General features: G+C 44.2%; 62 protein-coding genes, 1 pseudogene and 1 riboswitch (1 of these 64 only partly in view). Of the genes and pseudogenes, 43 read left to right on the top strand and 20 right to left on the bottom strand.

From position 1 onward, the window contains the following. Positions 1–526: the 3' portion of a Crp/Fnr family transcriptional regulator gene (locus tag P8596_RS20510; RefSeq protein ID WP_034764109.1), read on the top strand. 113 nt of this gene lie to the left of the window's left edge; only the last 526 of its 639 coding nucleotides appear in the window; its start codon lies beyond the left edge, outside the window; its stop codon occupies positions 524–526. A gap of 30 nt (positions 527–556) precedes the next feature. Here the strand turns inward: P8596_RS20510 and P8596_RS20505 are convergent, their stop codons facing one another. Then, positions 557–1,747 (bottom strand): NAD(P)/FAD-dependent oxidoreductase, encoded by a 1,191-nt coding sequence (locus P8596_RS20505; RefSeq protein WP_279724873.1) that lies wholly within the window; start codon positions 1,745–1,747, stop codon positions 557–559. A gap of 110 nt (positions 1,748–1,857) precedes the next feature. Then, positions 1,858–2,280: an organic hydroperoxide resistance protein gene (locus P8596_RS20500; RefSeq protein WP_261749714.1), complete on the bottom strand. Its 423-nt coding sequence runs from the start codon at positions 2,278–2,280 to the stop codon at positions 1,858–1,860. Between the two features lie 170 nt (positions 2,281–2,450). Here P8596_RS20500 and P8596_RS20495 point away from each other — a divergent pair, with 170 nt between their 5' ends. Beyond that, positions 2,451–2,891 carry a MarR family winged helix-turn-helix transcriptional regulator gene (locus tag P8596_RS20495; protein WP_034764107.1) on the top strand — a complete coding sequence of 147 codons (441 nt, stop codon included), beginning with the start codon at positions 2,451–2,453 and terminating at the stop codon, positions 2,889–2,891. A gap of 19 nt (positions 2,892–2,910) precedes the next feature. On the opposite strand, the gene P8596_RS20490 is transcribed toward P8596_RS20495, so the two are convergent. Both P8596_RS20490 and P8596_RS20485 read right to left on the bottom strand, forming a co-directional pair. Continuing rightward, on the bottom strand, positions 2,911–3,204 hold the full coding sequence (locus P8596_RS20490; protein ID WP_034764106.1) for a hypothetical protein: 294 nt from the start codon (positions 3,202–3,204) through the stop codon (positions 2,911–2,913). Positions 3,205–3,277: 73 nt separating this feature from the next. Then, positions 3,278–3,829 (bottom strand): flavodoxin family protein, encoded by a 552-nt coding sequence (locus P8596_RS20485; RefSeq protein WP_279724872.1) that lies wholly within the window; start codon positions 3,827–3,829, stop codon positions 3,278–3,280. A gap of 149 nt (positions 3,830–3,978) precedes the next feature. On the opposite strand from P8596_RS20485, the gene P8596_RS20480 reads away from it, so the two are divergent. Both P8596_RS20480 and P8596_RS20475 read left to right on the top strand, forming a co-directional pair. Further along, positions 3,979–4,854, top strand: coding sequence for a LysR family transcriptional regulator (locus tag P8596_RS20480; RefSeq protein ID WP_279724870.1), 876 nt, complete (start codon positions 3,979–3,981; stop codon positions 4,852–4,854). A gap of 101 nt (positions 4,855–4,955) precedes the next feature. Continuing rightward, positions 4,956–6,119, top strand: a complete 1,164-nt coding sequence (locus P8596_RS20475) for an iron-containing alcohol dehydrogenase (protein WP_279724867.1) — start codon at positions 4,956–4,958, stop codon at positions 6,117–6,119. A 95-nt stretch (positions 6,120–6,214) separates the two neighbouring features. On the opposite strand, the gene P8596_RS20470 is transcribed toward P8596_RS20475, so the two are convergent. Further along, on the bottom strand, positions 6,215–6,670 hold the full coding sequence (locus P8596_RS20470) for a hypothetical protein (protein ID WP_224521994.1): 456 nt from the start codon (positions 6,668–6,670) through the stop codon (positions 6,215–6,217). A 76-nt stretch (positions 6,671–6,746) separates the two neighbouring features. On the opposite strand from P8596_RS20470, the gene P8596_RS20465 reads away from it, so the two are divergent. The 4 genes from P8596_RS20465 (at position 6,747) to P8596_RS20450 (ending at position 12,475) form a co-directional block, all read left to right on the top strand. Beyond that, positions 6,747–8,201: a DEAD/DEAH box helicase gene (locus P8596_RS20465; RefSeq protein WP_481900306.1), complete on the top strand. Its 1,455-nt coding sequence runs from the start codon at positions 6,747–6,749 to the stop codon at positions 8,199–8,201. 133 nt (positions 8,202–8,334) lie between these two features. Beyond that, positions 8,335–9,915 (top strand): long-chain-fatty-acid--CoA ligase, encoded by a 1,581-nt coding sequence (locus tag P8596_RS20460; RefSeq protein ID WP_279724865.1) that lies wholly within the window; start codon positions 8,335–8,337, stop codon positions 9,913–9,915. A 183-nt stretch (positions 9,916–10,098) separates the two neighbouring features. Further along, a complete protein-coding gene (locus P8596_RS20455; protein WP_279724864.1) occupies positions 10,099–10,956 on the top strand; it encodes a dimethylarginine dimethylaminohydrolase family protein in 858 nt (285 codons plus the stop codon). A 139-nt stretch (positions 10,957–11,095) separates the two neighbouring features. Further along, on the top strand, positions 11,096–12,475 hold the full coding sequence (locus P8596_RS20450; protein ID WP_279724863.1) for an alkaline phosphatase: 1,380 nt from the start codon (positions 11,096–11,098) through the stop codon (positions 12,473–12,475). 49 nt (positions 12,476–12,524) lie between these two features. Here the strand turns inward: P8596_RS20450 and P8596_RS20445 are convergent, their stop codons facing one another. Further along, positions 12,525–12,704, bottom strand: coding sequence for an H-type small acid-soluble spore protein (locus P8596_RS20445; RefSeq protein WP_061809731.1), 180 nt, complete (start codon positions 12,702–12,704; stop codon positions 12,525–12,527). A gap of 110 nt (positions 12,705–12,814) precedes the next feature. On the opposite strand from P8596_RS20445, the gene P8596_RS20440 reads away from it, so the two are divergent. Next, on the top strand, positions 12,815–12,967 hold the full coding sequence (locus P8596_RS20440; RefSeq protein WP_156030171.1) for a hypothetical protein: 153 nt from the start codon (positions 12,815–12,817) through the stop codon (positions 12,965–12,967). Positions 12,968–13,022: 55 nt separating this feature from the next. On the opposite strand, the gene P8596_RS20435 is transcribed toward P8596_RS20440, so the two are convergent. Then, positions 13,023–13,163, bottom strand: coding sequence for a hypothetical protein (locus P8596_RS20435; RefSeq protein ID WP_179126082.1), 141 nt, complete (start codon positions 13,161–13,163; stop codon positions 13,023–13,025). A gap of 173 nt (positions 13,164–13,336) precedes the next feature. On the opposite strand from P8596_RS20435, the gene P8596_RS20430 reads away from it, so the two are divergent. After that, the gene (locus P8596_RS20430) at positions 13,337–14,713 is read left to right on the top strand and encodes a PGAP1-like alpha/beta domain-containing protein (protein WP_279724861.1); all 1,377 of its coding nucleotides are present in this window, start codon (positions 13,337–13,339) and stop codon (positions 14,711–14,713) included. 50 nt (positions 14,714–14,763) lie between these two features. Here the strand turns inward: P8596_RS20430 and P8596_RS20425 are convergent, their stop codons facing one another. After that, the gene (locus P8596_RS20425; protein ID WP_034764088.1) at positions 14,764–15,078 is read right to left on the bottom strand and encodes a thioredoxin family protein; all 315 of its coding nucleotides are present in this window, start codon (positions 15,076–15,078) and stop codon (positions 14,764–14,766) included. A 103-nt stretch (positions 15,079–15,181) separates the two neighbouring features. Here P8596_RS20425 and P8596_RS20420 point away from each other — a divergent pair, with 103 nt between their 5' ends. Beyond that, complete coding sequence (locus P8596_RS20420) at positions 15,182–16,243, top strand: oxidoreductase (RefSeq protein ID WP_279724859.1); 1,062 nt, start codon at positions 15,182–15,184, stop codon at positions 16,241–16,243. 44 nt (positions 16,244–16,287) lie between these two features. Here the strand turns inward: P8596_RS20420 and P8596_RS20415 are convergent, their stop codons facing one another. The 4 genes from P8596_RS20415 to P8596_RS20400 all read right to left on the bottom strand — a co-directional run bounded on the left by P8596_RS20415 (position 16,288) and on the right by P8596_RS20400 (position 21,118). Continuing rightward, positions 16,288–17,394 (bottom strand): Ger(x)C family spore germination protein, encoded by a 1,107-nt coding sequence (locus tag P8596_RS20415; RefSeq protein ID WP_279724857.1) that lies wholly within the window; start codon positions 17,392–17,394, stop codon positions 16,288–16,290. After that, on the bottom strand, positions 17,391–18,479 hold the full coding sequence (locus tag P8596_RS20410; protein ID WP_279724856.1) for a GerAB/ArcD/ProY family transporter: 1,089 nt from the start codon (positions 18,477–18,479) through the stop codon (positions 17,391–17,393). Before P8596_RS20410 ends, P8596_RS20415 begins: the two co-directional genes overlap by 4 nt. Positions 18,480–18,496: 17 nt before the next feature. Continuing rightward, complete coding sequence (locus P8596_RS20405; protein ID WP_279724855.1) at positions 18,497–20,002, bottom strand: spore germination protein; 1,506 nt, start codon at positions 20,000–20,002, stop codon at positions 18,497–18,499. A 156-nt stretch (positions 20,003–20,158) separates the two neighbouring features. Next, a complete protein-coding gene (locus P8596_RS20400) occupies positions 20,159–21,118 on the bottom strand; it encodes an ABC transporter substrate-binding protein (RefSeq protein ID WP_279724854.1) in 960 nt (319 codons plus the stop codon). 215 nt (positions 21,119–21,333) lie between these two features. Here P8596_RS20400 and P8596_RS20395 point away from each other — a divergent pair, with 215 nt between their 5' ends. Genes P8596_RS20395 through P8596_RS20375 form a run of 5 tightly spaced genes read left to right on the top strand, consistent with a single transcriptional unit; the run spans position 21,334 to position 25,255 of the window. Next, entirely contained in the window at positions 21,334–22,320 is a 987-nt protein-coding gene (locus P8596_RS20395) for a FecCD family ABC transporter permease (protein ID WP_254652269.1), read from the top strand. 3 nt (positions 22,321–22,323) lie between these two features. Continuing rightward, on the top strand, positions 22,324–23,379 hold the full coding sequence (locus tag P8596_RS20390; protein ID WP_279724853.1) for a FecCD family ABC transporter permease: 1,056 nt from the start codon (positions 22,324–22,326) through the stop codon (positions 23,377–23,379). Positions 23,380–23,394: 15 nt separating this feature from the next. Beyond that, on the top strand, positions 23,395–24,213 hold the full coding sequence (locus P8596_RS20385; RefSeq protein WP_159362752.1) for an ABC transporter ATP-binding protein: 819 nt from the start codon (positions 23,395–23,397) through the stop codon (positions 24,211–24,213). After that, complete coding sequence (gene fhuF, locus P8596_RS20380; RefSeq protein ID WP_279724852.1) at positions 24,210–24,965, top strand: siderophore-iron reductase FhuF; 756 nt, start codon at positions 24,210–24,212, stop codon at positions 24,963–24,965. Before P8596_RS20385 ends, fhuF begins: the two co-directional genes overlap by 4 nt. Before the next feature lie 26 nt (positions 24,966–24,991). Then, positions 24,992–25,255 carry a DUF2573 family protein gene (locus P8596_RS20375; protein WP_034764060.1) on the top strand — a complete coding sequence of 88 codons (264 nt, stop codon included), beginning with the start codon at positions 24,992–24,994 and terminating at the stop codon, positions 25,253–25,255. A gap of 99 nt (positions 25,256–25,354) precedes the next feature. Here the strand turns inward: P8596_RS20375 and P8596_RS20370 are convergent, their stop codons facing one another. Next, positions 25,355–25,702 carry a spore coat protein gene (locus P8596_RS20370; protein ID WP_148970081.1) on the bottom strand — a complete coding sequence of 116 codons (348 nt, stop codon included), beginning with the start codon at positions 25,700–25,702 and terminating at the stop codon, positions 25,355–25,357. A gap of 17 nt (positions 25,703–25,719) precedes the next feature. Next, positions 25,720–25,977 (bottom strand): hypothetical protein, encoded by a 258-nt coding sequence (locus P8596_RS20365; RefSeq protein WP_034764614.1) that lies wholly within the window; start codon positions 25,975–25,977, stop codon positions 25,720–25,722. 324 nt (positions 25,978–26,301) lie between these two features. Between P8596_RS20365 and P8596_RS20360 the strand changes: the two genes are divergently transcribed. The 3 genes from P8596_RS20360 (at position 26,302) to P8596_RS20350 (ending at position 29,357) form a co-directional block, all read left to right on the top strand. Next, positions 26,302–27,219 (top strand): proline dehydrogenase family protein, encoded by a 918-nt coding sequence (locus P8596_RS20360; protein WP_034764054.1) that lies wholly within the window; start codon positions 26,302–26,304, stop codon positions 27,217–27,219. Between the two features lie 71 nt (positions 27,220–27,290). Further along, on the top strand, positions 27,291–27,785 hold the full coding sequence (locus tag P8596_RS20355; protein ID WP_224522007.1) for a GNAT family N-acetyltransferase: 495 nt from the start codon (positions 27,291–27,293) through the stop codon (positions 27,783–27,785). A gap of 90 nt (positions 27,786–27,875) precedes the next feature. Next, positions 27,876–29,357 carry a potassium/proton antiporter gene (locus P8596_RS20350; protein WP_224522008.1) on the top strand — a complete coding sequence of 494 codons (1,482 nt, stop codon included), beginning with the start codon at positions 27,876–27,878 and terminating at the stop codon, positions 29,355–29,357. Between the two features lie 52 nt (positions 29,358–29,409). Here P8596_RS20350 and P8596_RS20345 read toward each other — a convergent pair whose 3' ends face one another. Together P8596_RS20345 and P8596_RS20340 are read right to left on the bottom strand one after the other, a co-directional pair. Further along, complete coding sequence (locus P8596_RS20345; protein WP_061809726.1) at positions 29,410–30,036, bottom strand: YczE/YyaS/YitT family protein; 627 nt, start codon at positions 30,034–30,036, stop codon at positions 29,410–29,412. Between the two features lie 233 nt (positions 30,037–30,269). Beyond that, on the bottom strand, positions 30,270–30,407 hold the full coding sequence (locus P8596_RS20340) for a YuzL family protein (RefSeq protein WP_279724851.1): 138 nt from the start codon (positions 30,405–30,407) through the stop codon (positions 30,270–30,272). 432 nt (positions 30,408–30,839) lie between these two features. Here P8596_RS20340 and P8596_RS20335 point away from each other — a divergent pair, with 432 nt between their 5' ends. From P8596_RS20335 to sufB, 21 genes are all read left to right on the top strand, one after another. After that, positions 30,840–33,224: a 3-hydroxyacyl-CoA dehydrogenase/enoyl-CoA hydratase family protein gene (locus tag P8596_RS20335; RefSeq protein WP_279724850.1), complete on the top strand. Its 2,385-nt coding sequence runs from the start codon at positions 30,840–30,842 to the stop codon at positions 33,222–33,224. A gap of 37 nt (positions 33,225–33,261) precedes the next feature. Further along, positions 33,262–34,440: an acetyl-CoA C-acetyltransferase gene (locus tag P8596_RS20330; RefSeq protein WP_279724849.1), complete on the top strand. Its 1,179-nt coding sequence runs from the start codon at positions 33,262–33,264 to the stop codon at positions 34,438–34,440. A 68-nt stretch (positions 34,441–34,508) separates the two neighbouring features. Continuing rightward, positions 34,509–36,293, top strand: a complete 1,785-nt coding sequence (locus tag P8596_RS20325) for an acyl-CoA dehydrogenase FadE (RefSeq protein ID WP_254652262.1) — start codon at positions 34,509–34,511, stop codon at positions 36,291–36,293. A 134-nt stretch (positions 36,294–36,427) separates the two neighbouring features. Next, a complete protein-coding gene (locus P8596_RS20320; RefSeq protein ID WP_279724848.1) occupies positions 36,428–37,207 on the top strand; it encodes an SDR family NAD(P)-dependent oxidoreductase in 780 nt (259 codons plus the stop codon). Between the two features lie 31 nt (positions 37,208–37,238). Then, the gene (locus tag P8596_RS20315; RefSeq protein ID WP_034764033.1) at positions 37,239–37,541 is read left to right on the top strand and encodes an ArsR/SmtB family transcription factor; all 303 of its coding nucleotides are present in this window, start codon (positions 37,239–37,241) and stop codon (positions 37,539–37,541) included. A 113-nt stretch (positions 37,542–37,654) separates the two neighbouring features. Then, the gene (locus P8596_RS20310; RefSeq protein WP_279727039.1) at positions 37,655–38,011 is read left to right on the top strand and encodes an arsenate reductase family protein; all 357 of its coding nucleotides are present in this window, start codon (positions 37,655–37,657) and stop codon (positions 38,009–38,011) included. A gap of 128 nt (positions 38,012–38,139) precedes the next feature. Further along, complete coding sequence (gene gcvH, locus P8596_RS20305) at positions 38,140–38,523, top strand: glycine cleavage system protein GcvH (RefSeq protein WP_034764028.1); 384 nt, start codon at positions 38,140–38,142, stop codon at positions 38,521–38,523. A gap of 93 nt (positions 38,524–38,616) precedes the next feature. Then, a complete protein-coding gene (locus tag P8596_RS20300) occupies positions 38,617–38,853 on the top strand; it encodes a YusG family protein (RefSeq protein ID WP_034764025.1) in 237 nt (78 codons plus the stop codon). Positions 38,854–39,030: 177 nt separating this feature from the next. Beyond that, positions 39,031–39,390, top strand: a complete 360-nt coding sequence (locus tag P8596_RS20295; protein WP_082197523.1) for a toprim domain-containing protein — start codon at positions 39,031–39,033, stop codon at positions 39,388–39,390. A gap of 2 nt (positions 39,391–39,392) precedes the next feature. Beyond that, positions 39,393–39,710 (top strand): thioredoxin family protein, encoded by a 318-nt coding sequence (locus P8596_RS20290; protein ID WP_061809721.1) that lies wholly within the window; start codon positions 39,393–39,395, stop codon positions 39,708–39,710. 515 nt (positions 39,711–40,225) lie between these two features. Then, entirely contained in the window at positions 40,226–40,576 is a 351-nt protein-coding gene (locus P8596_RS20285; RefSeq protein WP_229594697.1) for an SCP2 sterol-binding domain-containing protein, read from the top strand. Between the two features lie 112 nt (positions 40,577–40,688). Next, a riboswitch (SAM riboswitch) is annotated at positions 40,689–40,795 on the top strand. A gap of 151 nt (positions 40,796–40,946) precedes the next feature. Continuing rightward, entirely contained in the window at positions 40,947–41,969 is a 1,023-nt protein-coding gene (locus P8596_RS20280; protein ID WP_279724846.1) for a methionine ABC transporter ATP-binding protein, read from the top strand. After that, complete coding sequence (locus P8596_RS20275) at positions 41,966–42,634, top strand: methionine ABC transporter permease (RefSeq protein WP_279724844.1); 669 nt, start codon at positions 41,966–41,968, stop codon at positions 42,632–42,634. Before P8596_RS20280 ends, P8596_RS20275 begins: the two co-directional genes overlap by 4 nt. A 15-nt stretch (positions 42,635–42,649) precedes the next feature. After that, on the top strand, positions 42,650–43,474 hold the full coding sequence (locus P8596_RS20270) for a MetQ/NlpA family ABC transporter substrate-binding protein (RefSeq protein ID WP_279724843.1): 825 nt from the start codon (positions 42,650–42,652) through the stop codon (positions 43,472–43,474). A gap of 723 nt (positions 43,475–44,197) precedes the next feature. Next, entirely contained in the window at positions 44,198–44,563 is a 366-nt protein-coding gene (locus P8596_RS20265; protein WP_079532028.1) for a carboxymuconolactone decarboxylase family protein, read from the top strand. A gap of 329 nt (positions 44,564–44,892) precedes the next feature. Continuing rightward, entirely contained in the window at positions 44,893–45,039 is a 147-nt protein-coding gene (locus P8596_RS20260) for a YuzK family famiily protein (RefSeq protein WP_167562138.1), read from the top strand. A gap of 533 nt (positions 45,040–45,572) precedes the next feature. Continuing rightward, positions 45,573–46,358, top strand: a complete 786-nt coding sequence (sufC, locus tag P8596_RS20255) for a Fe-S cluster assembly ATPase SufC (RefSeq protein ID WP_279724842.1) — start codon at positions 45,573–45,575, stop codon at positions 46,356–46,358. 17 nt (positions 46,359–46,375) lie between these two features. Further along, a complete protein-coding gene (gene sufD / locus P8596_RS20250) occupies positions 46,376–47,686 on the top strand; it encodes a Fe-S cluster assembly protein SufD (RefSeq protein WP_279724840.1) in 1,311 nt (436 codons plus the stop codon). Then, positions 47,686–48,915, top strand: a complete 1,230-nt coding sequence (locus P8596_RS20245; protein WP_279724839.1) for a cysteine desulfurase — start codon at positions 47,686–47,688, stop codon at positions 48,913–48,915. The genes sufD and P8596_RS20245 overlap by 1 nt, the downstream gene beginning before the upstream one ends. Continuing rightward, positions 48,905–49,345 carry a Fe-S cluster assembly sulfur transfer protein SufU gene (gene sufU / locus P8596_RS20240; protein ID WP_034763670.1) on the top strand — a complete coding sequence of 147 codons (441 nt, stop codon included), beginning with the start codon at positions 48,905–48,907 and terminating at the stop codon, positions 49,343–49,345. Before P8596_RS20245 ends, sufU begins: the two co-directional genes overlap by 11 nt. A gap of 38 nt (positions 49,346–49,383) precedes the next feature. Further along, a complete protein-coding gene (gene sufB / locus P8596_RS20235; protein ID WP_034763673.1) occupies positions 49,384–50,781 on the top strand; it encodes a Fe-S cluster assembly protein SufB in 1,398 nt (465 codons plus the stop codon). Between the two features lie 315 nt (positions 50,782–51,096). Here the strand turns inward: sufB and P8596_RS20230 are convergent, their stop codons facing one another. The 3 genes from P8596_RS20230 to hxlA form a co-directional block, all read right to left on the bottom strand. Further along, positions 51,097–51,816: a 3-ketoacyl-ACP reductase gene (locus P8596_RS20230; RefSeq protein WP_279724838.1), complete on the bottom strand. Its 720-nt coding sequence runs from the start codon at positions 51,814–51,816 to the stop codon at positions 51,097–51,099. 115 nt (positions 51,817–51,931) lie between these two features. Continuing rightward, on the bottom strand, positions 51,932–52,489 hold the full coding sequence (hxlB, locus tag P8596_RS20225; RefSeq protein ID WP_279724837.1) for a 6-phospho-3-hexuloisomerase: 558 nt from the start codon (positions 52,487–52,489) through the stop codon (positions 51,932–51,934). Between the two features lie 8 nt (positions 52,490–52,497). Beyond that, entirely contained in the window at positions 52,498–53,130 is a 633-nt protein-coding gene (gene hxlA, locus P8596_RS20220; RefSeq protein WP_224522020.1) for a 3-hexulose-6-phosphate synthase, read from the bottom strand. A gap of 304 nt (positions 53,131–53,434) precedes the next feature. On the opposite strand from hxlA, the pseudogene P8596_RS20215 reads away from it, so the two are divergent. Together P8596_RS20215 and hxlR are read left to right on the top strand one after the other, a co-directional pair. Beyond that, positions 53,435–53,542, top strand: a pseudogene (locus tag P8596_RS20215) (hypothetical protein); the annotation flags it as partial. A gap of 114 nt (positions 53,543–53,656) precedes the next feature. Continuing rightward, entirely contained in the window at positions 53,657–54,007 is a 351-nt protein-coding gene (gene hxlR, locus P8596_RS20210) for a transcriptional activator HxlR (RefSeq protein WP_224522021.1), read from the top strand. Positions 54,008–54,250: 243 nt separating this feature from the next. Here the strand turns inward: hxlR and P8596_RS20205 are convergent, their stop codons facing one another. After that, complete coding sequence (locus tag P8596_RS20205) at positions 54,251–55,513, bottom strand: benzoate/H(+) symporter BenE family transporter (protein WP_279724835.1); 1,263 nt, start codon at positions 55,511–55,513, stop codon at positions 54,251–54,253. Positions 55,514–55,636: 123 nt separating this feature from the next. Between P8596_RS20205 and P8596_RS20200 the strand changes: the two genes are divergently transcribed. Next, a complete protein-coding gene (locus P8596_RS20200) occupies positions 55,637–56,506 on the top strand; it encodes a LysR family transcriptional regulator (RefSeq protein ID WP_224522023.1) in 870 nt (289 codons plus the stop codon). Positions 56,507–56,567 lie beyond the last annotated feature (61 nt).

Here is a 56,567-nt window from a genome sequence, read left to right as displayed (position 1 = left end):
TCTATATAAGATTCATTCGGGAAAAATCAAGCTCTATAAGAACAGTGAGGATGGACGGAAAACCATCCTTTTCGTTTTAGGAGAAGGCGAGATATTCAGCAATATCCCCAGTTTCAGTTTAGATGAAGAAGGGGTATATGCAGAAACGATTGATCCGACAATTTTACATGTCCTCTCTCACAAACGGGTGGAGAGTATGAAAGGCACACATACATTGACCGTGACGGAATTATATTCAACTCTTAACCAACAAATGAAAATGCGAAATCTATTCATAGAACGTATCATGTATACCCCTGTAAAAGAAAGGATCCTTTTCCTTCTGTCCTTTCTAATGAAGCGATTCGGAGAAAAGCAGGGTAACCTGATTAAAATCAATGTGCACCTCACACACCAGGACATCGCAAGCTTCATTGGTTCGACCAGGGAAACCGTCACCAGCCTCACAAAAGAACTAATCAAAGAAGGCTACATCCAAAAAATCAATAGAAATTATCATATGGTGACAGGGACGGATCTTTCCTGAAGGTCCGTCCCCCTCTTTCATCCTCATCATTTATCTATCCAATTTGACGATTTCTGCATCCGGGTTGGGACGTTCGAGGATAAGGTCCCGCAGGATGTTGGCTCCGAGCATGCTGTAGACAGTGCCGTTTCCGCCATAACCGAGCAGATAATAAACCCTGTCTTTGTCGGGATGTTTGCCGATATAGGGAAGGTTGTCCAGGGACTCCCCGAAGCTTGCCCCCCATGCATAGTCCATCTTGATCTTCAGGTCGGGAAACAGTTTCTGAACCTCTTTTTCGATCCGCTTTCCGCGTTTTTCGATTTTCTTCTCACTTTGTGGCGCCTCTGCAGGGTCTTCGTCTAACCCTCCGGCAATAATCCGGTTATCTACCGTCGTGCGCAAGTATAGATAAGGCCGCTTTGTCTCCCAGATGAGCGCTCTGTCATCCCATTGAGATAAGTCCTCTATCGGTTCTGTCGCAATGGCATAGGACCTGTTGATGTCTGAACCTATTTTCTTATTCAAGGGAGGCGTTTCATAGCCTGTTGCATGGATCAAATGCGTTGCTTCAATGATCCCATCAGGAGTATGGATATTTACACCTGTTGAATGTTCTTCTATATTTGTTGCTTCAAGATTCTCAAAGATCGTTGTTTGCTTTCCTTCTTTTAAATAATCAAATATCCCATTCACGAATTTGTATGGATTCACTTCTGCGTCACCATGTGTGATCAACGCGCCAGCCTTTGAAAAAGGCAAGCGGTCTTTCATCTCTTTACGAGACCAATACTCCACAGGGAAGCCGTGCTCATTCAAAGTTTTATATTCTTTCTTTAACTTTGGAACATGTCGGGACGTGCTTGCATAGTAAATGCTTTTCCTGCGGATGAAATCAGGAGAAACCGGTAGATTCATCGCCACCTTCTCCAGATTCTCCACTGCTTCCATACATAAGGAATAAAAACGGACCGCTTTGTCTTCTCCGATCTGGTCCATTAATTCATGAAGCATGACGTCATTGGAAAACTGAAGCAGACCTGTATTGGCGGATGAACTGCCGGCAGCCAGCGTCCGTTTTTCAATGATGGCAACATTCAAGCCTTCCTGGACGAGTGAATAGGCGCATAATGCCCCTGACATCCCGCCTCCTATAATAACTGCATCATACTTTTTATCAAAATCTTCTTGTCTATTTTTTAATGTGGTCGGCCAATACAATTGACCATTGTGTAATTCCATCCTGGTGCCCCCATTGAGTAATGAATTTATTCCTATTCCATTCCCTTGAGGAGGGGAGATCAAAACATGTGAAATCTAAAACAGGATGGGCATGCGCCCATCCTGTTCCGTTAAAATAATTCAGTATGCAATTCTACATCGATATTTCCGTTTGTTGCTTTGGAATAAGGACATACACCATGTGCTTTTTCCACCAGTTGTTTGGCTTCATCCAGTTCTACACCATTTACGGCCACTGAGAGGACAACGCCTAATTTAAATCCTCCGTCAGTATCTTTACCGATTGACACTTCAGCCGTTACATTGGATTGGATTTTTTTCTTTTCCTGGCGGGCCACTAAATTTAGAGCGCTGTCGAAACAAGCCGAATATCCAGCTGCAAATAGTTGTTCAGGATTTGTTGCCCCGTCTGCCCCGGAACCACCAAGTGATTTTGGCATGCCTAGAGCGACATCCAATACTCCGTCACTGCTTGTTACTTTTCCATCGCGGCCACCTTTTGCCGTTGCTTTTGCTGTGTATAATGCATCCATTTCTTTCACTCCTCTTTATTGGTTGTGTGCAATTAAATATTACAAAACTAAATATAATGGATTTATACTTAGTTGTCAACTATTAAGTTGTGTAAAATTAAATTTGATAAATGATACTTTTTTTTGTATGATAATCTCAATTAGTATGTACAAGAAAGGAATCGACATGTATGAAGGATCCACTTTTATTGGAAAATCAAATTTGTTTTAAAATATATACAGCTGAGAGGGAGATCACGAAGCTTTACCGGAGCCTCCTGGAGGAAATCGGTGTCACGTATCCTCAATACTTGGCTTTGCTCGTGTTATGGGAAGAAAAAACGATATCCGTAAAGGAACTCGGCAGAAAGTTATTCCTGGACTCCGGCACATTGACACCCATGCTGAAAAGGATGGAAGCAAACGGACTGGTGGAGCGGAAGCGTTCGTCAGAGGATGAGAGAAGTGTCATCATCAGTCTTACGGATAAAGGACTGGAAATGAAGGAGAAAGCAGAATGTGTCCCGACCCGTTTATTGGATAGGCTTGAGATGAATGGTGACGAGCTCTCGAAATTGGATCAGACGTTGACGACGATCCTCAATAAACTGCAAAATGAAGTGAAGGGGTGACGTTGGTTGCCCCTTATTTTTATCGAGATCTTTCTTCCTCCTTCTCCCCCCGAAACGCCAACACTGAAGTCTTCAAAGAAGCGTAATTCCCAATCGCCGCATAACCGTAAAAAAAGCCCATGAATATACCCGTGACGGGATGTCCCCTGTGGCTGATGAAAATCGAGATGAAAAGCCCGAGCAAGACGGCAATATTCGGTACCAGAAAAGCCCGTGGTTTAAAGAAGACTTTGATTAGCTGGGTTAACAGGATAATGACGGGAATGGCGATGACGGCATCCCAGAAGTTTGTGTGAATCGTTGGGAAATCCATATAAAGCCTCCAATAAGGGTTTTGTTCATACTATTTCCTTATTGTGTGTGGATTAACAAAAAAAGATGACCCCTTAAGAGGGATCATCCATTTTAAATCGTGCATTCCAGCGTTCTGCCTTCTCCAGGGCGGTAGGATCGTTCACGATCTCACCAGGTTTGACGCCGGCACCGATCAGATAATCTGTGAATTCCATTTGGACAAACTCAAAAATGTAATTGAATTGCTGTACAAGGGGAAGTCCTTTTATGTTGGCCGAGCTTCCGCCGGTAATCACGACGTACGCCTTTTTCTTCGTAAGCTCTTCTTTCAGGTTGAAGCGCTCGTCGCGCAAATACTGACTCCAACGGTCGAAGAAATTCTTCATCGGACCACTCATTCCATACCAATAGAGAGGTGTAGCGAATAATAATACGTCATGCTCTTCCATCATCCGGACCAGCTCTTCGTAATCATCCTCCACAGGGAGAAATCCTCCTTCAGCGTGACGAAGGTCTTCAATCGGTTCAATATGCAGATCGGCAAGGGAAACGATGGTATGGTCGGTACCTTCGACGATTTTCTTCGCAAGATATTCGGAGTTCCCGTTTTTTCGTGTGCTTCCTAAAAGGGCAAGTACTTTCATTGATGAACACTCCTTTATACATTTCATTATATTTAGCTTTAACAGCTAATGGGATTCTTAATGGTTAAGAGTATATCATTGATGGGGAGATTAAAGTTATCTATAATTATCGATACTAATGATTGTAATGGATGATAGGGGGGAGAAAAATGGATCTGAACTATTTTTATACATTTAAAGAAGTGGTTAAATGGGGGAGTTACACGAAGACCGGGGAGGAACTCGGATATGCCCAGTCCAGTGTGACGACCCAGATCAAGAAGCTGGAAGAGTATTATGGGATAAAATTATTTGAACGGGTCGGCGGGAAAATGAGGCTCACACAGTCAGGGGAAGAGCTTTACTACTACGTGGAAAAAGTAGTGTCCCTTCTGGATGAAGCGGAAGAACGGATCTCCCAGGAAAGCAATCTGCGGGGGACCTTGCGGATCGGGACCGTGGAATCCCTCGCAGCTTATTTCATCACGCCTTACATCAAAGAATTAAAAGGGAAGCATCCTGAATTAAAGATCCTCCTTGAATCCGGACTTTGTCCGAACTTAAAGGACGGCATCCTTGAAGGGAAGTACGATATGGCTATCCTTCTTGACCGTTTTTCAGAACATCCCGACTTAACGACGATTCCCATCCGGCAGGAGAAATTGGTCATGATTGCCCCCCCGAGTCACCGCTTGCATTCTCTGAAGAAAATGAACGTAAGGGAGCTTGAATCGGAAACCCTCATTTTAACGGAGAAAGGTTGTTCGTACCGGGTCTTATTGGAGAACCTTTTGAAAGAGAACGATGTGCAGGCAAAATCTGTCATTTCCTTCAGTAGCTTGGAGGCTATCAAACAATGTGTAGCCGACGACCTGGGTCTGGCTATCCTGCCTGAGATAGCCGTGCAAAAGGAGATTGAGAGTGGAAAGGTCGTTCAGATTTCATTTGATCATGAAAAAAGCCCTCTTTATACACAGATTATTTATCTTGAAAAAAAGTGGCTGACGCCTCCACTTACACAATTGATCGGAGCCCTGACTATTTAAAAATCAAAAATATTGATGAGCAAGATGAAAAACTATCAATAACTTTATGGGTCGAAAAGATGGTAAAATGAATGGATAATTCTTACGAAGAGGTGCTGAACATGAACACTTTTTTACAATACAATCCGACAAAGCTTTACTTTGGAAAGGATGAAGTGAAGCAGTTGTCTTCCATTTTGGACAAGGGACTGAAGGTCTTACTGGTCTGTGGCGGAGGCAGCATCAAGAGAAATGGCGTTTACGATGATGTGATGGAAGAGTTGGGGCAAATAGATGCCAACGTATTTGAGTTAAAGGGAGTGGAACCCAATCCACGACTGACCACTGTCCGTAAAGGTGTCGATATCTGCAAAACAGAAGGCATTGACTTCATTCTGGCTGTAGGCGGCGGAAGTGTGATCGACTGCACAAAAGCGATATCGGCAGGAGCAAAGTACGAGGGGGACGTGTGGGAACTGATCACCGCCAAATCTCCGATCGAGGAAGCACTTCCCTTTGGAACGGTGCTGACTTTGGCTGCGACAGGTTCTGAAATGAACTCTGTGTCTGTGATTACGAACTGGGAGACGAATGATAAATTAGGTTGGGGCTCACAGCATGTGTTCCCGAAGTTTTCAATATTGGATCCTTCTTACACATTCTCTGTACCCCGCGATCAGACGATCTATGGGATCGTCGACAGCATGTCCCATGCCCTTGAACATTATTTCCATCGGACGGAAAATACGCCGATGATTGACGGATTCATTGAGTCACTCTTGAGGACGGCAATTGCAACCGGTCCTAAGCTACTGGAGGATCTCGAGTCCTTCGAGCATAGGGAAACAATGATGTATATCAGTACGACGGCTTTCAATGGATCTCTTTCAAACGGGACCGACGGAGGGGATTGGGCCACCCACCGAATCGAGCATGCCATTTCGGCCATATACGATATTCCCCATGGCGGCGGTCTTGCGATTCTTTTCCCGAACTGGCTGGAGCATGTACTGGAAGAGGATCCATCCCGGGTCAAACAGCTTGCGGTAAATGTGTTCGGGGTCTCGCCTGAAGGCAAGGAAGATATCGACGTCGCACGTGAAGGGGCGAAAGCTCTGCGCGACTTCTGGAACTCCCTGGGGGCACCGGGCACACTTGCCGATTATGACATTGATGATAGTCAGTTCGATTCCATTGTGGAGAAGACGTTCATTAAGCCTGGCGTAGGTACGTATAAAGAAATGGACGGGGACAGTGTGAGGGATATATTGACAAGATCTCTTTGACCGAATCCCCCCATCGCACATGCTGCACGAAGACAAAAAAAGGACGAATCGACACACCGATTCGTCCTTTTTCATTCTTCTTGCCACCCCGGATGCTACCGTCTCCGGAATCCTTCTTCACGCAGATACAACGCTGCTTCATCATACCCGCCGAAGCTGTCCTCCAGATTGTCACCGGCATAAATGTTCCAGCGGTCATCTTCTTCAATCAGCATGAGGGAATGCCCTTCTGCATCTTTCCACAACTGCTCCACGGGAGGGGCGACTTCTTCTTCCGTTGCCAGATGATCAATGGAAGCACGGATGATGTCCCGCAGTTCGTCACGATTAAAATCCCGGATATTTACGAGTCCTTTTTGATTGGTTTCATATTCAGGCAGACTGCCTGTGTAAACAAAACCGTTCCCGTTCGGGTGCAGGTGATAGACGACGGTCGTTTTTTCATAGAGGCTGTCTTCAAAGTGGAAGTTCACCCGGTTCAGTGAAACGTCCTTTCGGGTAAGCTCGGGAAATTCTTCTATGAGTGTTAATTTATCTTCAAATGTCAGCAATGTAATTCCTCATTTCATTTTACGATTTTCCCATTATAACATAGTGCCCTATTTTCTATAGAGGATTACGGGTATAATGAGAATCAAAGAGGTGACCCCATTGAATGATTTTACTTCCTTAGGAATTCAACCTAAGTACGTCAATGCATTAAAAGAACAATCCATAACAGAACCGACGCCGATTCAGAGCGAAACCATCCCTGTATTATTAAATGGTGAGGACGTGATCGGACAGGCACAGACCGGTACGGGAAAAACGATGGCGTTTCTCCTGCCCATGCTTGCGAAAATCGATCCGGAAAAAGATGAGATCCAGTCCCTTATCGTGACTCCGACGAGGGAGCTTGCGATTCAGGTAACTGCTGAATTGAATCAAATCCTTTCTTCTGTGGAAGATGATATACATGTATTAGCCGTGTACGGTGGTCAGGATGTTGAGAAACAGATTAAGAGACTGAAGAATAAGGCGATTCATATTGTGATCGGAACACCGGGACGACTGCTTGATCATGTGCGCCGGGAGACGGTCGATTTTTCAAATGTTAGGTTCCTCGTATTGGATGAAGCGGATCAGATGCTTCATATCGGCTTCTTCGATGAAGTGGAGTCGATCATCCGCGAGACGCCGTTCACTCGTCAGACCGCCCTGTTTTCAGCGACGATGTCCAAGGATATCCGTAAGATCGGGAAGCGCTATATGAATAACCCTCATAATGTACAGATCCGGGAGAAAGACAAGATCGTACAGGAAATTCAGCAGGAAATCGTGGAAACGACGGATCGTCAGAAGCTGGATGCCCTCAGTCAAACGATCCACGACGTCCAGCCGTTCCTCGGCATCATTTTCTGCCGGACGAAGAGGAGGGTCAGCAAGCTGCTCGGAGACCTTAAAGCGAGAGGCTTTCTGGTCGATGAGCTCCACGGTGACTTGTCCCAGGCGAAACGGGAAAATGTGATGAAGAAGTTCCGGGACGCGAAGCTTCAGCTTCTTATCGCAACGGACGTGGCGGCCAGGGGTCTTGACGTGGAGGGCGTGACCCATGTGTTCAATTATGATATCCCTCAAGATGTGGAAAGCTACATCCATCGAATCGGGCGTACGGGCCGTGCCGGGAAAGACGGGCTTGCCATCACCTTTGTTGCACTGAAGGATAAGCAGGATCTTGAAATGATCGAGAAAGGCATCGGACGTTCATTGCCCCGCCGAGTGGTGGAGGTCGTTTCTACTAAAGAAACCCCCAATAGCCCTAAAGGATCCAGTGAAAGTGCAAAGGATCGCCGCGAAAAGAATATACAAGCGAGTAAGGAGAGAAAAGCAAGGTCTCCTAGGGGGGGCAGATCCAGGACGGGTGACACGAATGGTCCGTCGCGCAGTCGAAGGTCCAAGAGTGAAGGCAAGAATCCCCGCCGCGGTGGTGGTGAATCATCGGGTGCCTCCCGTGGTAAGCCAAGCAGCTCGTCTGGAAGAAACAACAATGGTAATCAAGGAAATAGTGGTAGCAGATCCTCTTCGAATCGAAGAGGGCGCTGATTTCTAAGGCATGGTGACGATAGGGTCATCATGCTTTTTTAGAAGATATAAATATCTGAATATTCCCATAAATAGTCTGAATCTGTTAATATAGTCCATATAAGATTGATAAATAGAGGGGATGGATGTACATATGCATGTACCATTGGTGTTAACGGATTTTCTGGATCGGGCAGTGGAGTTATACGGGGATAAGGTAGCGATCATCGATGACAAAAAGCGTTTGACGTATAAACAGCTCGGTGACCGTGTGAATCAACTGGCAAGAGGACTGAAGGCGTTCGGGATAGAAAAAGGGGATAAGGTGGCGTATCTTGCTCCCAACACGACAGAGATGCTGGAAGGATTTTATGGCGTTTACTCTGTCGGAGGGGTCATGACGCCTTTGAATACCAGATTAAAGCCAGCCGATTATCAATTTATCCTCGCCCATAGTGAAAGTAAGGCCCTGTTTGTCGATGAGGAGCTCTATCCGTTGGTTCAGCCGATTCTATCGAAGGTTCCTCACTTGAAGCATGTGGTCATTCACGGGAAAACGATGGACGGTCATCCGGGCTATGAAGAGTGGCGTGGCTCGTTCAGTCGCGAGACGTTCTCCCGTGCAGAACTGGAAGAGACGGATATCGCGTCCCTTCTTTATACAAGCGGCACGACGGGGGATCCGAAGGGAGTGCTCCTCACACACAGGTCCAATTATTTGCATGCCCTGTCTTCCATGCATCATTTGCGGGTGACGGATCAGGATACGCTTCTTCACGTCCTGCCCATGTTCCATGTGAACGGTTGGGGATCACCATTTTATTATACGGCCAACGGTGCGACCCAGGTGATGCTGAGAAAAGTGGATCCGGAAGTGATACTGGATAAGGTGGAGAAGCATGATGTTACCGTTATGCATATGGCACCGACCGTTCTCAACATGCTCCTCGAGTCCTATCCGGACAGGGATCGTTCCATCGGGCAAAAAGTAAGGGTTGTCATTGCCGGATCTGCCCCTCCACCGGCATTCGTCCGGAAAGTGGAGGAGAATCTAAAGTGGGAATTCATCCAGGTCTACGGGATGACGGAAATCTCACCCCTTATCACGACTTCTATATTAAGGTCCTCGGAACAGGACCGGCCAAAGGAAGAGACATATCGCCTGAAGGCAAAAGCGGGATACAGCATGATCGGGAGTATGGTGAAGGTGGTCAATGAACTCGGGGAAGCGGTGCCTCATGATGGAAAAGCGATTGGCGAAATCGTGACGAGGACCAATACGGTGATGGAAGGATATTATAAAAACCCGGAAGCCACCAATCAAACGATCAGGGAAGGATGGCTGCATACGGGAGATATGGCGACGGTCGACGAAGACGGATACATCGAAATTGTCGACCGGATGAAAGACGTCATCATAAGCGGCGGGGAAAACATTTCGTCCATCGAGGTGGAGGGAGCCCTTTACGAGCATGATGGCGTCCTTGAAGCAGCGGTCGTGGCCATTCCCCATGAACGATGGGGGGAAGTTCCCCATGCAGTAGTGGTTCTAAGAGAGGGTCACACCTTAACAGAACAGGAACTGATCGATTTTACGAGAGAAAAGCTTGCCCACTTCAAGGCACCAAAGAGCATTACTTTCGCGAAAGAATTACCTAAAACCGCATCAGGAAAGATCCAAAAAGTGGTGATCCGGAAAGAGTTTTGGAAGGATCATGACCGGATGGTTCATTGATGAGAAAAAGGCGTGCACCTGCACGCCTTTTTCATTTTATGTGACAAATGCCCTTATTTCGTCCATCGGGCGGCTCTTTGTCCCTGTTCATCCCCAGACGGCATAAGTTATAAAAAGGACGTTTTATCTTCATAATAACAGGGAAAAGCAGTTTTTAAGAGTAGATAATTGGAGGGCGTAAAGATGAGTTTAAATTCCCCGTTGGTTCCAAAATCAAAAACGCATTGTACCAATGAGTATGGAAAATTAAAGAAAGTGGTCGTGGTTTCACCTGAAAACATGCAAATCAATGAAATCATAAATGAAACGCAAAAGCATTTTTTGAAAGAGAATATTGATATAGATAAAGCTGTTTCCCAACATAAAGCATTTGTTGAAGCATTGGAGAGAAATGGATCTGAGGTGATTCATCTTCAACCTTCGCCTGAATTCAATGAACAAGTCTTCACGAGAGATATCGGTTTTACGATTCATGATCAGTTTTTCGTCGCATCGATGAATACGGATGTCAGGCGGGGAGAAGTGAAAACTCTCAAACACTGGCTGGAAGAAAATGAGGTACCCCATACAGAACTTCTCCATTCCATTGAAGGTGGGGATGTTCTTGTTGATGAGGAAATTATTTGGATCGGCGTGAGCGGTCGAACGAATCAGCTTGCAATACAATCCCTGAGGAATCAGCTCACACCATATACCGTACATGAACTCCCATTAAGGGAAGACATACTCCATTTGGATTGTGTATTCACCATCATTTCCAGTGAATGGGCACTTGTATATCCGCCGGCCTTTTCCGAAGGGGATCTCGAGACCATCAAGAAGCACTACAACATCATCACGGTGACGGATGAAGAACAATTTCAAATGGGACCGAATGTACTGGCCATCGGGAATCATAAGATCATCAGTCTTACCCAGAACCAAGCATTAAATAAGCGAATCAGAGCAGAAGGGTTTGACGTGATCGAACTGGATCTGTCAGAAATCATTAAATCAGGCGGATCATTCCGCTGCTGTACACTTCCCCTTATAAGAGAATGATATCGAAAAAACAGGTGACTTTTTGCCTGTTTTTTTCAATTTACATAAGCTTTACTTTCCTGTATTCGTTTCGTAAATGCTTCTTCATATTTCCCCTTTATGCTTCTACATGTACCATGAATTATAGGAGGTAGGGAAAATGAAGAAATCAATGAAGAAGATTCTTCCGTTAGCGGTCGTATCCTCATTAGCTCTTGGAAGTGTCATAGGATTGAACCAGGACAACACAGAAGCACAAGCCAAGGAATCAAAAAATGGGAAAGCCAAGAACGTCATCTTTATGATCGGTGATGGAATGGGTGTACCGTACACAACCGGCCTTCGTTATATGAACGATAATCCGGATACGATGGAAATGGAGAAGACGGCATTTGATCCTTACCTAGTCGGACTACAAACGACGTACCCGGAAGATGAAAAAGAGAACGTAACAGACTCAGCGGCTGCCGCAACGGCAATGAGCGGCGGAGTGAAAACATATAATAACGCGATTGCAGTAGATAATGATAAATCAGATGTAAAAACGGTTCTGGAACAAGCGAAAGAAAACGGCATGTCTACAGGAATTGTAGCAACGTCAGAAATCACGCATGCTACACCGGCATCTTACGGGGCACACGAAGAGTCACGTAAGAGCGAAGATGCGATTGCCAATGATTATTACGATGAAATGATCAACGGTAAGCATAAGATTGATGTCATGCTTGGTGGAGGAACGGATTTCTTCGAGCGTGATGATCGTAATATTGCAGAACAATTCAAAAAAGACGGATACAGCTATGTGAAATCAGCTGATGAGCTAAAAAAAGATAAGAATGATCAAATTCTTGGTCTGTTCGCTGAATCCGGAATGGACAAGATGATTGACCGTGATGAGAAGCAACCGAGCTTAGCAGATATGACGACGGCTGCCCTTGACCGTTTAAAAGGAGATAAAGATGGTTTCTTCTTAATGGTGGAAGGTAGTCAGATCGACTGGGCCGGTCATGATAATGATGTAGTCGGTGCGATGAGTGAAATGAGAGACTTTGAACAAGCGTTTGAAAAAGTAAGAGATTTTGCAAAAGAAAATGGAGAAACTCTTGTCATCGTAACAGCAGACCATTCAACGGGTGGAATCTCAATTGGCTCTGACGGTGAGTACAACTGGGATCCAGCTCCGATCCAAGCGGCAAAGCATACACCTGACTATATGGCAGAGCAGATTGTTAATGGTGCATCGGTTGAAGAAACATTAGCGAATAATATCGACCTTGAACTGACGCCTGAAGAAATCGCTTCTGTGAAAATTGCTGCTGAAAAAGGTGATCAAACGGAAATCGATAATGCGATCGAGAAGATTTTTGATAAACGTTCGGGAACTGGCTGGACAACAGACGGACACACTGGTGACGACGTTCCTGTTTATGCCTTTGGTCCTCAAAAAGAGAAATTTGCCGGTTTGATCGATAATACTGATCAGGCGAACCAAATATTTGAACTATTGAAGAACAAAGGGAAAATTAAAGACAAGAAATGATCTGAATGAAGACCACGACGGGGAACTTGCCCCGGCGTGGTCTTTTTTCTTATACCTCTTCTAAATCAGATACACTTACTTCTGAACGTTCTTCCAAAGGTCCTCGAAGATGCACAACAGCGGTTTTTCCGTCTTCTGATACAGAGTCGATCCAAACGGATGCATCTTTGTATTTGACTTGGATGTCGGCTGAAGAAGATAAGATCTGTTTTACTCGATTTTGGTCCATTTTTCATACCTCCTAATGTTTTCATTGAATAGTGTGTCCCAATTCGGTAGAACCATGAGCCGCATAATTCCAATGGGGAATTGATACTCTATTAGTGAAAGGGTGATGATATGAAGAAGCAGGAAGAAAATATGTCCGCCACAGAGGCCAACATGGAATTAAACGAACGATTAAATGGTGATGATGAGAGGGAAGCCGACCAGAGTCATATACATGTTGAATCCAACATGATTCCAGTGAATATCTCAGGAGAAGATGAGTGACCCCTTTTCCAAAACAAAATAAAAACCTGCCTGAAACGAATCAGGCAGGTTTTTACTATTTCGTTTTATTTTTTTGATCTTTATTATGCTTATTACCCTTGCTATTATCACCGCTTGTGATTTCATTTGCGAACTCTGTCGTGCCGCGTTTTGGTGAGTTTTGGTTTGCACTGCCTTTGTTGTTTTTCTTTGTCAAAGGAATCCCTCCATATTAGTAAAATCGATATTAGTTTTTGATAAGGACAAGGGGACTATTCAATTCGGGGAGAATATATGTCTTTATTCCTGAATTTAACAATCAGGATGAATTTTAATCAGTACTGAACGATAATGAAGAAAAGAACTCTTTCTATTGGGAGGGCTATGCTGATGCAAGAAAGAATGAAAGAAATGCGGGAAGGAAAACCAGGCAGGTGGTTTAAAGATGAGGAAGCAGCGAATACGGAAGGGTTTCCGGTCTTGTTTGTCCATGGCATCAATACTTCATCAGACACGTGGCTTTCGAATAATGATATGCTCCCCATCATCCGTGGAGCAGGTTATCAATCGGTGTTCATCGATTTGCACCGGGACGAGGACATGTGGACGAATGGCGGGATTTTAGCAGAAAAGATAGGTGAAATGTACGATTCTTTAAAGGAAAAGCTCGTGATTGTCGGTCACAGCAAGGGAGGGATCGATGCCCAAACGGCACTGTTGCATTACGGTGCTTCCCCTTATGTGGAACGGGTCATTACACTATCAACTCCCCATCATGGATCAGAGCTCGCCGATCTTGCTTTTAGTAAATGGGCAGGATGGCTGACCGATGCGTTGAAAAGCAAGACCCCTGCCGTCTTTTCATTGCAAACGGGCTACATGAAAGGTTTCAGGTCGGAAATGGACCGGCATGATCTTGCCAGAAGCATCCCTTTTTATACGTTTGGCGGTACAGGTTGGGGCGGAGCGCAATCTGAACTGTTTTGGGGAGGGCTTTATTTAAGCCGGTTTGGTCAGAGCGATGGTGCTGTCCTGGTGAAGAGCTCCCGGCTCCCTTATGGCAAAGAAGTAGCGGTACGGGACTGGACTCATTCGACCATTAAAGAAGGGAGTACCATTTTTCCCTTTATGAAGGAACTTCTCTCGGATGAGGTGAAAGATGTCGTTCATGCTGAAGCGAACGAACAGGTTAAGGAAGAGGAAACCTCGGTGCTTCACAGAGGAGGGATAGTGAATGGTGTGGCAGTGGAACATTTCTCTGTGGAAGAAAGGGTTGAGAGGCTCACGATCGACTGGGTCAGCGATCAACGGGATACGATGTATGAACTGGTGGGGCCGGACGGTCAAGTATACAGGCAGTGGAGTGTGGCTGAAGATGCTACAGGGTATTTCCCCGGCGCTTTTCATCACAGCATCCAGCTTGCTGCCCCCATTCCCGGAAGGTGGGAAGTAAGGGCTCACGCGTCTCAAGAACATTATATGCTGAGCATTCTCTTTCATAAGAAATCAGCAGTGACTTCCTTGACTGCAAGTGATCAAAAGTTGTCGAAAAAAATGTATACGATCCACCATATCCCAATGAAGAGCGGGAAAAAACCCTCAACACTCATTACTTCTGAAGATCTGTCGTCCCTGCCACTGGCAGACTTTGAGGAAGGAATTCACAACATCACCCTTGACCTTGAAGGGAAAACGGAGCAGGGAAACGAATTTCAACGAACAGTGATTCAAACGGTGTATGTAGATGGAAAGGGAAATATTTATTAAGTGAAGAACAAAGGTCCGTCCCTCTGTATAAATAGGGACGGACCTTTACATTATAGTGTGTTCAGGAATTCTGTCACTTGTTCTGGTGATTTGGCGTTGGCGCTGTGCAGATGGGCTTGTTTTTCGCCGTTTTTGTATACCAGCAGGCTTGGAATACCCATGACGTCATATTTCTCTGCTATTTCCGGGAATTCGTCCTTATTGATGTCATACCATTTATATTGATTGAATTCTTCCATGATTTCATCAATGAACATATCCATTCGACGGCAGTCAGGGCACCAGTCTGCATGGAATTTTACGATGACAGGCTCTGTTGATGTAATAAGATCGTCAAAGGTTTCTTTATTTTTGATTGATTGCATGATGATAACCTCCCTTTCCCACTTATTTTATACAAAACAGAGACTGATTGTAAAACGAATCATTTTTCGTCTCATCTTGTACATGATAATATGAGAATACATTTTGAAAGAAAAAGGTGACAATATGCAGCCCATTAAAGTTGGTTTAGCAGGATACGGTTTTTCAGGACAAAGCTTTCATCGTCCTTTACTCTCTCATTTAGAGGAATTTCATATAGAAGCGGTCATGTCTTCCAATGAAGAAAAAGTAGTAAACGATATGGAGGGGACGACTGTGGTGACCTCCCTTGAAGACCTGCTTCAGGAAGACATCGAATTAGTCGTCATCACAACTCCCAATCACCTTCACTACAGTATGATCAAGCAATCATTGTTAGCCGATAAGCATGTGATCGTAGAGAAGCCATTTGTAACGGATAGCCGGGAAGGGCAGGAGCTATTGGCACTGGCGAAAGAAAGAGGACTTCATCTCTCGGTTTTTCATAACCGTCGCTGGGATGCGGACTTCCTGACGATTCAGCAATTGGTGAAAGAAGGGACGCTTGGACCGATCTATACATACGAAGCGCATTTTGACCGGTACCGCCCGGCCATCAAGGACAGGTGGAAAGAGAATAAGATCGAAGGGGCAGGCGTCCTTTATGACCTAGGATCCCATCTGCTAGATCAGGCCCTCACCCTGTTCGGGAAACCCAATTGGGTGCAGGCGGATGTGTTCCCGCAACGGGATCCGGAAAAGGCAGAGGACTACTTCCTCATCACCCTCGGATATGACGTCATGAGGGTTCAGCTGTATTCACGTTCAATCGTATTGGATCCGGGGCCACGCTATCAGGTTCATGGACTGAAAGGAAGCTTTGTGAAGCATGGAATGGATCGTCAGGAGGATGACCTTAAGGCAGGAAAGAATCCTGTTTCTGAAGAATGGGGAATCGAAGACGAGGAAAATTGGGGTGTCCTTACGACCATCTCAGGTGAAGAGGTCACATCTGAAGTCATTCCATCGGAAAAAGGGGACTACACTCAATTTTACCTTGGGGTATACGGGGCAGTAAGAAAAAATCAGCCTCTCCCTGTCGACCCGGAAGAGGCTTTGAACGTCATCACGATCATCGAAGCATGTAAAGAAAGTGCAGCTTCCGGACGAGTCATCACTTTAAACTAAAAAAAGGGGCTCCCTGAACTTGCAGGGAGTCCCTTTTCCATATCTTATTCCACCGTCCCAGCTTCCAAAATCTGAACATTGGCGTCAATATTGAATTTCACACGAGGATATATGCTGTCTTCCCATTCCTTGAAATCAAATCCCCGTACGCCGTGTTTTTGGATTTGCCCGATGCCGACAGGGTCGATTCCAAGATCCTGAAATTCTTTCAGCATCTTCATTCCATTTTCTTCAATATCTTTTTTCATTTGTTTCTCCACTTCAACCACTTTCTCAGGAGTCAATCTCTTTCCAGTATACTCACGGATGATCCCCCTGATTTTGATGCGGATCGTCACTTCCACAGGATCGGCATGGTGCTTGACGATGATTTTGTTCTTGGAGATGAGACTGGTCACAGAGGCCTCAATGGACTTTTCCACATGGCCGCTGCTCTTTTCTTCTCCCATCTTGATGACGTGACTGCCTTCAGCATACTTATCCACTAGCAATTTGAAATAAAACATATCCTTGGCAGGAATCTTTTTGACCATTTTGTCTTTGTCGAATAAGGCGATGCCCGTGATACCCACGCTTTCATTGGATAATTGTTTCAAGATTGGCAGATAAGGTGTCTGACCTTCCTGGAAATAATCATAGATGAACATATGAAGATTGGTTTCGGGCAGTTCTCTCCGGGTGATATTGTGGTGGATCAGATTGGAGAGGTAGGTCCCGTTCCCCCTTAAGCCGTAATTCCCTTTAATGAGCTCGCCGGCTTCCCCTTCAGTCACAGTCAAATAAAGCCTGGCCCCAACACTCGCATCCCTTTGCAGGGAATCACCGATATCGATGATCCCCTTCTTGGCAAGCTCCTCACCGATCAAAACGACGTCCAAGCTTCCTCGGACCAGGGGCTGCTGTGATCTTCTTTCCAATTTCTCAAGCACTTCCCTTGTAGAGGAGGCTTCTGCTGACAGCGTCCCGTTTTGAATCGATTTATCGGCTAAGTAAATCGGGAAGAGAGCCGTCCCCCTTATTCTATCATCTCCTACATAGTCGTAGGCTTTCCCTGTTTCGATATATAAGTCGTCCAGGATTTCCTTCTCCACACACCCTGTCAGAAACAAGAAACAAATGAGAAAAGCAGTGAGCAAACATGTACGTTTCATTGTTTATTCCTCACTTTCTTCATGATGATCACAAGCAGCAGAAGAGCAGGAATGTAAAAATAATTAATGTAAAATCCAATCTGCCCTGATATCGTATTCAGGAAATTCACTTGTTTCCTGTCAGTGAAAAAGGTGAGGGCGGATAAGCAAAGGAGGCAGATGATCAACAAAGTATGCCTGTGCTTCAGTGGAGTCATCCGTTTTAAGGTTCTGCTTGCACACCAGATCGCAATACATACGTTTGGAAGGATGATCAAACACCAATTGGCAATACCGATATACTCAAACCGTTCCACGAATGGCATTTCGACGATTTTCCACATAGAAAGAGTGGCCCAGACGGTCTTTTCCAGCTGTTTCTGACTGAAAAACGCGAAAGAAACAACGGCTAATATCGTATAAAGGATAGTGGTCGTAAACAATGCCCAGTGGGCATATTTCTGAGATTTCTTAGCATCTTTCACAAAAGGATATAGTAGTAAAATGGCTTCATAACCTAAATACGTCAGGGACATGTTCTTGGTGGAAATCAATAGATCCTTCACCGTATGATCAAAGACAGGCAGGACATTCCGGAAGTCGGCATACTTAAAGGTGAAGGCAAACGTCAATACGAGATAACTCGGAAGGAAGATACCAAAAAAGGCCGTTCCGGTCACCGTCCGTACCCCGCCGTTGACAATATAGTAAACAAGGATGAGAAAGAGCAAGGAAAAGAAGAACGTACTCAATCTTGGATACATCCACACCTGTAATACCTCGATATACGTACGCATAATGGTAATCACCAGTAAACTGAAATAGATGACGAAGAAGAAACTGAATATTTTCCCGATCCACTTTCCGAATGCCACAGTGTGGGCAGATACAAGGTCTCCATCCACTCTATTTAAAATCTGATACATGAGAAACATGATAACGTGAGTGAATACACCTGCAAGAATGACAGAAATCCATCCATCATAGCCTGCATTTTTTGAAATGATACGCTGGAAACCGAGGACCCCTGCCCCGACTTGAATGGAGTGAATGAGAAAAAAGATCATGAACGGCGATATTTTTCTTCTATCCGGAATCGGCTGCATTTGATCACCTCCAACCATTATTCATCGATATCAAGCTTTTTCTTCCCTTCGGACGGACGGAACCTGAACGGTTTCTTTGTTCGAAGGTATTCAGGACGGCCGCCTTGTCTGCTGAAGGGAAGTCGAATGAGTGCATCTTTTAAGTCTTTTACCCGCGGTGGGAAAAGAGGTTCTAAAAACGGTCTGCCAAGGGACGTCAATTGCAGGAGATGACCCATCAGAAGGCAGAAACAGTAGACGATCCCAAGCAGTCCCCAAAGTTGTGCAAACAATAGGAAGGGAAAACGCAGTAGACGGATCGTATTACTCATCCGGTATACGGGAGTGGTAAAAGAAGCAAGGGCAGCAAGTGCCACCAATATGAGCAGTACATTACTCGTGATCCCCGCTTCAACGGATGCCGTCCCGATGACGATACCTCCAACGATACCGATTGTCTGACCAACCTTGGTCGGAAGGCGTGCTCCTGCTTCCCGCAGCAGTTCGATCGTCAACTCAAGAAATAATGCCTCGAGAATAGGGGGCAGAGGGATCTCTTGTCTTGACGTGATGAGTGTAGCCATTAAATCCTTCGGTATGAGCTCATAATGATACGTCAATGCGGCTACATAAATGGGTGTGATCAAAATGGAGAATGCCACGGCGAATACACGGACCAGACGCAGGAAAGAGGAAATGAAGAAATTCAGGAAATAATCCTCATATGCGTTAAAAAATTCTACAAGTGTGGTCGGCCCGATCAAAGCATGCGGCGATCCATCCACCATGATGGCAATTTTACCCTCGGCAAGTACGGACGCGACCCGGTCAGGTCGTTCAGAGTCCAATAGTTGTGGGAAGGGGGACTTACCGTTATCGGCAATCAACTGTTCAACGAATGAGCTGTCCATGATTTGATCAAAGTCGATATCCCTTAATCGCTGCCGGACCGTATTGACATTTGCTTCATCTGCCAGTCCATCAATATAGAGCAGCACGACCCGGGTATGGGTGAGTGTTCCGAGATTGAATTCTTCCACCAGCATTTCCTTGATAGGCAGCCGCTTTCTTATGAGGTTCAGATTATCACTGAGAGACTCTACGAATGCCTCCTTTGGTCCGACGACACTGAATTCCACTTCCGGCTGAGAGACTTTCCGGCCCATTTCGTTCTTGGTCGCGATGAAGGCAAATTTTCGGTTGGAAGCATCCATTGTCAGGAGGGTATATCCGTTATACAGCTTCTGTTCGATTTGGGTTTCATCTGTGGAGATTTGAATATCCAATACAGGGACCAGTGTTTTTAAATCATCGAAAGAGTGAAAATCCTTTGAAAGCAGGGAAGGAAGGACATCCTCCTGCAGGATCTTTCCATCAATCAACGTCGTCACGAAGTGAAGGCTGAACTTCACCCCCGTATGTGGATTCTGGTAAAAGGCCTGTTTATAATCGGCAGATTTCTCCGCTTCCTTTTTCAGACTTTCATATGATTGCTTCTTACTGTTCTTATCGCTGTTTTTCTTGTTCTTAAAGAATGGAAACATACTAATCCCTCATGTCCGATGTATGGTCTATCCTGTAGTGTTACCGAAAAAAGGAGAATTATGAAAAAGGAAGGGGGATAGGGAAAAATACGTAAAGTGCTCATGAAAATCAGCATAGAAAAAGCCGGAAAGGGGGACGCCCTTTCCGGCTAACGTTTATTCCTGTTCCAGGAAATACTTCTCAATATCATCGAGCATCTCATTTGCGGCCAGGACCCCGCCTGCCGTGTTCCAAATCGCATCACTTACTTCATATACTTTGTCTTGTTTTGCTACTTCGAGGTTTTTGAACAACGGATCGTTCAGCCACTCTTCAGCAAGTTTGTTCGCTTCGCCGTCGCCTGTTTCATATGTGAAGTAGAACAGGACATCTCCGTCCATTGCCGGGATGCGTTCTTTCGTTACACCCTTTTCTGCAAAGTCATCTACATCCTGACCTTCAGGACGGGCGAACCCTAGTTGATCCAAGATCACTCCTGAGAATGAATCTTTATGATAAATTCTTACGTCTCCAGCTAAAAAGCGGACCATGGAAACTTTTTGATTCAGTTTATCGCCGAGTTTCCCTTTCAGATCTTCAATTCGCTGATCGTACTCCGCTAATACTTCCTGACCCTTATCTTCTTTATTCACTGCTTTGGCATATAACTCGAAATTTTCTTTCCAGTTACCGCGCAATGTTTCGGCCATGACGGTTGGAGCGATGTCTTTCAACTGATTGTACTGCTCTTCCTGGCGCATTTTGTTCCCGATAATCAGGTCCGGTTGAAGCTTTGCGATCGCTTCCATGTTTAATTCGCTCTCTGTACCCACGACTTCCACGTCTTTCATCTTGTCGGCGATGTGGTCATACCAAGGATCACCTGTCCAAGATTGAACGGCACCAACGGGAGTGACCCCCATGGCAAGGAGGGCCTCGGTTCCTTCATTTGTGAGGATGACAACTTTCTTTGGCGTTCCTTTGATTTCCGTCGTCCCCATTGCGTGTTTCACTGTATACGTTTCTTCATTCGCATCATTTCCTGCAGACTCCTCTTTTTCTTCTTTATTGCCGCAGGCAGCAAGAAAGAGAAGCATAGAGATCAACAGTAAAGATAGTAAGCTTTTTAATTTCATATGTAGATCCTCCTGATATATGTTATCGGTGATAATGATTATCATTTACACTCATAATGGTAGTTGAGAAGGTTTTCATTGTCAAGACCTAAATGATAATGATTTTCAAAGTCATTGACGCTCCTTTTATTCTTCTTTAGAATAGAGAGGGAAGAACAGTACGTGATGGTTTAATTGATTTCCTTTCCTTTAAGGAATAGAAAGGTTAGCACATAATGACTATTCAAAAAAAGCTTCTTTTATTTATAGGAACATTTCTTTTTCTTATCCTGTGCATCGGGATCAGTATTGTATACGGATACACGGATACAAGTTGGCAAACAGCCATCGAGGCTTTTTCCAACCCTACTGGATCGACGGAGCATATCGTGCTTCAGACCATCCGGTTACCAAGGGCGCTCATTGCAGCGGCCGTAGGTGGTTCCCTTGCGATTTCAGGGGTTTTGATGCAAACGTTGACCAATAATCCCCTCGCATCTCCAGGGATTTTCGGAATCAATGCAGGGGGAGCTTTTATGGTGGTCGTAGCGGTAACGCTCTTTGGCGTAACCAACCTGCAATCCTTTACGTGGCTCGCCTTTCTTGGTGCCGCCATTGCAGCGGTCGGCGTATTCGTCATCAGCTCTGCCGGAGATAAAGGCTTGACGCCTATGAAGCTGACGCTTGCAGGGGCGGCAATCACCGCTATGTTTTCTTCCTTTACACAGGGATTACTTGTCTTGAACGAAGCGGCACTTGAGCAGGTGTTATTCTGGCTCGCGGGATCTGTCCAGGGAAGAAGTCTTGATATATTGAGCGGGGTCTTTCCCTATATAGTGGCTGGCTGGATTCTTGCCCTCTTTATTGCCGGCAAGATGAATATCCTCGCCATGGGGGAAGATGTGGCGAAAGGACTCGGCCTGAAAACGAATGTAATCAAGTTTCTTGCTTTATTGGTGGTCGTCCTCTTGGCTGGTGGATCCGTCGCTGTAGCCGGCCCCATCGGTTTCATCGGGATTGTCATTCCCCATTTAGCAAGGAAAATCATCGGTGTGGACCACAGGTGGCTGATTCCTTTCTCGGGACTTCTCGGAGCGATCTTATTACTGGTTGCCGACATTGGAGCACGCTACGTCATCATGCCCCAGGAAGTGCCAGTCGGTGTCATGACCGCCATCATCGGAGCACCATTCTTCGTGTATGTGGCAAGGAAGGGGTTTTAACCGATGAATCGATTTATAGGAAAACGATGGCTACAGGACCGTGTTTCGATGCTCGTTGATCTTTCAGCACTTAAAAAAATAACCATCCTGGGTTTGATTACATTCCTGGTTCTGATCATGAGTACAGGAATAGGGGACTTGAAGATTGCCCCATGGAAGGTGATCAGTGTCTTCTTTGGAGGGGGGACGAGCCTGGAGCAACTCGTGGTGACGTCATTCCGCCTGCCGCGGATCCTCATCGCACTGCTTGCCGGGATGGCGTTAGCCGTTGCCGGGGGAATCCTTCAAGGGATGATACGCAACCCCCTTGCTTCACCGGACATCATCGGTATCACAGGAGCAGCGGGAGCGGCTGTCGTAGCCTTCCTGACCCTTTTCAGCAATGATGATAATACGTTGATGGTCAGCATTAAATGGCTGCCGGTTGCTGCATTCATCGGCGCAACCGTCATTGCCTTTCTGGTTTACTTTTTAGCCTGGCGAAAAGGGGTATCACCTGTCAGACTCGTTCTCATCGGCATTGGTATCTCGGCTTTGACTCAAGCTTTGACCACGTTGCTTATGATACTCGGCCCGATCTACAGGGCCAGTCAGGCAAATATCTGGATCACGGGTACAGTGAACGGTTCTGACTGGCAGGATGTGTGGATCCTGCTTCCTTGGAGCCTGGTCTTTATCCTGTTAAGCTTCTTTATTACCCGTCAGCTGAATATACAGGAACTAGGCGAAGAAATCGCCACTAGTGTTGGAGGGAATGTTCAACGGCAGCGGTTCTTTCTCCTTCTCATGTCAACGGCATTAGTGGGCGGAGCCGTCGCATTTGCCGGTGGAATCGGCTTTGTAGGCTTGATGGCTCCCCACATGGCAAGGAGGATGGTCGGTTCTTCTTTCGGGGCATTACTTCCGACTGCAGCCCTGATCGGCGGGATCCTCGTCATGGTGGCAGACTTGATCGGCAGGACACTCTTCCTGCCACTCGAAGTCCCGGCGGGTGTCTTTACGGCAGCGATCGGCGCACCGTATTTTATCTATCTTTTATTCAAAACAAGAAATTCTTAAAGGAGTTGGCCATAGATGAGTGACGTACTACAAACGAAGGATTTGACTCTATCTTACGGGGAACGGACGATCATCGATGAATTGAATATTGACATTCCACAAGGGGAGATTTCGGTCTTCATCGGCGGGAACGGCTGCGGGAAATCCACGCTTCTTCGTTCCATTGCCCGTCTGCTTAAGCCGAAGCAGGGATCGGTCCTGTTGGATGGGGAGGCGATCTCACGTTTGTCAACGAAGGAAGTCGCTCGTAAAATGGCCATTCTTCCTCAGTCCCCAACGGCTCCAGAAGGGCTGACCGTCCTTCAGCTCGTCAAGCAGGGGCGCTACCCTCATCAAACCTGGCTCAAGCAATGGTCACAGAAAGATGAAGAAATTGTCCAGGATGCATTGAAAGCAACGAAGATGGAGGATCTGCAGCACCGGAAAGTGGATGAACTATCGGGAGGGCAGAGGCAGCGCGCGTGGATTGCCCTGACACTCGCACAGGATACAGACATCATCCTGTTGGATGAGCCAACGACGTATCTTGATATGACCCATCAGATCGAGATACTGGACTTATTATTCGAACTGAATGAGAAAGAGCAGCGCACCATCGTCATGGTCCTTCATGACCTGAACCTTGCCTGCAGATACGCCCATAATATCGTAGCCATCCGGGATAAACAGATCTATGCTCAAGGAAAACCCGAAGAGGTGATCAGCTGTGAACTCGTGAAAAATGTGTTCGATATGGACTGCCAGGTATCCCGGGACCCATTATTCGGCACGCCTTTATGCATCCCGTTCGGTAAAGGACGATGCATCTTGAAAGACGCAGTGGAGACAGGATGAGCACCCTCACCGAACAGCAGTGGGAGATCTTGAGGAAATACCGTTTCCACGCGTCCGCCCCTGCTTTAAAAGGGGAAGAGGCAACCTCATTCCTGGATGGCGGGAAGATGAAATCCTATTTATCCCAGCGTCGCTCCCTGATCGGGACGGACGACCTTAAAGTGGCAGCCTCCTTATTCATGAAGCGCTATGCGTTTGTAGCAGCAATGGGTTTAATGACCATGACATACTGGGATAAGAAATTGAATCTCAAGCCTGAAAACCTGGTCATGGTCGATGGGGGGGAAAATGGATTATGGATGCCTCAATTCCACTTGAAGGATGCGTCGGTGACGGAGTTTACATCCCCTGAAGAAAAGAAGATGTTCATTCAATCCATTTTCCAGGATCATCTCGATCACGTGATTCAGTCGATTAAACATGCCACAAAGCTATCGAACCTGATTCTTTGGGAAAACATTGCCGTATATGTATTCTGGATATTCGAGAGTGATGACTTCCTTCTAAACGAAGGGACGGGGAGCGGCAGTGATGACCAACTGCGGATGCTCCTGTCAGATGAAAACAGCCCCTGGTTCGGAAACTATCACCGAAATCCACTGGCCAGATATTATAGCGGAAAAGTAAATGTAGAGGGGAAAACGGAAAAAATACGTGTCAGAAAAACATGCTGCTTCTCCTACAGATTGGAGAACGGGGAACAATATCGCTGTAAAACTTGTCCGCAGACCTGTCTGGTTAAAAAGACCTAATTCACATTTGCAAGGAGGCTAACGCAATGAAGGAATTCCCTGAACAATTTGATGCGTTACTTGAAAAGTACACGGAACTGTTGGTGGGTGAAACCGACGCAAGTAAGAAAGAAATGGTGACACAATACGCTCTTTACTCATTTATCGCGAAGAACATGCCGGCACTGGTGAAACATTGGAATTCCCTCTACCCGGAGGGGAAAGATGAAATGAAACGGATCGTCGGGGAGATCAAAGAGATGAATGAAGCACATCGGGCGGAAATGAGCAGGAAGAAAAAAGATGAATGACGATACTGATTGAAAAAGTACCCTACTGGTGTGAAGAGGGTGCTTTTTTTTGGATTCTAACCAACAAAAAAAGGCAGACCCGAGTCTGCCTTCCGTTCATTATTGGACCTGACCGCCGTACCCATATGGAAATTGGGAAGAATACTGCTGATGCTGCTGATAGGACTGCTGGATCTTTTGGCTGTCGGCAGCCTCCAGCTTGTACCAGCCTTTGCGGAACATTTCATTGTATAATTCCCGTTGGGCATTTTGCGTTTCGTTGAAAATCGTCAGGAGATCCTGATATAAAGCTTGATGGCTTGCTTCATTCAATGCCGTACAATAGGAAGCCGTCATATATTTTTCATGGGACAGGACATCCGTAATGAAGTCGCGATCATTCATTTGTGGCGTTTCCGGCACTTGCGTTTGAGGATTTTGGATTTTTTGCTGATTCTGTTGATTCATGGTTTAAGGACTCCTTTCTACATCATATTTTGGTTGGTCGTATTTAGATGGGCAAGCAGCTGTTGGTAGTGGCGCTGATGCATCTGGCCACATTTATCGAGCTCCGCTTTAATCTCCGTATCCTGACAGTGAGCAGCGGCAAAATGACATTTCTTCATGGCAGTCAGATTCCAGGCAAGCATGTCATTTAAATAAAGTGAATCCTTCGTAGTGAGCATATGCGGCGGCTGTGTGTACGTTTGCTGCTGGCTCCCTTGTTGAGGTTGTTGTTGCATATTCCATTCCTCCGTTTCCTTTTTTAGTCTTCGATACCCTTTCTCAGGTGCTTTCGGATAGGTAATATTACCCTGTATACGGCACGGTAAGAAAGCGGTATCATCAGAAGGCAAAGGTTAGTTTTCCTACTATCCAACATCCTTATTCACGTATTTACAAATTCCGATAATATTCTACTAAGAAAGTTTTGAAAGTATATTCAAATCGTTTAAAAGGTGATAAAATGTTGGTAAATATACTAATAGTATGAACCTTCTCTTTTTTAGCAATAAAGAAAACGGTTTCATAGTAGGATATATATGTTTTTTCAGGGGGTAAGCAACATGGAGCAAGCAATGCGTAATTTCTTTTTATTCCTTTCAAAAAATAAGCCGATGACGAAACTTGCCAAAAAGTATGGCCTGCGCTTTGGTGCCGGTCGGTTCGTTGCGGGGTCTTCCATCCTGCAGGCAGTTGAGGTTATTCGTGAGCTGAATAGTCAGAATCTTGTTGTAACGATCGACTATTTGGGAGAGTTTGTGGACAATGAGCGTGAAGCAAACGAAATGGCCCTTGAATGTGTAGAGGCGATTCGTGCCATCGGGAGAGAGAAACTCGACTCTCAGCTATCCCTAAAAATGACTTCAATGGGACTGGATATTTCTGAAGAGGTAGTCATGAAGAATATGAGAATGATTCTTGAAGAAGCAACCAAACAGAACGTATTCGTGACCATTGACATGGAAGACTATTCCCGCTGTGGAAAGACCATTGATATTTTCACGAGGCTGAAGTCAGAGTATGATAACATCGGCACGGTCATCCAAGCCTATTTATATAGAACAGAAAAGGATATCGATGATTTGAATGCGTATTCCCCCAATCTGCGTCTTGTAAAAGGGGCTTATAAAGAGTCACCTGAAGTTGCGTTCCCGGAAAAGAAGGACGTGGACGAGAATTTCAAAAAAATCATCAAGACTCATCTATTGAACGGGAATTATACGGCGATTGCCACCCATGATGATGAGATGATCGAATATACGAAGAGACTCGTGGAAGAATACAAGATCCCGCGTGATCAGTTCGAGTTTCAAATGCTTTTCGGCATCCGTGTGGAACGTCAGCATGAACTGGTCAAGGAAGGCTACAAAATGCGCGTCTATGTCCCATACGGCACGGACTGGTACGGATACTTCATGAGAAGACTGGCTGAAAGACCGGCCAACGTCGCCTTTGTTCTAAAAGGGGTCATGAAAAAATAATAGTAAGTAAGATAAAGACTCTATGGAAGCTCATAGGGTCTTATTTATTTAGGAGATGGGAGGAAGGGAGAATGAAGATTGTTCCTTTTCGGGTGGAAGGAAAGTATTTCAAGAAAATGATTTCGTTATATTGCAGGCTATTTCAGGTGGATCCAAGGGGAATGGAAGACCAATTCAAACGGCATTCCACGTATCCCCTTTTTGAGGGGTACCTCGCCATTATCGATGAACAAGTGGCAGGATATATTTATGGTTATTCTTCAAGAAAGGGTCAATACTATCACGAACTGCTGGCACGTCATTTACATTCCGAACCTGAATGGATGAAAGATTGCATGGAGCTGGTGGAACTGGGGGTCGACCCAGCATACAGAGGCAGGGGGATCGGGAAGCTACTGGTTGGGCAATTACTGCAAAATAGAAAAGAGAAACGGGTCCTCCTCACGACCCGCAAAGATAATCACACGGCCATCGCTTTTTATCATGCCGGGGGATTTAAGGTCATCCGGGAAGGGTTTTATCCGAATGTCCCACATGAATATATCATTATGGGCAAGCATTTATAGGGGCTGGTGAGGAAGGCATAATAATTGTTACGGAATTCACAATGTTATATGATAGAAAGGAATAATCTTCATGAAATAAGAGGCGATATTATGGAAATAACCATTGATAATTTGACCCTGCTCCTTGGCCTCTTGCTGTTGGTCGGTGTGATCACCGCTAAATTCTCCACACGATTAGGTGTCCCCTCATTGATTCTGTTCATCATCGTGGGAATGGTCTTAAATACATACTTCTTCTTTGATAATGCCCCTATGACCCAATTCATCGGTACGCTTGCACTCATCATCATTTTGTTCGAGGGCGGACTTCAGACGAAATGGGGGAATGTGCAGAAGGTGTATAAGCCCGCCCTAACACTTGCAACCATCGGGGTGGTCGCAACCACCGTATCCATCGGGGTGGCAGCAAAGTATATACTCGGCGTGAGCTGGCTTGAAGGGATGTTATTTGGGGCTATCGTCGGGTCAACCGACGCTGCAGCAGTGTTTTCCGTACTTGGGAACAAAAACATCAAACCGAAGATATCTGCCACACTTGAAGCGGAGTCCGGCAGTAATGACCCCATGGCCATTTTCTTAACCGTTGCATTTTTACAATTGATTCAATTCCCTGGATTGAATCCCGCTTCCCTGATCCTGAGCTTCTTTTGGCAGATGGGAATGGGCTTGGTACTTGGACTGGTCCTGGGTCTCGCATCCGTGTGGATCATCAATCGAATCAATCTGGATTCATCCGGACTGTATCCGGTCCTGTCCATCTCCCTTGCCATATTCACTTATGCCTTCACAAGCATTCTGGAGGCGAGTGGTCTCTTGGCCGTGTATATCATGGCAATCGTCGTCGGGAATAAGGAACTCACCTACCGCCATTCCATTGTCCGCTTCAATGAAGGATTTGCGTGGATGATGCAGATCGTCATGTTCATCCTCCTGGGATTGCTGGTCTTCCCACAGCACCTTCCGGGGATAGCTTGGCAGGGAATCATACTTGCGATTCTGTTGATTGTAGTAGCGAGACCTCTCGGAGTCTATTTAAGCTTAGCGCTGGCGAAGAACTTCACCACTAAAGAGAAATTCTTCATATCATGGGCAGGCTTAAAGGGCGCGGTCCCGATCGTATTGGCAACGTATCCGATGGTGGCAGGAATTGAAAACAACGAAGTCATCTTCAACGTCGTGTTTTTCGTCGTGCTGCTCTCTGCTCTCATCCAGGGAACGACCATCTCCCCTCTGGCCAACTATCTTAAGCTTGCAGGAGAAGAAAAACCGCCGGTCGCCCACAGCATCGAAATCGTTTCCATCGGGAAAACAAATAATGAAATGCTTGAAGTCCTCATTAATGACGATGCCTCTATTACAAACAGGATGATTAAAGACATCGAACTCCCTGAAAAAACGTTGATCTCTGCGGTCATCCGACACAATGAATTGATCACTCCCACAGGGGATACCATGATTAAAGCAGGCGATACACTTTATGTAATGGCCGATAAAAGTCAGAGAAAGCGTGTCAATAAACTGTTGAATGAAAAAGGGAATGTAAGCCCCTCAACAAAAGTTGATCCAGTATGATAGAAAAAAAGCAATCTTCCATTTTGGAAAGATTGCTTTTTTTAAATGAAGATCAGTCAGCAGAAACAGCTGCTTTTCCCATTGTTTTTTTCTCGAAGAGCTGTTCGAATAACGGGAAGCTGTACTGAACCACGAACCCTAAAGTGAGGGTGACAATGATCGTCCCGATTCCGATATCCCCTTTAAAGAGAAATGCCAGGGAAAGGGCAAACCCTTCACTGATGATCCGGGAGTTACGAAGGTTTAACCCGAAACGTGTATGGATGGCTACCATAAGAGTATCCATCGGACTCGCTGGAAACTTCGCCTGAAGGTAAATCGCAATTCCAAGCCCCATCGTCAAGATCCCGGAAGCCAGGGCAACCAGCTGATTCAAGAGCATCCCGGGTGCATAATTGTTAAAGACAACAAGCAGCCAAAAATCGATTAAAAGGCCAATGACAAGAATTGATCCTGCCGCGAGGACATCAGGTTTCTTTTTCATAATGAGGGCATTGAGACCGATCAACACAATCCCATTGATAAATACGGCCGTCCCAACGGTAAATCCGAACATATTCGACTCCCCGACTGCGAGGGCATCCCAGGCAGAAGCTCCGAGGCCCGACTTAATGATCAGGGCAACCCCCATCGTTAAAATGAAAAGTCCAATCGTAAAAAACAAAAATCTGCGCTTCATTCACATAGTCTCCTTATCTGTAAACGTTATCATTCATATACTTAAAAAAACAGACGTGCTACTTTGACTGTGATGCTGGTGGTAAAGTAGGAGGTCTGACGTCTTTAAATTGATAGTAATAGTTTACTGTAAAATGAACGGGAAGGCAAAGTTAATTTTTGTATGGGAGAGGGGAGGACGCTAAATAAAAAAACAGCACCCGATCATTTTTTATCAGGTGCCATCTCCCATTCCTATGGTTGCTTCTTAGATTGATTGTTTTGACTGTTTCGCTTGCCGCCGCCGTCCATCTCAACCGTCGGACCGGCATCCCCCTTCACACTCGCTGCACTAACCCCAGCCTTAGAAGGATTCTTCTTCTGCTTCGCCATCTTGAACACCTCCACCCCTAACATTCCCGGATCCCCAAAAAAATATGAGGGACGGACCTCCAATTTTCAGTGGAAACGAAGACGCCAGAGCATGAAAACCCTTTGATATCGGGCTTGGCATAAAAAATGGGAGCAGAAATGGTCGTCTACCCAAGGTCCGTCCCTCCAACATTTCATATATATAATAGGAGGGGATAGGTTGGCGCTTGTGTGTAGGCACGTGGACTTGGGTGGGTGAATAGGCTGGTTTAGACGATTGCCCATGTAGGTTCGGAGAGACAATAGTGAATTTTTTGTAAATTTAACTCTTTAAATATTGCGATATTTTAGAATTTCCGATATATTAGATGTAACAGGAACTCATTCGAGTCTTTTTTTTAAGTGAAAAATGAATGAGTATTCATTCAAAGTGTGTATAAGGGGGAAATACCATTGGTTCGTAGAATTCAGAAAGCCGCAGTGTTAGGATCAGGAGTCATGGGTTCAGGAATAGCCGCGCATCTTGCAAATATCGGCATCCCGACAATGTTATTAGATATCGTACCAAGAGAATTGACAGACGAACATAAAGCAAAGGGATTGACAGAAGAGAGCAAGGCGTTTCGCAATCAGTTTAGTGAAAACGCTTTAAAAAAGCTCTTTAAGCAAAAACCGGCACCATTGATGTCCAAACAGAATGCTTCACTTATTACGGCAGGTAACTTTGAGGATGACCTTCAATATATAAGCGATTGTGACTGGGTCATCGAAGTGGTCGTTGAGAATCTGGATATTAAGAAGAAAGTATTCGAACAAGTGGAACGCTACCGCAAGCCGGGGAGCATCATCAGTTCCAATACGTCAGGGATTTCGATCGAAGCGATGTCAGAAGGGCGCACAGAAGATTTTCAAAAGAATTTCTTAGGAACGCATTTCTTCAATCCGCCAAGATACTTGAAACTCCTTGAAGTGATTCCGACGAAGAAGACGGATCCTGAAGTCGTGAGCTTCATGAAGGCATTTGGTGAAGATGTCCTCGGTAAGGGTGTCGTCATGGCGAAGGATACGCCAAACTTCATTGCGAACCGTATCGGAACGTATGGCTTACTGATCACGGTGCAGGAAATGTTGAAGGGTGGCTACTCTGTAGGGGAAGTCGACTCCATTACAGGACCGACGATCGGAAGACCGAAAAGCGCCACTTTCCGTACACTTGATGTCGTAGGTCTTGATACATTCGCACATGTTGCAAAAAATGTGTATGACCAGGTCGAAGGCGAAGAACAGAAGGTGTTCGAAGTACCGGCATTCATGCAGAAAATGCTTGAAAACGGCTGGCTTGGAAGTAAGAGCGGGCAGGGCTTCTTCCTTAAGAAAGGGAAGGAAATCCTGGAGCTTAATCCTGAAACGATGGACTATCAGCCCCGTCAAAAGCTGAAAACAGCTTCACTTGAAATGGCGAAAAATGAAAAAGGCTTAAAAAATAAAGTCAAGTCACTTGTTTATGCAAAAGATCAGGCAGGATCCCTACTGTGGAATATCGTGTCTCCGGTCTTAACGTATTCAGCCGAGCTGCATGGTGAAATTGCCGATGACATCGTGGGCATCGACCAAGCCATGAAATGGGGCTTCGGTTGGGAAATGGGACCATTTGAAACATGGGATGCAATCGGAGTTGAAAAGTCAGTAACCCGTATGAAGGAAGAGGGCCGCACTGTACCACAGTGGGTGGAGACGATGCTTTCAGAAGGCAACTCCACATTCTATAAAGAAGAAAACGGTAAGCGTTACTTCTATCACAATGGCGAGTATCGACTTGTAGAACGTAACCCGAAGGCAATTGACTTAAAGGCGCTGAAGAACTCAGGAAAGCTCATCAAAAAGAATTCCGGTGCAAGCCTGATTGACATCGGGGACGGAATCGCCCTTCTTGAATTCCATTCCCCAAATAACGCCATCGGCATGGATATCACGCAAATGATCAATTTTGCCGTTGATGAAGTAGAGAAGAACTACAAAGGTCTCGTCATTGGAAACCAGGGCAAGAACTTCTGTGTCGGAGCAAACCTTGCCATGATCCTTATGGAAGCACAGGATGACAATGTCTTTGAAATTGACATGGTCGTGAAACACTTCCAGCAGGCGATGATGAAGATTAAATATTCCTCTAAACCAGTTGTTGCAGCACCATTCGGTATGACATTAGGCGGAGGAAGTGAAGTCTGCCTACCGGCTGCCCACATCCAGGCTTCCATGGAAACGTATATGGGATTGGTTGAAGTCGGTGTAGGATTGATCCCTGGGGGAGGCGGAAACAAAGAGCTTTATATGAAGCACTTAGCCAACCTGCCAAACGGTGTGGAATTCGATCTTCAAAAAGTGGCCAATAAAGTATTCGAAACGATTGCCATGGCGAAGGTCTCCACATCCGGTGATGAAGCAAGGGATAATAATTTCTTAAATAAAGCCGATGGAGTCAGCGTGAACAATGATCATTTACTATATGATGCAAAACAGGCAGCACTCAGCCTATATGAAGCAGGTTACTCGGCTCCGATCCGTAAAAAGGTTCCGGTCGTAGGTGAGCCGGGATATGCCACTCTTCTTCTTGGAGCTCAGTCCATGTTCCAATCAGGCTTTATTTCTGACCACGATCTGATGATCGCGAAGAAGCTTGCTTATGTGATTGCAGGCGGAAAAGTACCATACGGAACAGAAGTGGATGAACAGTATCTGTTGGATCTTGAAAGAGAAGCATTCCTAAGCCTTGTTGCACAGCCTAAGTCTCAGCAAAGAATGCAGCACATGCTTGTAAAAGGAAAACCATTACGCAACTAATTAGCGTTTCAATCATAGTAGAAAGCGGGGGAATATCATGCGCGAAGCAGTCATTGTCGCTGGTGCAAGAACACCAGTCGGAAAATCTCGAAAAGGATCATTGGCTCAGGTAAGACCGGATGATCTTGGAGCACTTGTAGTAAAAGAAACCCTTAAGCGTGCAGGGAATTATGAAGGGAACATTGATGACTTGATCATCGGGTGTGCCATGCCGGAAGCAGAGCAAGGGTTGAATATGGCACGGAATATCGGGGGACTTGCAGGTCTTCCTGATTCCGTACCGGCAATCACCATCAACCGTTACTGTTCATCAGGTTTACAATCCATTGCCTATGCGGCTGAAAAAATCATGCTCGGTCATTCTGACACGGCGATCGCCGGTGGAGCGGAATCCATGAGTCTTGTCCCGATGATGGGTCATGTGGTCCGTCCGAACTCGAAGCTTGCTGAAAACGCCCCTCAATATTACATGAGCATGGGTCATACAGCAGAACAGGTTGCAACGAAGTTCGGCGTATCCCGTGAAGATCAAGATGCCTTTGCCGTACGAAGTCATCAAAAAGCGGCCAAGGCGATCGCTGAAGGGAAATTCGATGATGAAATCGTCCCTGTTGATGTGCTCAATCGTTCAGTGAACGGTGAAAATAAATTCGTTGAGAAATCCTTCCAATTCACAAAAGATGAAGGTGTACGTGCCGGAACAAGTTCGGAAGTACTGGCTAAATTACGACCGGCTTTCAATGTGAAAGGCTCTGTAACGGCAGGGAACTCATCACAAACGAGCGACGGAGCAGCGGCAGTCATGGTGATGGACCGTGAAAAGGCAGGATCATTAGGTCTGCAGCCGATGGCGAAATTCAGAAGCTTCGCAGTAGCGGGTGTACCGCCTGAAATTATGGGAATCGGCCCTGTGGAAGCAATCCCACGGGCACTTAAAATGGCAGGACTAGAGCTTTCGGATATCGGATTATTTGAACTGAATGAAGCATTTGCTTCCCAATCGATCCAGGTCATCCGTCAGCTGGGATTGGATGAAGAACGAGTGAACGTGAATGGTGGAGCCATCGCTCTCGGTCATCCACTGGGATGTACCGGCGCGAAGCTGACTCTTTCACTGGTCCATGAAATGAAACGCAGAAACCAGCAATTCGGTATCGTCACCATGTGTATCGGCGGCGGAATGGGAGCAGCAGGTGTATTTGAATTAATCGGTTAACAGGAGGGACGGACCTCGATTCCCGAGGCCCTCTACTCTTTCAAAATATCATATTAGGGGGATTCGAAATGGCGAATCAAACAGAAAAGCTAATCAAGGGTGGAAGTTTTTTAATTGAAGATGTAAGCTTTGAGCAAGTTTTCACACCGGAGGATTATTCCGACGAGCAAAAAATGATTGCGAAAACGACAGAGGACTATGTGCTGAATGAAGTCGTACCTGTCATTGATAATCTGGAAAATCATGAGTTCGATCATTCTGTACGTCTTTTAAAAGAAGCAGGGGATCTTGGTCTTCTGGGAGCAGATGTACCTGAAGAGTACGGCGGACTGGGACTTGATAAAGTAAGTTCGGCTTTGATTGCTGAAAAAATGTCACGTGCAGGCGGATTCTCCATCTCTCACGGAGCTCATGTAGGGATCGGATCCCTTCCGATCGTCCTATTTGGTAACGAAGAGCAGAAGCAAAAGTATCTTCCTGCCCTTTCCACCGGTGAAAAATTAGCAGCCTATGCATTGACGGAGCCAGGTTCAGGTTCAGATGCACTTGGTGCGAAAACAACGGCTAAATTAAACGCAGAAGGTACGCACTACATCCTGAACGGAGAAAAACAATGGATCACAAACTCTGCATTTGCCGATGTGTTCGTTGTGTATGCAAAAATTGATGGGGAGCATTTCTCAGCATTCATCGTAGAAAAAGAATTCCCTGGCGTTTCAACAGGGCCTGAAGAAAAGAAAATGGGAATCAAGAGCTCATCGACTCGTACATTGATCCTTGAAGATGCTGAAATCCCAGTGGAGAACCTTCTTGGGGATGCCGGTAAAGGCCACATCATCGCCTTCAATATCTTGAACATTGGGCGTTACAAATTGGGAGTAGGCGCTGTCGGAGCAAGTAAACGTGCCCTTGAAGTAACGGTTCAATACACGAATCAGCGCCAGCAGTTCAAAACTCCGATCTCAAGCTTCAACTTGACGAAAGAAAAGCTTGCTACTATGGCGTCTAAATTGTACGCTGCGGAATCGTCCGTTTACCGTACAGTAGGATTATTCGAGGATCGCATGAGCAAACTGACGGATGAAGAAGTAAAGAATGGGACAGAGGTTGCAAAATCCATTGCGGAATATGCAATCGAGTGTTCACTAAACAAATTCTTCGCCACAGAAGTGCTTGATTATATCGTTGACGAAGGCGTTCAGCTTCACGGTGGATACGGATTTATGCAGGAATATGAAATTGAAAGAATGTACCGTGATTCCCGTATCAACCGTATCTTCGAAGGAACGAATGAAATCAACCGACTTCTTGTTCCAGGCACATACCTTCGTAAAGCCATGAAAGGTGAACTGCCATTACTTCAAAAAGCGCAGGCTCTTCAAGAAGAATTGATGATGCTTATGCCTGAAGAAGTGGGCGATGAGCCATTGGCACAAGAGAAGTACCTTGTGAAAAATGCCAAGAAAATCGGTTTGATGCTGGCAGGATTGGCTGCACAGAAATATGGTAAAGCCCTTGAAAAAGAACAGGAAATCCTTGTTAACATTGCGGATATCGTTTCACAAGCCTACGCAATGGAATCCGTTGTCCTTAGAACGGAAAAAGCGATTGAAAAAGGTGGAGTGGAGAAAGCGAAACAAAAACTTCTTTACACACAAATCTTCTGTCAAGAAGCTTTCAACGAAATTGAACAGCATGCAAAAGAAACGCTTGTGGCAACTGAAACTGGTGACACACTGCGCATGATGCTGTCAGCACTTCGTAAATTCACACGCCACACACCGATCAACGTGATCGCAGTGAAGCGTGAAGCGTCAGAAAAACTGATCGATGTAGAAAAATATGCACTGTAAGTAATGCAGGGACGGACCTCCGATTTGGAGGTCCGTCCCTCTTTTATTGACATTCCCTCTTTAATAAATTATTATATGTTTAAACACTTAAACGTTTAAGTGTTTAAACATATAATATAAGGTGGTCATAATAGATGAATAAAACGGTTTTAATTACAGGGGCTTCAAGCGGGATCGGACTGAACTTTTGTCATAAGTTTGCAAGCTCGGGCCATGACGTGATTCTGGCAGCAAGAAGCGAGGGGAAACTCCTGACTGTTGCAGAAGAACTCAAGAACAAATACGGTGTGAACACCTACGTGTTCCCCACTGATCTTTCCAAAGCCGGAGCAGCAAAAGAATTATATGAGGGCATCAAAGCTCACGGGCTTCAGGTTGATATCCTCATCAATAATGCCGGATTCGGATTATTCGGGGAGTTTGAAGAAACGGAGCTATCAAAAGAACTCGATATGATTCAAGTGAACATCACTGCCCTGACGGAGTTAAGCAAGTATGTTGGTAAAGAGATGGTAAGCAGGAAGCATGGTCAGATTCTGAATGTCGCATCCACAGCTGCCTTTCAGCCGGGTCCACTGATGGCGGTTTACTATGCAACTAAGGCCTATGTCCTGTCTTTCTCGGAAGCTCTTGCCAATGAGTGGGCCACGCACGGAGTGAAGGTGACGGCTTTATGCCCGGGTGCCACCCAAACAGGGTTCAGTGATGCTGCTGAACTTCAGTCTTCGAAGCTTTTTCAGTCAGGTGTGATGAGTGTGGAAGACGTGGTGGAAGAGGGATACAAGCAAATGATGACGAAGAACAAAACCGTAATCGTCCCGGGGATGAAAAACCGGATACTCACCCAGTCGATCCGGTTTATGCCCCGTAAAATGGTCACGAATATTGTTCGCAAGGTACAAGAACGGGTATAATGATACGTGAATGAGCAGAAGGGAGAAGGCTATGGGTCAAAAAGCAATCGATACATTCCGTGCTTGTATTCCATTATTCCAAGCGTTGAGTGATCCTTATCGTCAGGACATCATTTTACTTCTTGCCGAACAAGAACCTCTGACGGTCAATCAAATAACAGAAAATCTGACATTATCCCGACCTGCTGTGTCCCATCATCTAAAGATCCTAAGAGATCAGCAACTGGTGTCACTGGAGCAAAAAGGAACACAGCGTTTCTATTCTCTTGAGCTGGACAACGCAACCGTCCTCCTTAAAGAATTGGTACAAACCGTTGAAAATCAATGTGAGTAATGTTCCGGAAAAGAAGGATACTAACGAATATTGTCGAATGTAAGAAATAGATTCACAGTGACCGGATGGGCAATACACCCTATCCGGTACCTACCAGGAAAGGTGGTGCAATGATGTCATTGACTTTTTATTCTTACCCAAAATGCGGTACATGCCGCAAGGCAAAAAAGTGGCTGGAGGACCAGGGTCTCTCCATAGATGAAATACATATTGTAGAAAATCCCCCGTCAAAAATGGAGCTTAAAAGCCTGTACGAAAAGAGTGGGCTTCCTCTGAAGAAGTTCTTCAATACAAGCGGCAAAAAGTATCGTGAACTGGGTCTTAAAGATAAAGTGAATTCAGCTTCAGACGATGAATTATTAGAAATCCTTTCCTCTGACGGGATGCTGATCAAACGTCCGATCACAACGGATGGAAGCAAGGTGACCGTAGGTTTTAAAGAAGAAATGTTCGAGGAAACCTGGAAGTAAAAAAGGGTAAGTGATTTCCAAATCGTGGACGATGAAAAAGTTTCATTATTCACACTTAGTTTTCTTGCTTTTTCGATGAAAAGTGTGTCAATATTAGGTTGTATAACTAGCATTTGGAGGGATAGAGAATGAGTACACCGAAAGAACTTCGTTATTCAGAAGAACACGAGTGGGTCAAAGTTGAAGGGGAAAATGTACGCGTAGGAATCACATCATTTGCACAATCTGAGCTGGGCGATATCGTATTCGTCGAGTTACCTGAAGTTGGGGATGAAATCAAAGCGGACGAGCCTTTCGGCAGTGTTGAATCGGTAAAGACCGTTTCTGAGCTATACGCACCTGTTTCCGGTAAGGTTGTAGAAGTGAATGAAGAGCTGTCCGACAGCCCTGAGTTCGTGAATGAATCACCTTATGAAAAAGCATGGATGGTCGTTGTGGAACCAACAGACGCTGGAGAAGTAGACAAGCTGATGACAGCTGAAGAGTATGATAAAATGATCAATGAAGGATAATTTTCACCCGGACACCTTGAGGATTTCTCAAGGTGTTTTGTTTTTCTTTTTGGGCATCATATGGGTATTCGCAAAAAGAAAGGATGAATACGCATGGTACTTGAACCAAAGAAATTAGATGTCACAAGCAGGGTGACAGGCAGGCTAAAAAATGGTGAAGTCGAATTATTCCTCGACGGTCAGCCAATCGGTAAAACGTCCTTGCCCCTTGATGGACTGACAATGGAACCGAACTTCGAAGCAAAAGAAAATAAAATTTATCAGAACTATACTTCCACCGAAGGCCATGATGCAAGGTACACGGATTGCGACGAAGGTGGATGGTGTTAAAGGTGACCCGCGGTGCCAGATTCGTGTATGGATCTGGCACCATTTCTATAAGCAATGAAACAAACCACTTGCACTATTTTTTGTAAACATGAGAAAATATGAGTAGAAAGTGGACATCATCTCTTGTTATCTGAATATACTATCCTAATCTTATTTCTGAAAGATAAGGTGATGATCATGATGGAACTTGACGAAAAGGTAATCATTGTCGAAGGTACAACAGACAAGCGGAAAGTAAGAGACATAATCAAAGAACCGATTGAAATTATTTGCACAAATGGAACGATAAGCATCACCAAAATGGACGAACTCATCGATGAGCTGTTTGAAAGGGATGTATACATCCTCGTCGATGCGGATGATGCAGGGGAGAAGTTACGTAAACAATTCAAGCGTGAATTCCCCGAGGCGGAACACCTTTATATAGACCGGATGTATAAGGAAGTGGCCGCAGCCCCGGAATATCATCTTGCTTCCGTTCTCATTGGTGCCAATATCGATGTGCATAAAGAATATCTTGGAAAAAGGATGATTTAGTTTTGTTGGAGGTAAGCCAGACAGAAGAATTAAACGAATCGATCAGATCCCATGCGTTGGAAGCCGTTTATCTATATACACCGATGTGTGGTACATGTCAGGTCGCGGGTAAAATGTTGGAAGTGGTCGAGAAACTCCCCCAGTCATTTCATTTTGTGAAGGCGAACCTGAACTATCTGCCCCAATTTGCCGAAGAACAATCCATTGAAAGCGTCCCCTGCCTTCTTTTATTTAAAGATGGACAGGAAATGGAAAGAATCTATGCCTTTCAATCCGTCCCATTCCTATACGAAACCATCAACAAAATCCAAAACATCTAGTGGGGATAAGAGACCTTTATGAAAGGTCTTTTTATTTTGTCTTCACTTCTATTCTTCACCAGCTTTAGAAATAGGATGAAATTGCCCTCTCAACACATATGAATAAATGACTATTAAAACGAACTAATTTGAGAAGTACATTATTAGTGTTGATTGGAGCGGAAGATGCTCGACTCCTTCGGGAATAGCGGGAAAGTTGAGACCCCGCAGGGCGAAGCACGAGGAGGCTCAACTCACGCCCCGAAGAAAGCGAGCATCTGGAGCGGAAATCAACCAGCACGATGCTGATAAAAAACAGAAAAAATTTACGAAAGTAGTCATTTTCTTTCTACAAACGAGGACATATTTCTTGGGAAATGTTTCGAATCCCATCATTTTTTGACTGGTCATCACCCAATTTCTTACTGTTCGACAAATAAGATAAACTCATTCAAAACATGTCGAGAATGTCTAAAAGGAAAAAATACCTAAAAGTGGAATTGATACTATATAGAAGTTTCACTGGGAGGGTATTCATGCGAATCTATTTAGAGGAATTAGTAGATCAGTGTCATTCAAGGTATCACTTACGACTCTTATTTCCGGACAGCCCATTTGTTCTTCAGTTTCAATGTGAAAAGGAACGTTATGCAATCTCCATTTCAAACAGGCGGTGTACTGTATTGACTGATGGTAGCGGGGAATCGCATTTTGTCATTGAGGGACAAGAGCAGGACATGCTATCCCTACTAACAGGAGAAGAGCGATTGTCTCAACTGATTGAAAACGGCATCCTGGAAGTCAGGGGAGGATACCGCCAGCTGTTATTTGTAGAATCCATCCTCTGGCTGACAAGGTCCAGGGTCAAGGAACCGGTTCAAGTTTAAAAAACATAAGAAAAAAGAATTGACACATTTCTATTTTCGATGATAGAATCTCTCTTGTAGCAAATTTTCAGAGTCTTTAACAATTCAAAAAATTAAATAAATCGATACTTTACTCTTATTTAGAGAGGTGGAGGGACGTGCCCTATGAAGCCCGGCAACCGTCAATGAAAATTGAAATGGTGCCAATTCACTCAAAGCATTTGCTTTGAAAGATGAGAGAAAGGATAGTCCTATATATGATTATGCCTTTCTGCTTATCGCAGGAAGGCATTTTTTATTGTAAACGAAAAGGCTGTGGGGATTGCCCGGTATGTGCAACTGTAATTCTTATTAAAAAGGTCGTTTTACTCAGAAAGAAGGTGGAGACAGCATGATTACCATATCAGATGTGAAAAAAATCTATCAATCAAAATCTGGCCAGATTTCAGCCGTTGATGGCGTCACCATCGACATTGGCCAAGGGGAAATTTTTGGAGTGATTGGCTATAGTGGGGCAGGGAAAAGTACGTTGATCCGGATGCTCAATGGACTTGAAGTTCCCACGAATGGAACCGTGAACGTAAATGGACAGATCGTTTCCAAAGTGAAAGGGAAAGATCTTCGGCAGGCGAGGCAGTCAATAGGGATGATCTTTCAGCATTTCAATCTCCTTTGGTCGCGTACGGTACTTGAAAATATCCAGTTTCCATTAGAAATAGCCGGAGTTTCTAAGAAGGAGAGAGTGCGAAGGGCCAATGAATTATTGGAGCTGGTGGGATTAGAAGGAAGAGGAGACGCCTATCCATCCCAGTTGAGCGGTGGACAGAAACAGAGGGTCGGGATTGCGAGATCCCTTGCAAATAATCCCGACGTCCTTCTCTGTGACGAAGCCACCTCTGCTTTAGATCCGCAAACAACCGATTCCATCCTTGATTTATTGGTGGATATTAATAAACGTTTAGGTCTGACCATCGTCCTGATCACCCATGAAATGCATGTGATCAAAAAAATCTGCCATCGTGTGGCGGTCATGGAACAAGGGAAGGTGGTAGAACTAGGGGATGTTCTTGAGGTGTTCAGAAATCCTAAAGAGCAGGTGACAAAGCGATTTGTGAGAGAAGTATCTCAAGTGGAAGAAACAGGGGAAACAATCGATCACCTCGTAGCTCAGTATCCGGAAGGAAAAGTACTGAAATTCACCTTTGTTGGTGAATCGACTGAGCAACCGCTCATTACCAGCTTGATCCGAAGTTTCGACTTGGATGTCAATATCCTTCAAGGACAGATTTCCCAGACGCAAAAAGGGGCTTATGGTACGCTGTTCGTTCATCTTGATGGAAACGAAGAGACGATTTCTGCAGCCGTTGCCTTCGCTGAGGAACAGATGGTCAAAGTGGAGGTGATCGGAGGATGATAGAAAATATATTTCCGAATGTGGACTGGGAGAAGATGTGGGAAGCGACAGTTGAAACCCTTTATATGACGGGGATGTCAGTTCTGATTACCTTCGTAGTAGGACTGATTCTCGGGATCCTGTTATTTCTTACATCCAAGGAAAATTTATGGGAAAACAAGCTTACATATACGGTGACCAGTGCAGTGGTCAATGTATTCCGCTCGATTCCGTTCATTATCCTGATTGTATTACTCATTCCATTTACAAAATTCTTATTGGATACCATCCGCGGGGCGAACGCGGCCCTGCCCGCCCTGATCATCGGAGCAGCACCGTTTTACGCACGCATGGTGGAAATTGCATTGAGAGAAGTGAACAAAGGCGTCATCGAAGCAGCGAAAGCGATGGGAGCGAAGACTAGCACGATCATATGGAAAGTGCTTATTCCCGAATCTCTTCCGGCTTTGGTTTCAGGTATCACGGTAACAGCCATCGCCCTGGTGGGGTATACGGCAATGGCGGGTGTCATCGGTGCCGGGGGATTAGGAAACCTCGCTTACCTGGATGGTTTTCAACGGAGCAGGGAGGATGTAACCCTTGCCGCAACCATCATGATTTTACTCGTTGTATTTGCCATTCAAATCATTGGTGACTACTTCACAAATAAATTAGACAAACGATAAGAGGAGAGAAAACAGATGAAAAAATGGTTAGCAGGAATAGTAGCAGCAACAAGTATCTTTGGATTGGCAGCATGCGGGAGTGATTCCGGCTCTGGAAGCAGTGACGGGAAGGAATTAGTGGTAGGAGCGTCAAACGTTCCCCATGCGGAAATCCTTGAAAAAGTGAAACCGATTTTGGAAGATAAGGGAATCGACCTGCAAATTGAAACATATCAAGACTATATCCTTCCGAATAAAGACTTGGACAATGGTGATTTGGATGCGAACTACTTCCAAACCGTACCTTACATGGACTTGCAGATGAAAGAGAACGAATATGATTTCGTCAATGCAGGCGGAATTCATATCGAGCCAATCGGTGTATATTCCAAAAAGTATAAATCTCTTGAGGACCTTCCTGAAGGTGCCACGATCTTGATGAGTAATTCCGTATCCGATCATGGCCGCATCCTTACATTATTAGAGAAAAAAGGTCTGATCACGTTAAAGGACGGAGTGGAAAATACACAGGCACAGCTGGAAGACATCAAAGAAAATCCAAAAAAACTGAAATTCGATTATGAATACGAAGCGGCACTCCTTCCGCAAATGTATGAAAATGAAGAAGGGGACGCAGTTGTGATTAACTCCAACTATGCCATAGATGCAGGCTTGAAACCCCTGGAGGACTCCATCGCCATCGAAGACAGCAACTCCCCATATGTGAACGTAATTGCTGTAAATAAAGGTGACGAAAACAAAGAAGAAGTGAAAGAATTGGTCAAAGCCCTGCGCTCAAAAGAAATCCAGGACTTCATTAATGAAGAATGGGATGGAGCAGTTGTACCCGTAACGGAATAACAATAGAAAAGAGGCTGGGACATACCTTAATCCAATTCCTCTAAAGACGAATAAAGTGGTGACTACTTGTTACACCGCTATTGATTTCCGTGCAAGACTTCGCTTTCCTCGGGCGGAAGGCGAGCCTCCTCGTCGCTGTCGCTCCTGCGGGGTCTCACCTATTCCGCTTTTCCCGTAGGAGTCTTCGTCTTGCACTCCAATCAATAGCTAGATCCTGCTGTAAACACAAAATATGCATTAGCACTAATAATAAAAGCGCCATTCACCAAGGTTGTTGTTATTCATACACAGACAATAGTTTTCGAATGTTTGATTATTTGGGGTGTGGCGGTGCAAAATGAATCATTCACATCAAGTAAGAAAAGATATTTATATATTTAACGGTAATGGCTTACAGCAACTCATAGAAACAGAATTGGTGGATCTAATGTTGAAGCAAACTCGACATTACAATGTTATAGTGAATCACTTACGCTGGGAAATCAACCACTACTCACTACATTCAAAAATAATTATATTTACGTATACAGCTAAATAATAAATCCGAACGACTTCGAATTAAAAAAGAATTTTTCGAAAGATCGTTCGGATTTTCCTTTAACAAACACTCTTGTCCAGTCGCTTTCTTTTATCAAGTGGTATCGGTAACTTTTTAACATATTCATTTCCAAATTGGCTCATACTATTTTCGATGAATCTATTTTCGAAATGGAGTTGGATGAAATGCAGATGGAACCTAGAAACACAACCGAAGCAGCCCTTCATGATTATAAAATGGGACTTGGAATCTTCACTGAGAAAATGCCTGAGCTTGCAGAGCAATATAACACGTTTACAGAGCACTGCTTCAGAGAGGGAGTCCTTTCCAAAAAGGAAAAACAATTGATTGCACTTGGAATCAGCCTTTATTCTCAGGATGAATATTGTATTATCTACCACACAAAAGGTTGCCTGGATCAAGGATGCTCTGAAGAAGAGATCCTCGAAGCCATCGGAGTGACCGCAGCATTCGGCGGAGGAGCAGTCATGAGTCAGGCTGTCACGTTAGTACAGCAGTCGATTCAGGATTTGAATCAACTAAAGCAATGAGTGCTTAGAGAGGGAGTGATCCTTCTCTTTTTTTTATGAGATACTTTTTTAAAATGCATACCACTTTCGGTAATAAATATACATTAAGGCTAATAAAATTCCACCGGGACAGTATTATTTGGCAGTATAATGGCGGAATTTTGTGAAAACTTAAGGGTAGCCCCCGGGAATCAGGCTGACGGATAAATTTTAGAAAAAATGATGAAATACCGGTTTTGTCTTGTGAACGAGGGGGTAGTATAGTTGTAAAGTAATTAAAAACCCGAAAGGAATGATTCATTATCGACTCTCTTGAGAGTATCTCGTACACAAGTGAAATGGAGAAGGCAATGCATGGAGCCCATGGAATAGGTTATGAGGTGTACAAACGAAAGCATGAAGTCAGAATGCAAGTAGAGAAGAAAAGAGAGCAGGATTACAAAGAAAGCCGCCGAATGATTGCTGCACTTGATCGCAGGGTGCACGCTAATATATAATAAGGAAGAAAAAAGGAGACCAGTGTAGACGATGCACTGGTTTTTTGTTTTTAAAAATAAAATTTGTGGTGATTATAGGAAGCTCAAGCTTTGAAAATTGATTGGAGCGAAAGGTGCTCGACTCCGACGGGAATAGCGGGAAAGCCTGAAAAGCGGAGGTGGCTTGCTCAGCCCATTTAGCTTATGACCTCGAGGGGCTAGCCACCGTAGCTGGATCTTGAGACCCCACAGGGCAAAGCCCGAGGAGACTCAACTCACGCCCCGCGGAAAGCGAGCACCTGCAGCGGAAATCAAACCACTCGCTATATGAAAAGCGAAAGTTCTCTAAGAAAACAGGTCGTAGACAGCCTACATTTTCCTATCCCTTTTGGCCAACAATAGAAAGGGTTTATATCGTTCGATTAACATGAACTGACAACTTGAAAAAGTTGATAATAGCTTTTATTTGTTATAAGATTGTAATGAGAATAAATTGAGAATGATTAAAGAATTATATTCTTAAATTCATTATAAAGTCACGGAGGTAAATACACATGGCAGGTTCTACTTTAACAATTAAAGATCTTCATGTTGAGATTGAAGGAAAGGAAATCCTGAAAGGGGTTAACCTTGAAATTAAAGGTGGAGAAATCCACGCAGTAATGGGACCAAATGGTACAGGTAAATCAACTTTATCTTCTGCTATCATGGGTCACCCAAAGTATAAAGTGACAAAAGGAAGCATCACGTTCGACGGAGAAGATGTCCTTGAAATGGAAGTGGATGAGCGCGCCCGCGTAGGTCTATTCCTTGCAATGCAGTACCCAAGTGAAATCAGCGGTGTAACGAACGCAGACTTCTTACGTTCAGCGATCAACAGCCGTCGTGAAGAGGGCGAAGAAATTTCACTTATGAAGTTCATCCGCAAAATGGATTCTGAAATGGAATACCTTGAGATGGACCCGGATATGGCTCAACGTTACCTGAACGAAGGATTCTCAGGCGGAGAGAAGAAACGTAATGAAATCCTTCAACTAATGATGATCCAACCTAAGATCGCCATCCTTGACGAGATTGATTCAGGTCTGGATATCGATGCGCTTAAAGTTGTTTCCAAAGGAATCAACAAAATGCGTGGGGAAGATTTCGGTTGCCTGATCATCACTCACTATCAGCGCCTTCTTAACTACATCACTCCTGATCACGTTCACGTTATGATGCAGGGACGCATTGTGAAATCAGGCGGCGAAGAATTAGCACAACGCCTTGAAGCAGAAGGATATGACTGGATCAAAGAAGAGCTGGGAATCAAAGACGAAACTGTCGGCCAAGAAGCGTAAGTGTTAGGGGGATGAAAATGACTGTAGAAACGAAACTACCAGTAGATCAAGACTATGTCAGCTCCTACTCAAAACAACTTGGAGAGCCGGAATGGTTAACAACCCTTCGTACAGATGCCTTTGATAAAGTAAAGGATCTTAGCCTTCCAGTTGCAGATAAAACGAAGATCACAAACTGGAACTTCACTCAATTCCAGAAGCATACAGTGGAAAGTGACGCGTTTTCATCATTGAGCGAGCTGCCTGAAGAAGCGAAAGCACTAGTTGATTTAGATAACAAAGATCAAAGTCTTTATATTCAACGGAATAATACACCTGCTTTTCTTTCACTATCGAACGAATTAAAAGATAACGGTGTTATTTTTACGGATATTTTTACGGCTGTGAAAGAACACAGTGAGCTTGTACAGAAGTACTTCATGACTGAAGGCGTAAAAGCGGATGAGCATAAGCTTACAGCCCTTCATGCTGCATTGATGAATGGAGGCGCGTTCCTGTACATTCCGAAGAACGTGGAACTCTCTCAACCGATTCAAGCGGTTTACGTTCACGACAATGCTGAAGTTGCGATGTTCAACCACGTATTGGTTGTAGCTGAAGATAACAGCTCTGTGACATATGTGGAGAACTATATCTCTACTGCAAACGTAGAAGATGGCGTTTATAACATTGTCACAGAAGTATTGGCAAACAATAACGCAAAAGTGGCATACGGTGCTGTGGACAATCTTTCAAGCGGGATCACGACTTACGTAAACCGTCGTGGAGTAGCTGCAAGGGATGCACGCATCGAGTGGGCTTTAGGGTTAATGAACGATGGTGACACTGTTTCTGAAAACGTGACGAACCTTATGGGCGATGGCTCTTATGGCGATACGAAAACCGTAGTCGTTGGTCGCGGCAAACAGAAGCAAAACTTTACGACCAAGGTTGTTCACTACGGTAAAAATTCGGAAGGATACATCCTTAAGCATGGCGTCATGAAGGACGAATCATCTTCTATCTTCAACGGTATCGGTAAGATCGAACATGGTGCTTCAAAGTCAAATGCAGAGCAGGAATCACGCGTATTGATGCTTAGCGAAAAAGCACGTGGGGATGCGAACCCGATCCTTCTGATTGATGAAGATGACGTAACGGCAGGACACGCGGCTTCAGTAGGGCGAGTGGATCCACTTCAACTTTACTATCTAATGAGCCGCGGGATTCCTCAGCATGAAGCTGAACGTCTTGTGATTCACGGCTTCCTTGCTCCTGTGGTAAAGCAATTACCGATTGAAGGAGTCAAGAAACAACTGGTTGAGGTAATTGAAAGGAAAGTAAACTAATGGATGTAAAAGAGATTCGTAAACAATTTCCGATTCTCGCCCAGGAAGTAAATGGCCATCCACTCGTTTATCTTGATAGTGCCGCAACGTCTCAGAAGCCGGTTTCCGTCATAGAAGCAGTAAACGATTATTATCGTGGATATAACTCCAATGTTCACCGGGGTGTCCACACACTTGGGACGAGAGCGACAGATGGTTATGAAGGTGCCCGTGAAAAGGTCCGTAATTTCATCAACGCTTCCTCTACCCAGGAGGTCATATTCACCCGTGGGACGACGACAGCGATCAATACCGTCGCAGCTAGCTATGGCAGGACCAATGTTGGTGAGGGTGATGAAATTGTGATCACTCATATGGAACATCACAGTAATATCATTCCTTGGCAGCAGCTGGCGAAAGAAACGGGAGCAACGTTGAAATACGTTCCTCTCCAGGAAAATGGAACGATTGCGATCGAGGATGTAAGGGAGACCGTCACTCCTCAAACGAAGATCGTTTCCATCATGATGGTTTCAAACGTACTCGGTACGATGAATCCAATCAAGGAAATCACCAAGATCGCCCATGAAAATGGTGCCGTCATGGTGGTGGACGGAGCACAGGCTGCTCCACATATGAAGATTGACGTACAAGAGTTGGACTGCGATTTCTTCGCTTTCTCCGGTCATAAGATGGTAGGACCTACGGGGATCGGGGTATTATACGGCAAGAAAAAGCATCTGAATAATATGGAGCCGGTTGAATTCGGTGGAGAGATGATCGATTTTGTCGGACTTCAGGAATCCACGTGGAAAGAGCTTCCGTGGAAATTTGAAGGAGGCACTCCGATCATTGCAGGAGCCATCGGACTTGGAGCTGCCATCGATTTCCTTGAGCAGGTCGGTCTTCATAACATTGAAGAGCATGAGCATAAGCTTGCCGCTTACGCTTTGGATAAGATGAACGAAGTGGAGGGTATGACCATTTTCGGGCCAAGTGATCCCGGGCAGCGTGCCGGTCTTGTGACATTCAACATAGATGATGTACATCCCCATGATGTAGCAACCGTGCTTGACGCAGAAGGGATTGCCGTCCGTGCTGGCCATCACTGTGCACAGCCTTTGATGAAGTGGTTGAACGTATCCGCTACGGCGCGTGCCAGCTTCTATCTTTACAACACAGAAGAAGATATTGATAAGCTTGTTGCCGGCCTGGTGAAGACAAAGGAGTTTTTCAGCGATGTCTTTTAATAATTTAGATCAGTTATATCGACAAGTCATCATGGATCATTACAAGAATCCACGTAATAAAGGTTCTTTAGAGGATGGGAGCTTTACCATCGATATGAATAACCCTACATGTGGAGACCGTATTCACCTTACGTTAAAGGTTGAAGATGGTGTCGTTCAGGATGCGAAGTTCGATGGGGAAGGTTGTTCAATTTCCATGGCTTCTGCGTCCATGATGACACAGGCAGTCAAGGGGAAAGAGATCGAGAAGGCACTCAAGCTTTCCAAGATCTTCTCTGATATGATGCAGGGCAATGATTATGACGACGATGTGGATTTAGGAGATATAGAAGCATTACAAGGAGTCGCGAAATTTCCGGCCCGTATCAAATGTGCAACACTGGCCTGGAAAGCGATGGAAAAAGGAGTGCAGGAAGAAGAGCAGGAATAAGCTCTTCTCCGACTCTATTTAAGAATGGAGGAATCAACATGGCAAAGAAGATGCCTGAGATCGGAGATTATAAATATGGCTTTAGCGATAAAGACGTATCGATTTTCCGTTCTAAACGTGGTTTGACGCGGGAAATCGTTGAAGAAATTTCTCGTATGAAAGATGAGCCTAAGTGGATGCTTGATTTCCGTTTGAAGTCACTTGAGCATTTTTATAATATGTCTATGCCTCAATGGGGCGGAGACATGCAGGAACTGAACTTCGATGAGATCACTTACTATGTGAAGCCTTCTGAAAAGTCAGAGCGCAGCTGGGATGAAGTACCTGAAGAAATCAAGCAGACGTTTGATAAATTAGGTATTCCGGAAGCAGAGCAAAAATATCTTGCAGGGGTTTCTGCTCAGTATGAGTCAGAAGTTGTCTACCACAACATGCAATCAGATCTTGAAGATATGGGAATCGTATTCAAAGATACTGATTCGGCTCTTAAAGAAAATGAAGAGCTATTCCGTGAGCACTGGGCGAAGGTAATCCCTCCGACGGATAACAAATTTGCTGCCCTGAACTCAGCGGTTTGGTCCGGTGGATCGTTCATCTATGTTCCTAAAGGCGTAAAGGTGGATACACCACTTCAAGCTTATTTCCGTATCAACTCGGAAAACATGGGTCAGTTCGAGCGTACGCTGATCATCGTCGACGAAGGTGCAAGCGTGCACTATGTAGAGGGTTGTACAGCACCGGTTTACACAACGAACTCCCTTCACTCTGCAGTCGTTGAAATCATCATCAAGAAAGATGCGTACTGCCGTTACACGACGATTCAAAACTGGGCGAACAACGTGTTCAACCTGGTGACGAAACGTGCCGTATGTGAAGCGAACGCAACGATGGAATGGGTGGATGGAAACATCGGTTCTAAATTGACGATGAAATATCCGGCTGTCATCCTTAAAGGGGAAGGCGCCCGTGGTATGACACTATCCATTGCACTTGCAGGTAAAGGCCAGCACCAGGATGCAGGAGCGAAAATGATTCACCTTGCACCTAATACCTCTTCTACAATCGTTTCTAAATCCATCTCCAAGCATGGTGGTAAAGTAACGTACCGTGGAATTGTACACTTTGGCCGTAAAGCGGAAGGCGCACGCTCAAACATTGAGTGTGACACGCTGATCATGGATAATCAATCGACTTCCGATACGATTCCTTACAACGAAATTCTGAACGATAACATCTCGTTAGAACACGAAGCGAAGGTTTCAAAAGTATCAGAAGAACAATTATTCTATCTTATGAGCCGTGGTATTTCTGAGGAAGAAGCAACAGAAATGATCGTAATGGGCTTCATCGAGCCATTCACGAAAGAACTTCCAATGGAATATGCCGTTGAAATGAACCGCCTGATCAAGTTCGAGATGGAAGGTTCAATCGGATAATTCAAAAAAACCTTTTTAACACAGGGGTTTATGAACGTATAAATAGTAAAGATAAGGAGTCGAGCCTATTACGTGCCGACTCCTTCTCTTTTTGTGTATTCAGCAAACTTCTTTAATTCATCTACTTCAATCTTCTCTGTAATATCAAGATACTCATCTGCATCGATTACAACCTTTACATAGATTTGAGTGCAAAATTTCGAAATCGAAGCTTTTAAGGGTTGATTTAGAGAAAGTAATGTCCTTGTATCACTGATACATATAAGAGTTTTTTGTACGAACTAAAGAAGCAGACCCCACTGGATCTGCTTCGTTTTATGAAGGATTTGTTGACCATAATCCAGCTGTTTTAACGAATACTCTTGGATTAAATTTTAAACTAGCCACGACTAATTCTGCAAGGTCTTCTGGGTGCATCACGTTTTCTTCGTTGCCTTTAACAAGATTTGTATCAATGGCTAAATCTGTAACCACCGTACTAGGTGTTAAAGCAGTAACACGGACATTATGTTTTCTTACTTCTAGCATAAGTGATTCTGTTAGCCCTAAAACAGCGAATTTAGAAGCACTGTAAGCACTTGTAACTGGAGCACCTTTTTGGCCAGCAGATGAAGATATATTGATAATATCACCTGATTTTCTCTCAATCATACCTGGTAACACTGCTCTTGTTACATTATACACTCCCATTAAATTAACTTGGATGATTTTCTCCCATTCTTCAGGTGTTAGGTCAAGGAAGCCACCAAATTTTGCAACACCTGCATTGTTGATTAGGATATCGATTGGACCCAAGTTAGATGTGATGTGTTCAACCGCCTCTGAAACGGTTTCAAGATCGGTCACATCTGCTGTTGCAGCAGAAACCTTTACATCATATTGTCCAAGTTCAGAAGCAACGTTTTCAAGATTAGACATATTTAAGCCAATTAGTCCTAAATGAACGCCTTCTTTTGCTAAGGCGATAGCAGTAGCGCGTCCAATGCCTCTTCCTGCGCCAGTAACTATTGCAGTTTTTCCATTTAAAGAAATCATTTTATCACTCCTAAAATTTTTCAAATTGAAGTAGTTCTTTCTAACAGAAAGACCGCAACTTTCCATGGGAACAGCTTGCGGTCTTTTCTATTTAGAACTCAAGGGGATCATATATTTATTCTAGGTTGGCGTGTTTACCGTACATTTTATTGGTATCCAAGCCTTTTTTCTCCATGAACCGAAGAATCACAGCGTCGTAAAATAATAAAAGTGTTTGCTCAAATAATGAGCCCATTGGTTGAATCGTCTTAAAATCACTCTCCGACTGATCTTTAGGTGAGCCAGGCAACTTAATTGTGATATCCGCTAATTGTCCAATAGTGGACTCAGGGAAAATGGTTACAGCTGTAATCGTCCCACCGATGCTTTTTGCCTTCTCAGCCATGGAAACTAAACCATTCGTTTCTCCTGAACCTGATCCAATGATTAAGATGTCATCTTTTTCAAAGGTAGGGGTTACTGTTTCTCCAATCACATAGGCATCTATCCCCATGTGCATCATTCGCATGGCGAATGATTTGGCCATAAATCCAGATCTACCTGCGCCTGCAACAAAGATTTTTTTTGATTCAAGAATCCCATTAACTAATTTTTCAGCTTCATCATTCGAAATTAAATCTACGGAGCGATTTAACTCTTTTATGATTTCAGCTAGATATTGGGTTGTATTCATGATCTGAATTACCCTTGATTAATCATTTGTTGCATCTTGGCAGCAGCAGCTTTTTTATCAGCTTGCCCAGTAATCCCGCCACCTACAATGACAAGGTCTGGTTGTACTTTGATGACTTCTGGAAGTGTGTCTAACTTAATACCACCTGCGATTGCAGTTTTAGCATTTTTTACAACACCTTTGATGGTTTGTAAATCTTCAAAAGAGTTCTTTCCAACTGCTTGAAGATCGTAGCCAGTATGAACACAAATATAATCCACGCCCAAAGCGTCCACTTCTTTTGCACGTTCAGCAAGGTCTTTAACAGCAATCATATCAACAAGGATTTTTTTACCTTGTTTTTTCGCTTCTTCAACAGCACCTTTGATTGACATATCTTCAGCAGTTCCAAGAATTGTCACGATATCTGCACCTGCTTCAGAAGCTTTCATTACTTCATAACCAGCTGCATCCATGATTTTTAGGTCTGCTAATACCTTTAAGGTAGGGAATGCTTTTTTAACTGCTTTTACAGCATGTAGACCTTCGTTAATTACAACCGGTGTACCGATTTCAACGATATCAATATGTTCCTCTACTTCTTTTACCAGTTCAATTGCTTCTGGGATATTGACTAAATCTAATGCTAATTGTAATTCCATCTATATTCACTCCTATAATTTTTTTATTGTTGTTCAGTGATAATATCTCCAAAGTGTGATATTACTTTTACAGTAATATAATCCATATAATGCCTTAATTGTACTGCGAGCAATAAGGAATATCATGTTCTCTCACTGAACAATTGCAAGTATACATCGTATGATTCAACATTAAAAGTACGCACTTTTATTTTACATAGTGTCGAAAAGTATACTATAAGGGAATCGTATATTTAGTCTTACTATTAACCTTAAAAGAAACAATGTACTGCGCTATTCGGTATGGTCTATTTTCTGTATTAGTTGGAAACGTCTAATTATCGAAAAACCGTTTGGACATGACTTGAAATCAGTTCAAGAATTAAACGGTAAACTAAGTAAAGCTTTTGATGAAGAAGAAATTTTTCGCATAGCTTATGTTCACTGCTAATACATTATGTATGGAAGGATATTACAAGTTTAGACTTTTATTTAATATAGTGAAAAAAGTATACTATGGGCTATAATAAATGGGAGGTGATGATAAATGTCGCGAATGCAGGAAAAGATGTTTAATTGTGAAAAGGAATTAACTCTTTCCGTTATCGGTGGTAAATGGAAGATGCTTATACTATGGCATCTAGGGAAAGAGGGAACGAAGCGGTTTGGTGAATTGAAAGCTCTTATGCCAGGGATCACGCAGAGAATGCTAGTTAATCAATTGCGAGAACTGGAAGAAGACTTGATTGTAAAACGCGAAGTCTATCCCGTGGTTCCTCCAAAAGTAGAATACTCCCTTACTGAACAAGGGAGAAGTTTGATGCCGATTCTCGATGCTATGTATAATTGGGGAAAAGATTATATGGAAACTGCCGGGTTGGATCCTTTAGTAAAATAAGAGTCGATTAGGTGAATTTTAACTAGTGATTTAAGGTTGCCTCCAGCCAAGGGGGTCAACCTCTTTTCATGATAATTTAATAATTATTTTTTGTTCTTTTTTTGATAATGATACTCAATGGGGTTGAGTATGAGATGAAGATTTTATTCTATACAAAGAAATAAAGGGACACCTAGACCGCACTATGTCTAGGTGTCCCTTTATTGTGTCCTAAAGATGTATCCGAGGTCTATAAAATTGCTGTTAAGAAATTTTTTCCTTTAAAAGAGCTTCACTCAAGTTAGTTTCATTGTTTTGGTCACTTGATTCGGATTTATAAAAATCTTGTTTATCCAAGAATACGGTGGCCAAGGTACCCCCAATCAGACCCCAGAATGGCGCTCCGATATGGAAAATAGAGATCCCAGAGATTGTGATTATAAAGGAAAAGAGGGCGCCTGATTTGAATCGACCAGAGAAACTCATTTTCAAAGAGTCAACCAGTACACTAATCATGGCGACTCCACCTAGTAATTGAATTAATGAGGCAGGAATGACATGTGGAATTTGCGAAGCCATTGGAGAAAATAGAGCTAATAGACAGGATAATACTCCTAATACAATGGCACCGACATACCTATGTTCAAGTTTGCCTGATTCCTTATTAACAAGTAAGCCCGTCATGGGACCTGCAATACAGGCTGGGTGGCCCCCAAAAAAAGCATTTATAATGGTACCGATTCCGCTCCAATTGGTCATGGCATTGATCGGTGGACGATAGCCATGGGTCTCTAACATAGCAATCCCTTGGGCATTTTGAATGGCAATAACCGTTAAGGTTAATGGAATGACAAGTTCCCCTATAACGGAAAAACTAAATGTTGGAATGATAAAATGGGGAATGCCCATTGTTATATGGAGAGGCTGTACAGAAACGTTCGGCAAAAATTTAAGACAAAGAATTGATGCAATGATCGCCCCTAATATAGGTGGGAACTTTTTTGAAAATCGTAAGAAAAATGAAAGAGCAAGAAAGACAAGTAACGGGATACCGTTGAGTAACGGATTTTTTACAACCGAGCGGATCATCTCAGTTCCGAAAGGGAGTAAGACACCTGACACCATCCCCATCATAACCGGGATAGGCAAAACCTTCATCAATTTTGTAACAAGGCCAGATATTCCTAAAAGAAAAATAAGGATCCCGGTTATAATATAGGCACCAACCACTTGGTTGAAAGAATAATGGGTTAAGCTTGAGCCGACAAGAATGGCTCCAGGTATTGAAAAGGCATAGCCTATGGGCTGCCCATAATATAAGGAGACGATGAGCGTTAGGAGTCCCCCCATTCCATAAATGGCGAAAATCCATGAGCTGGTTATGCTTCCCGGCAAATGACCTTTTTCAGCAGCTTGCAAAACAATTAATAATGGTCCCGCTGAACCAAAAAGCCAGGCCACAAATCCATTTGATATATTCCCAACCGATAAAAGCTTTGGAAATTGTATGATATTTTTCTTGAACAACAAAGTCACACTCCTTAAAACATATGAATTACACTACATCTTAGTGTATACTCAATTTATCAATACTTAAAATATCTGTTTTATCTTTTTACTATATCTTTTTGGTATGATGGAGGTTTCATCTTGGATATTCGACAGTTAAAATACTTTGTCACTATAGCAGAAGAAGGTAAGATCACCACCGCTGCAAAGAAATTAAATATTGCTCAACCCCCTTTGAGCAGACAACTCAAACAAATGGAAGAAGAGCTTGGCGTCGTTTTATTTGATCGAGATAACAAAAGTCTTAATTTAACCTTGGAGGGGGAAAGATTACTACTTCGAGCAAAAGAACTTTTAAATAAACTTGATGAAACAATGGTTGAAGTTCAAGAATTGAGGAAAGGCGCCAGTGGGATTTTATCTGTTGGATCCAATCTTTATTGTGCATCTTTAATTCTTTCTAAGGTGGTAGATATTCGGGAGAAGAATCCTGGTCTTACTTTCAAAGTATGGGAAGGTGAAACGATTCATCTCATAAAAATGTTATCTAAACGCCAGATTGAGATTGCAATAACAAATAGTCCAATAACAGAAAAAAGTATCTCTCAAATGCCATTGGAAAGTGATCCATATGTGCTTGTGTTACCTGAAAAATGGACGTGGAGTGGATTAGAACAATGCAGGTTAGAGGAAATTATCGATTTGCCATTGATTCTTCTGCGGCCAAACTATGGTTTAGGTGCGTATGGGCAAATAGTCAATGAATTTCAACAGTTAGATTTAGAACCAAATATACTGTGCGAATGTCAGGATTTAATAATGTTACTTGGTCTCGTTTCATCGGGGTTTGGTGCGACGATCTTACCGCTCTCGTTACTATCCCTCCATTCATTGGGAGGATTGAGAGTCATTCAGCTAAAGGAACAGACCTTAATATCTGAACCTAAAGTAATTTGGAGGAAGAATAGTTACTTATCAAAAGCAGCAAAAGAATTTTTAAAACTTTTTTAGACACCAAAATTATTTACTTAAACGTAAAAGAGTTCAACGATGAAAAATGGAAAATAAAACA

Origin of the sequence: Rossellomorea sp. DA94, assembly GCF_029834455.1 — a bacterium.
GTDB lineage: Bacteria > Bacillota > Bacilli > Bacillales > Bacillaceae_B > Rossellomorea > Rossellomorea vietnamensis.
This window is presented reverse-complemented; position numbering and strand designations above follow the sequence as displayed.

Bases quoted from the DNA above. Each gene is read 5' to 3' on its own strand.
- P8596_RS20505 (WP_279724873.1), bottom strand. From the start codon at position 1,747: ATGGAATTACACAATGGTCAATTGTATTGGCCGACCACATTAAAAAAT.
- P8596_RS20500 (WP_261749714.1), bottom strand. From the start codon at position 2,280: ATGGATGCATTATACACAGCAAAAGCAACGGCAAAAGGTGGCCGCGAT.
- P8596_RS20495 (WP_034764107.1), top strand. From the start codon at position 2,451: ATGAAGGATCCACTTTTATTGGAAAATCAAATTTGTTTTAAAATATAT.
- P8596_RS20490 (WP_034764106.1), bottom strand. From the start codon at position 3,204: ATGGATTTCCCAACGATTCACACAAACTTCTGGGATGCCGTCATCGCC.
- P8596_RS20485 (WP_279724872.1), bottom strand. From the start codon at position 3,829: ATGAAAGTACTTGCCCTTTTAGGAAGCACACGAAAAAACGGGAACTCC.
- P8596_RS20480 (WP_279724870.1), top strand. From the start codon at position 3,979: ATGGATCTGAACTATTTTTATACATTTAAAGAAGTGGTTAAATGGGGG.
- P8596_RS20475 (WP_279724867.1), top strand. From the start codon at position 4,956: ATGAACACTTTTTTACAATACAATCCGACAAAGCTTTACTTTGGAAAG.
- P8596_RS20465 (WP_481900306.1), top strand. From the start codon at position 6,747: ATGAGAATCAAAGAGGTGACCCCATTGAATGATTTTACTTCCTTAGGA.
- P8596_RS20460 (WP_279724865.1), top strand. From the start codon at position 8,335: ATGCATGTACCATTGGTGTTAACGGATTTTCTGGATCGGGCAGTGGAG.
- P8596_RS20455 (WP_279724864.1), top strand. From the start codon at position 10,099: ATGAGTTTAAATTCCCCGTTGGTTCCAAAATCAAAAACGCATTGTACC.
- P8596_RS20450 (WP_279724863.1), top strand. From the start codon at position 11,096: ATGAAGAAATCAATGAAGAAGATTCTTCCGTTAGCGGTCGTATCCTCA.
- P8596_RS20445 (WP_061809731.1), bottom strand. From the start codon at position 12,704: ATGGACCAAAATCGAGTAAAACAGATCTTATCTTCTTCAGCCGACATC.
- P8596_RS20440 (WP_156030171.1), top strand. From the start codon at position 12,815: ATGAAGAAGCAGGAAGAAAATATGTCCGCCACAGAGGCCAACATGGAA.
- P8596_RS20430 (WP_279724861.1), top strand. From the start codon at position 13,337: ATGCAAGAAAGAATGAAAGAAATGCGGGAAGGAAAACCAGGCAGGTGG.
- P8596_RS20425 (WP_034764088.1), bottom strand. From the start codon at position 15,078: ATGCAATCAATCAAAAATAAAGAAACCTTTGACGATCTTATTACATCA.
- P8596_RS20415 (WP_279724857.1), bottom strand. From the start codon at position 17,394: ATGAAACGTACATGTTTGCTCACTGCTTTTCTCATTTGTTTCTTGTTT.
- P8596_RS20410 (WP_279724856.1), bottom strand. From the start codon at position 18,479: ATGCAGCCGATTCCGGATAGAAGAAAAATATCGCCGTTCATGATCTTT.
- P8596_RS20405 (WP_279724855.1), bottom strand. From the start codon at position 20,002: ATGTTTCCATTCTTTAAGAACAAGAAAAACAGCGATAAGAACAGTAAG.
- P8596_RS20400 (WP_279724854.1), bottom strand. From the start codon at position 21,118: ATGAAATTAAAAAGCTTACTATCTTTACTGTTGATCTCTATGCTTCTC.
- P8596_RS20395 (WP_254652269.1), top strand. From the start codon at position 21,334: ATGACTATTCAAAAAAAGCTTCTTTTATTTATAGGAACATTTCTTTTT.
- P8596_RS20390 (WP_279724853.1), top strand. From the start codon at position 22,324: ATGAATCGATTTATAGGAAAACGATGGCTACAGGACCGTGTTTCGATG.
- P8596_RS20385 (WP_159362752.1), top strand. From the start codon at position 23,395: ATGAGTGACGTACTACAAACGAAGGATTTGACTCTATCTTACGGGGAA.
- fhuF (WP_279724852.1), top strand. From the start codon at position 24,210: ATGAGCACCCTCACCGAACAGCAGTGGGAGATCTTGAGGAAATACCGT.
- P8596_RS20375 (WP_034764060.1), top strand. From the start codon at position 24,992: ATGAAGGAATTCCCTGAACAATTTGATGCGTTACTTGAAAAGTACACG.
- P8596_RS20370 (WP_148970081.1), bottom strand. From the start codon at position 25,702: ATGAATCAACAGAATCAGCAAAAAATCCAAAATCCTCAAACGCAAGTG.
- P8596_RS20365 (WP_034764614.1), bottom strand. From the start codon at position 25,977: ATGCAACAACAACCTCAACAAGGGAGCCAGCAGCAAACGTACACACAG.
- P8596_RS20360 (WP_034764054.1), top strand. From the start codon at position 26,302: ATGGAGCAAGCAATGCGTAATTTCTTTTTATTCCTTTCAAAAAATAAG.
- P8596_RS20355 (WP_224522007.1), top strand. From the start codon at position 27,291: ATGAAGATTGTTCCTTTTCGGGTGGAAGGAAAGTATTTCAAGAAAATG.
- P8596_RS20350 (WP_224522008.1), top strand. From the start codon at position 27,876: ATGGAAATAACCATTGATAATTTGACCCTGCTCCTTGGCCTCTTGCTG.
- P8596_RS20345 (WP_061809726.1), bottom strand. From the start codon at position 30,036: ATGAAGCGCAGATTTTTGTTTTTTACGATTGGACTTTTCATTTTAACG.
- P8596_RS20340 (WP_279724851.1), bottom strand. From the start codon at position 30,407: ATGGCGAAGCAGAAGAAGAATCCTTCTAAGGCTGGGGTTAGTGCAGCG.
- P8596_RS20330 (WP_279724849.1), top strand. From the start codon at position 33,262: ATGCGCGAAGCAGTCATTGTCGCTGGTGCAAGAACACCAGTCGGAAAA.
- P8596_RS20325 (WP_254652262.1), top strand. From the start codon at position 34,509: ATGGCGAATCAAACAGAAAAGCTAATCAAGGGTGGAAGTTTTTTAATT.
- P8596_RS20320 (WP_279724848.1), top strand. From the start codon at position 36,428: ATGAATAAAACGGTTTTAATTACAGGGGCTTCAAGCGGGATCGGACTG.
- P8596_RS20315 (WP_034764033.1), top strand. From the start codon at position 37,239: ATGGGTCAAAAAGCAATCGATACATTCCGTGCTTGTATTCCATTATTC.
- P8596_RS20310 (WP_279727039.1), top strand. From the start codon at position 37,655: ATGTCATTGACTTTTTATTCTTACCCAAAATGCGGTACATGCCGCAAG.
- gcvH (WP_034764028.1), top strand. From the start codon at position 38,140: ATGAGTACACCGAAAGAACTTCGTTATTCAGAAGAACACGAGTGGGTC.
- P8596_RS20300 (WP_034764025.1), top strand. From the start codon at position 38,617: ATGGTACTTGAACCAAAGAAATTAGATGTCACAAGCAGGGTGACAGGC.
- P8596_RS20295 (WP_082197523.1), top strand. From the start codon at position 39,031: ATGATGGAACTTGACGAAAAGGTAATCATTGTCGAAGGTACAACAGAC.
- P8596_RS20285 (WP_229594697.1), top strand. From the start codon at position 40,226: ATGCGAATCTATTTAGAGGAATTAGTAGATCAGTGTCATTCAAGGTAT.
- P8596_RS20280 (WP_279724846.1), top strand. From the start codon at position 40,947: ATGATTACCATATCAGATGTGAAAAAAATCTATCAATCAAAATCTGGC.
- P8596_RS20275 (WP_279724844.1), top strand. From the start codon at position 41,966: ATGATAGAAAATATATTTCCGAATGTGGACTGGGAGAAGATGTGGGAA.
- P8596_RS20270 (WP_279724843.1), top strand. From the start codon at position 42,650: ATGAAAAAATGGTTAGCAGGAATAGTAGCAGCAACAAGTATCTTTGGA.
- P8596_RS20265 (WP_079532028.1), top strand. From the start codon at position 44,198: ATGCAGATGGAACCTAGAAACACAACCGAAGCAGCCCTTCATGATTAT.
- P8596_RS20260 (WP_167562138.1), top strand. From the start codon at position 44,893: ATGCATGGAGCCCATGGAATAGGTTATGAGGTGTACAAACGAAAGCAT.
- sufC (WP_279724842.1), top strand. From the start codon at position 45,573: ATGGCAGGTTCTACTTTAACAATTAAAGATCTTCATGTTGAGATTGAA.
- sufD (WP_279724840.1), top strand. From the start codon at position 46,376: ATGACTGTAGAAACGAAACTACCAGTAGATCAAGACTATGTCAGCTCC.
- P8596_RS20245 (WP_279724839.1), top strand. From the start codon at position 47,686: ATGGATGTAAAAGAGATTCGTAAACAATTTCCGATTCTCGCCCAGGAA.
- sufU (WP_034763670.1), top strand. From the start codon at position 48,905: ATGTCTTTTAATAATTTAGATCAGTTATATCGACAAGTCATCATGGAT.
- sufB (WP_034763673.1), top strand. From the start codon at position 49,384: ATGGCAAAGAAGATGCCTGAGATCGGAGATTATAAATATGGCTTTAGC.
- P8596_RS20230 (WP_279724838.1), bottom strand. From the start codon at position 51,816: ATGATTTCTTTAAATGGAAAAACTGCAATAGTTACTGGCGCAGGAAGA.
- hxlB (WP_279724837.1), bottom strand. From the start codon at position 52,489: ATGAATACAACCCAATATCTAGCTGAAATCATAAAAGAGTTAAATCGC.
- hxlA (WP_224522020.1), bottom strand. From the start codon at position 53,130: ATGGAATTACAATTAGCATTAGATTTAGTCAATATCCCAGAAGCAATT.
- hxlR (WP_224522021.1), top strand. From the start codon at position 53,657: ATGTCGCGAATGCAGGAAAAGATGTTTAATTGTGAAAAGGAATTAACT.